52 protein-coding genes (2 of these 52 cut by a window edge) are annotated in these 56239 nt (G+C 66.3%); 28 read left to right on the top strand and 24 right to left on the bottom strand.

All coding sequences use genetic code 11. From position 1 onward, the window contains the following. Both ETR14_RS08875 and ETR14_RS08870 read right to left on the bottom strand, forming a co-directional pair. Positions 1-953 carry the start of a response regulator gene (locus ETR14_RS08875; RefSeq protein WP_129384278.1) on the bottom strand. The gene continues 1141 nt to the left of window position 1, outside the view, so the window shows 953 of its 2094 coding nt (coding positions 1-953); it begins with the start codon at positions 951-953; the stop codon falls past the left edge of the window. A gap of 13 nt (positions 954-966) precedes the next feature. Further along, entirely contained in the window at positions 967-6360 is a 5394-nt protein-coding gene (locus tag ETR14_RS08870; RefSeq protein WP_129384277.1) for a HAMP domain-containing protein, read from the bottom strand. 208 nt (positions 6361-6568) lie between these two features. Here ETR14_RS08870 and ETR14_RS08865 point away from each other — a divergent pair, with 208 nt between their 5' ends. The 3 genes from ETR14_RS08865 to ETR14_RS08855 are packed head-to-tail and all read left to right on the top strand — an operon-like array spanning position 6569 to position 7480. Then, positions 6569-6937: a hypothetical protein gene (locus tag ETR14_RS08865; protein ID WP_129384276.1), complete on the top strand. Its 369-nt coding sequence runs from the start codon at positions 6569-6571 to the stop codon at positions 6935-6937. A 2-nt stretch (positions 6938-6939) separates the two neighbouring features. Further along, positions 6940-7215 carry a DUF5985 family protein gene (locus ETR14_RS08860; RefSeq protein ID WP_129384275.1) on the top strand — a complete coding sequence of 92 codons (276 nt, stop codon included), beginning with the start codon at positions 6940-6942 and terminating at the stop codon, positions 7213-7215. A gap of 1 nt (position 7216) precedes the next feature. Next, positions 7217-7480, top strand: coding sequence for a DUF5985 family protein (locus ETR14_RS08855; protein ID WP_129384274.1), 264 nt, complete (start codon positions 7217-7219; stop codon positions 7478-7480). A 73-nt stretch (positions 7481-7553) separates the two neighbouring features. On the opposite strand, the gene ETR14_RS28305 is transcribed toward ETR14_RS08855, so the two are convergent. Continuing rightward, positions 7554-7706, bottom strand: coding sequence for a hypothetical protein (locus ETR14_RS28305; RefSeq protein ID WP_165356384.1), 153 nt, complete (start codon positions 7704-7706; stop codon positions 7554-7556). A gap of 137 nt (positions 7707-7843) precedes the next feature. Between ETR14_RS28305 and glnE the strand changes: the two genes are divergently transcribed. The 3 genes from glnE (at position 7844) to ETR14_RS08840 (ending at position 13404) form a co-directional block, all read left to right on the top strand. Next, positions 7844-10525 carry a bifunctional [glutamate--ammonia ligase]-adenylyl-L-tyrosine phosphorylase/[glutamate--ammonia-ligase] adenylyltransferase gene (gene glnE / locus ETR14_RS08850; RefSeq protein ID WP_129391589.1) on the top strand — a complete coding sequence of 894 codons (2682 nt, stop codon included), beginning with the start codon at positions 7844-7846 and terminating at the stop codon, positions 10523-10525. Between the two features lie 18 nt (positions 10526-10543). Then, positions 10544-11008, top strand: coding sequence for a peroxiredoxin (locus ETR14_RS08845; protein WP_129384273.1), 465 nt, complete (start codon positions 10544-10546; stop codon positions 11006-11008). 347 nt (positions 11009-11355) lie between these two features. Continuing rightward, positions 11356-13404, top strand: coding sequence for a hypothetical protein (locus ETR14_RS08840; RefSeq protein ID WP_129384272.1), 2049 nt, complete (start codon positions 11356-11358; stop codon positions 13402-13404). Positions 13405-13407: 3 nt separating this feature from the next. On the opposite strand, the gene phhA is transcribed toward ETR14_RS08840, so the two are convergent. After that, positions 13408-14229, bottom strand: coding sequence for a phenylalanine 4-monooxygenase (phhA, locus tag ETR14_RS08835; protein WP_129384271.1), 822 nt, complete (start codon positions 14227-14229; stop codon positions 13408-13410). Positions 14230-14764: 535 nt separating this feature from the next. Between phhA and aroF the strand changes: the two genes are divergently transcribed. The 5 genes from aroF (at position 14765) to ETR14_RS08810 (ending at position 19850) form a co-directional block, all read left to right on the top strand. Next, positions 14765-15781: a 3-deoxy-7-phosphoheptulonate synthase gene (aroF, locus tag ETR14_RS08830; RefSeq protein ID WP_129384270.1), complete on the top strand. Its 1017-nt coding sequence runs from the start codon at positions 14765-14767 to the stop codon at positions 15779-15781. Continuing rightward, entirely contained in the window at positions 15778-17331 is a 1554-nt protein-coding gene (locus ETR14_RS08825) for an anthranilate synthase component 1 (protein ID WP_165356383.1), read from the top strand. The genes aroF and ETR14_RS08825 overlap by 4 nt, the downstream gene beginning before the upstream one ends. Further along, the gene (locus tag ETR14_RS08820; RefSeq protein WP_206186004.1) at positions 17328-17924 is read left to right on the top strand and encodes an aminodeoxychorismate/anthranilate synthase component II; all 597 of its coding nucleotides are present in this window, start codon (positions 17328-17330) and stop codon (positions 17922-17924) included. Before ETR14_RS08825 ends, ETR14_RS08820 begins: the two co-directional genes overlap by 4 nt. Positions 17925-17970: 46 nt before the next feature. Beyond that, the gene (locus tag ETR14_RS08815) at positions 17971-18780 is read left to right on the top strand and encodes a ferritin-like domain-containing protein (RefSeq protein ID WP_129384268.1); all 810 of its coding nucleotides are present in this window, start codon (positions 17971-17973) and stop codon (positions 18778-18780) included. Between the two features lie 134 nt (positions 18781-18914). Next, positions 18915-19850 carry a M23 family metallopeptidase gene (locus ETR14_RS08810; RefSeq protein ID WP_243455831.1) on the top strand — a complete coding sequence of 312 codons (936 nt, stop codon included), beginning with the start codon at positions 18915-18917 and terminating at the stop codon, positions 19848-19850. Positions 19851-19983: 133 nt separating this feature from the next. Here ETR14_RS08810 and purC read toward each other — a convergent pair whose 3' ends face one another. From purC to ETR14_RS08785, 6 genes are all read right to left on the bottom strand, one after another. Continuing rightward, entirely contained in the window at positions 19984-20760 is a 777-nt protein-coding gene (purC, locus tag ETR14_RS08805) for a phosphoribosylaminoimidazolesuccinocarboxamide synthase (protein WP_106515565.1), read from the bottom strand. Between the two features lie 158 nt (positions 20761-20918). After that, a complete protein-coding gene (locus ETR14_RS08800) occupies positions 20919-22943 on the bottom strand; it encodes a S9 family peptidase (protein WP_129384267.1) in 2025 nt (674 codons plus the stop codon). 87 nt (positions 22944-23030) lie between these two features. Continuing rightward, positions 23031-24260: a kynureninase gene (gene kynU, locus ETR14_RS08795; protein ID WP_129384266.1), complete on the bottom strand. Its 1230-nt coding sequence runs from the start codon at positions 24258-24260 to the stop codon at positions 23031-23033. Beyond that, on the bottom strand, positions 24257-25060 hold the full coding sequence (locus ETR14_RS08790) for a S9 family peptidase (protein ID WP_129384265.1): 804 nt from the start codon (positions 25058-25060) through the stop codon (positions 24257-24259). Before ETR14_RS08790 ends, kynU begins: the two co-directional genes overlap by 4 nt. Before the next feature lie 258 nt (positions 25061-25318). Next, positions 25319-25453: a hypothetical protein gene (locus tag ETR14_RS29525; RefSeq protein WP_256370197.1), complete on the bottom strand. Its 135-nt coding sequence runs from the start codon at positions 25451-25453 to the stop codon at positions 25319-25321. Positions 25454-25491: 38 nt separating this feature from the next. After that, positions 25492-25689: a hypothetical protein gene (locus tag ETR14_RS08785; RefSeq protein WP_129384264.1), complete on the bottom strand. Its 198-nt coding sequence runs from the start codon at positions 25687-25689 to the stop codon at positions 25492-25494. Positions 25690-25811: 122 nt separating this feature from the next. On the opposite strand from ETR14_RS08785, the gene gcvA reads away from it, so the two are divergent. Continuing rightward, on the top strand, positions 25812-26756 hold the full coding sequence (gene gcvA / locus ETR14_RS08780) for a transcriptional regulator GcvA (RefSeq protein ID WP_129384263.1): 945 nt from the start codon (positions 25812-25814) through the stop codon (positions 26754-26756). Here the strand turns inward: gcvA and ETR14_RS08775 are convergent. Further along, positions 26716-27588, bottom strand: coding sequence for a DUF4349 domain-containing protein (locus ETR14_RS08775; RefSeq protein ID WP_129384262.1), 873 nt, complete (start codon positions 27586-27588; stop codon positions 26716-26718). The genes gcvA and ETR14_RS08775 overlap by 41 nt on opposite strands. A 100-nt stretch (positions 27589-27688) precedes the next feature. Here ETR14_RS08775 and parC point away from each other — a divergent pair, with 100 nt between their 5' ends. Next, positions 27689-29938 (top strand): DNA topoisomerase IV subunit A, encoded by a 2250-nt coding sequence (parC, locus tag ETR14_RS08770; protein WP_129384261.1) that lies wholly within the window; start codon positions 27689-27691, stop codon positions 29936-29938. Between the two features lie 117 nt (positions 29939-30055). After that, a complete protein-coding gene (locus tag ETR14_RS08765) occupies positions 30056-31810 on the top strand; it encodes a bifunctional diguanylate cyclase/phosphodiesterase (RefSeq protein WP_129384260.1) in 1755 nt (584 codons plus the stop codon). Here ETR14_RS08765 and ETR14_RS08760 read toward each other — a convergent pair. From ETR14_RS08760 to ETR14_RS08750, 3 genes are read right to left on the bottom strand one after another with little or no spacing between them, the layout of a single operon-like run. After that, a complete protein-coding gene (locus ETR14_RS08760) occupies positions 31786-32982 on the bottom strand; it encodes a CCA tRNA nucleotidyltransferase (protein ID WP_129384259.1) in 1197 nt (398 codons plus the stop codon). The genes ETR14_RS08765 and ETR14_RS08760 overlap by 25 nt on opposite strands. Continuing rightward, the gene (locus ETR14_RS08755) at positions 32979-33572 is read right to left on the bottom strand and encodes a CoA pyrophosphatase (protein ID WP_129384258.1); all 594 of its coding nucleotides are present in this window, start codon (positions 33570-33572) and stop codon (positions 32979-32981) included. The genes ETR14_RS08760 and ETR14_RS08755 overlap by 4 nt, the downstream gene beginning before the upstream one ends. Further along, on the bottom strand, positions 33569-34138 hold the full coding sequence (locus ETR14_RS08750; protein ID WP_129384257.1) for a DUF1285 domain-containing protein: 570 nt from the start codon (positions 34136-34138) through the stop codon (positions 33569-33571). Before ETR14_RS08750 ends, ETR14_RS08755 begins: the two co-directional genes overlap by 4 nt. A gap of 75 nt (positions 34139-34213) precedes the next feature. Between ETR14_RS08750 and ETR14_RS08745 the strand changes: the two genes are divergently transcribed. Together ETR14_RS08745 and ETR14_RS08740 are read left to right on the top strand one after the other, a co-directional pair. After that, positions 34214-34975, top strand: a complete 762-nt coding sequence (locus tag ETR14_RS08745; RefSeq protein ID WP_129384256.1) for an SDR family NAD(P)-dependent oxidoreductase — start codon at positions 34214-34216, stop codon at positions 34973-34975. Next, positions 34972-35373, top strand: a complete 402-nt coding sequence (locus ETR14_RS08740) for a dihydroneopterin aldolase (protein WP_129384255.1) — start codon at positions 34972-34974, stop codon at positions 35371-35373. The genes ETR14_RS08745 and ETR14_RS08740 overlap by 4 nt, the downstream gene beginning before the upstream one ends. Before the next feature lie 25 nt (positions 35374-35398). Here the strand turns inward: ETR14_RS08740 and ETR14_RS08735 are convergent, their stop codons facing one another. Then, positions 35399-36256 (bottom strand): hypothetical protein, encoded by an 858-nt coding sequence (locus tag ETR14_RS08735; protein ID WP_243455830.1) that lies wholly within the window; start codon positions 36254-36256, stop codon positions 35399-35401. A gap of 241 nt (positions 36257-36497) precedes the next feature. Here ETR14_RS08735 and ETR14_RS08730 point away from each other — a divergent pair, with 241 nt between their 5' ends. From ETR14_RS08730 to ETR14_RS08715, 4 genes are all read left to right on the top strand, one after another. Next, the gene (locus ETR14_RS08730; protein WP_129384254.1) at positions 36498-37178 is read left to right on the top strand and encodes an energy transducer TonB; all 681 of its coding nucleotides are present in this window, start codon (positions 36498-36500) and stop codon (positions 37176-37178) included. A gap of 49 nt (positions 37179-37227) precedes the next feature. Beyond that, positions 37228-38028, top strand: coding sequence for a MotA/TolQ/ExbB proton channel family protein (locus tag ETR14_RS08725; RefSeq protein WP_129384253.1), 801 nt, complete (start codon positions 37228-37230; stop codon positions 38026-38028). Between the two features lie 89 nt (positions 38029-38117). Continuing rightward, positions 38118-38606 (top strand): biopolymer transporter ExbD, encoded by a 489-nt coding sequence (locus ETR14_RS08720; RefSeq protein WP_129384252.1) that lies wholly within the window; start codon positions 38118-38120, stop codon positions 38604-38606. Between the two features lie 22 nt (positions 38607-38628). Then, positions 38629-39060 carry an ExbD/TolR family protein gene (locus ETR14_RS08715; RefSeq protein ID WP_371416769.1) on the top strand — a complete coding sequence of 144 codons (432 nt, stop codon included), beginning with the start codon at positions 38629-38631 and terminating at the stop codon, positions 39058-39060. A 357-nt stretch (positions 39061-39417) separates the two neighbouring features. Here ETR14_RS08715 and ETR14_RS08710 read toward each other — a convergent pair whose 3' ends face one another. Continuing rightward, positions 39418-41187 carry an ABC transporter transmembrane domain-containing protein gene (locus tag ETR14_RS08710; protein WP_129384251.1) on the bottom strand — a complete coding sequence of 590 codons (1770 nt, stop codon included), beginning with the start codon at positions 41185-41187 and terminating at the stop codon, positions 39418-39420. 131 nt (positions 41188-41318) lie between these two features. Between ETR14_RS08710 and ETR14_RS08705 the strand changes: the two genes are divergently transcribed. Further along, positions 41319-42539 (top strand): polyhydroxyalkanoate depolymerase, encoded by a 1221-nt coding sequence (locus ETR14_RS08705; protein ID WP_129384250.1) that lies wholly within the window; start codon positions 41319-41321, stop codon positions 42537-42539. A 73-nt stretch (positions 42540-42612) separates the two neighbouring features. Next, positions 42613-43014: a VOC family protein gene (locus ETR14_RS08700; protein ID WP_129384249.1), complete on the top strand. Its 402-nt coding sequence runs from the start codon at positions 42613-42615 to the stop codon at positions 43012-43014. A gap of 215 nt (positions 43015-43229) precedes the next feature. Here ETR14_RS08700 and ETR14_RS08695 read toward each other — a convergent pair whose 3' ends face one another. The 6 genes from ETR14_RS08695 to ETR14_RS08670 form a co-directional block, all read right to left on the bottom strand. Next, positions 43230-43481, bottom strand: coding sequence for a hypothetical protein (locus ETR14_RS08695; RefSeq protein ID WP_129384248.1), 252 nt, complete (start codon positions 43479-43481; stop codon positions 43230-43232). Between the two features lie 68 nt (positions 43482-43549). Then, positions 43550-43936 carry a YkvA family protein gene (locus ETR14_RS08690; protein ID WP_243455829.1) on the bottom strand — a complete coding sequence of 129 codons (387 nt, stop codon included), beginning with the start codon at positions 43934-43936 and terminating at the stop codon, positions 43550-43552. Then, positions 43933-45114: an acetyl-CoA C-acyltransferase gene (locus ETR14_RS08685; protein ID WP_129384246.1), complete on the bottom strand. Its 1182-nt coding sequence runs from the start codon at positions 45112-45114 to the stop codon at positions 43933-43935. Before ETR14_RS08685 ends, ETR14_RS08690 begins: the two co-directional genes overlap by 4 nt. After that, entirely contained in the window at positions 45101-45667 is a 567-nt protein-coding gene (locus ETR14_RS08680) for a carboxymuconolactone decarboxylase family protein (RefSeq protein ID WP_206186002.1), read from the bottom strand. Before ETR14_RS08680 ends, ETR14_RS08685 begins: the two co-directional genes overlap by 14 nt. After that, entirely contained in the window at positions 45664-46119 is a 456-nt protein-coding gene (locus ETR14_RS08675) for a MaoC family dehydratase (protein ID WP_129384245.1), read from the bottom strand. The genes ETR14_RS08680 and ETR14_RS08675 overlap by 4 nt, the downstream gene beginning before the upstream one ends. A 149-nt stretch (positions 46120-46268) precedes the next feature. Then, positions 46269-46766 (bottom strand): Lrp/AsnC ligand binding domain-containing protein, encoded by a 498-nt coding sequence (locus ETR14_RS08670; RefSeq protein WP_206186001.1) that lies wholly within the window; start codon positions 46764-46766, stop codon positions 46269-46271. Between the two features lie 59 nt (positions 46767-46825). Between ETR14_RS08670 and putA the strand changes: the two genes are divergently transcribed. Together putA and ETR14_RS08660 are read left to right on the top strand one after the other, a co-directional pair. Next, positions 46826-49903, top strand: coding sequence for a bifunctional proline dehydrogenase/L-glutamate gamma-semialdehyde dehydrogenase PutA (gene putA / locus ETR14_RS08665; protein ID WP_129384244.1), 3078 nt, complete (start codon positions 46826-46828; stop codon positions 49901-49903). A gap of 332 nt (positions 49904-50235) precedes the next feature. After that, complete coding sequence (locus tag ETR14_RS08660) at positions 50236-50949, top strand: Bax inhibitor-1/YccA family protein (protein ID WP_129384243.1); 714 nt, start codon at positions 50236-50238, stop codon at positions 50947-50949. 42 nt (positions 50950-50991) lie between these two features. On the opposite strand, the gene mscL is transcribed toward ETR14_RS08660, so the two are convergent. Beyond that, on the bottom strand, positions 50992-51420 hold the full coding sequence (gene mscL, locus ETR14_RS08655) for a large conductance mechanosensitive channel protein MscL (protein ID WP_129384242.1): 429 nt from the start codon (positions 51418-51420) through the stop codon (positions 50992-50994). 400 nt (positions 51421-51820) lie between these two features. Between mscL and ETR14_RS08650 the strand changes: the two genes are divergently transcribed. After that, positions 51821-52870, top strand: coding sequence for a methyltransferase domain-containing protein (locus ETR14_RS08650; protein ID WP_129384241.1), 1050 nt, complete (start codon positions 51821-51823; stop codon positions 52868-52870). Positions 52871-52877: 7 nt separating this feature from the next. On the opposite strand, the gene ETR14_RS08645 is transcribed toward ETR14_RS08650, so the two are convergent. Then, positions 52878-53573, bottom strand: coding sequence for a TetR/AcrR family transcriptional regulator (locus ETR14_RS08645; RefSeq protein WP_243455828.1), 696 nt, complete (start codon positions 53571-53573; stop codon positions 52878-52880). 40 nt (positions 53574-53613) lie between these two features. Between ETR14_RS08645 and ETR14_RS08640 the strand changes: the two genes are divergently transcribed. The 3 genes in view from ETR14_RS08640 to ETR14_RS08630 are tightly spaced (at most 53 nt apart) and all read left to right on the top strand, a layout consistent with a single transcriptional unit that may run on beyond the window. Then, complete coding sequence (locus ETR14_RS08640) at positions 53614-53976, top strand: hypothetical protein (protein WP_129384240.1); 363 nt, start codon at positions 53614-53616, stop codon at positions 53974-53976. A 13-nt stretch (positions 53977-53989) separates the two neighbouring features. Next, positions 53990-55255, top strand: coding sequence for an efflux RND transporter periplasmic adaptor subunit (locus ETR14_RS08635; RefSeq protein ID WP_129384239.1), 1266 nt, complete (start codon positions 53990-53992; stop codon positions 55253-55255). Positions 55256-55308: 53 nt separating this feature from the next. Next, positions 55309-56239 carry the start of an efflux RND transporter permease subunit gene (locus ETR14_RS08630; RefSeq protein WP_129384238.1) on the top strand. The gene runs 2243 nt beyond the window's last position, so only the first 931 of its 3174 coding nucleotides appear in the window; its start codon is at positions 55309-55311; its stop codon lies off the right edge, out of view.

Here is a 56239-nt window from a genome sequence, read left to right as displayed (position 1 = left end):
ATCGCGTCCATTTTCCGGGCCTGGACGAGCTGGCTTTCCAGCTCCTTGCGATCGGTGACGTCGAGCAGGGTGCCGGCATATTCGATCGGCGTTCCGTCCGGTCCGCGCAGCAGAACCGCCTGATCGAGGAAATGCCGGTACTGGCCGTCGGCGCATTGCCAGCGATATTCCACGGCGAGCGAACGCCCTGTCGGCCTGCTCGAGATCGCCGCCACCACCCGCTCCCGGTCGTCGGCATGCAGCCGTTCGATCCACAGGCCGGGATTGCTGTCCAGCGCTTCATATTCATAGCCGGTCAGCGCCGAGAAATTGCCGCCGACGAACTTCGGGCGGCGCGGCTGGGCATCCAGCGCTTCGAGATAGAGCACGATCGGCAGCGACTGGATGATCGCGGCCTGGCGCTGTTCGGCGAGGCGCAACTCCTGCTCCACCCGCAGCCGTTCGGCATTGGCGCGCAAATTGGCATCGAGCAGAGCCTGTTCCTGGCGCGCCTTGCGCTGAATCTCCTTCCGCATTGCGAACAGATCGACGAACACCGCGACCTTGGAGCGCAGCACGACCGGATCGACCGGCTTGAAGACATAGTCGACCGCGCCCATCGAATAGCCGCGGATGAGGTGCTCCGTCTCCTTGTTGACCGCCGACAGGAAGACGATCGGGATGCGCTTGGTCTGCTCGCGGCTGCGGATGATCTGGGCGGTCTCGTAGCCGTCGATGCCCGGCATGTAGACGTCGAGCAGGATGACCGCGAAGTCGCCCTTGAGCAGGTGGCGAAGCGCCTCTTCGCCGGAGCGCGCCTCGACGATGTCGCCGACATCCTCGAGCACGGTGCGGATGGCGAGCAGGTTGCGTTCGTCGTCGTCAACGACCAGCACCCGCGGCCGCTCCGCCGCCTCGTCGCTGGTCGCAACCGGGCTGCTGACGGGCAATGGCTCCGCGGAACCGATGGACATGCGTACGCTCATCTTACTCCGCCGGGTTCAGGCTGTCGGCGCCGGCCGGACGGGCGCTTTGCCGCGCGCGCGCAATCCACACGCGCAGCAGCGCCAGCAGCAGATCGATGTCGACCGGCTTGGCAATATAGTCGGACGCGCCGGCGTCGAGACATTTCTGACGATCGCCCTTCATCGCCTTGGCGGTAACCGCGATCAGCGGCACCTCGGCGAGCGCCGGACGCTTGCGGATCTGCTGCATCGTTTCGTAGCCGTCCATTTCGGGCATCATGATGTCGATGAGGGCGATGTCGATCCCCGGCGTCTGTTCGAGGATGACGATGCCGTCCTTGCCGCGCTCGGCGTGCAGAACCTCCACATCGTAGCTCTCCAGCACGCTCGTCAGCGAGTAGATGTTGCGGATGTCGTCGTCGACGATCAGCATCTTGGCCCCGGCAAGCTCGGGTACGGCGCGGGCGCCGCTCGCGGCATGCGACGGGGGCGCATCTTCGGGCACGATTTCGAGCAGCGGCGCCGACGTCCGGATGTGCGCGGCGAGATCGCGGAACACCTGCGCCAGCGCCTCCTGGTCGGCAGGCTTCTCGGTCACGCCGAACGCGCCCATGTCGATCACCGAGTTGAGCTTGTCGGCGCCCGAAATGACGTGGATGGGAACGTGGCTGGTCTGCGAGTCGTGCTTTAGGAGATCGAGCAGCACGAAGCCGTCGATATCGGACAGACCGAGATCGAGGGTGATCGCATCCGGCTGCAGCTTGCGCGCCATCGCAAGCGTGCCGGCACCGGCGGTCGAGACGACTCCCTTCAGGCCCGCCGCGCGGGCGAGATCCAGCAGGATCGACGCGAAGGTGGCGTCGTCCTCGACGATCAGGACGAAGGGATCGCCGCTCAGACTGTCGCGATCGTCACTGACTTCGAATCCCGCCGGGAGCGCTGTCGGCACCATGGCGCCGCTATTGTCGTAGCGCGCGCTGCTGCCGCCGTTGCTGCCGATCTTGGGCGCGATCGCCTGCATCGGGATGAACAGGGTGAAGGTCGATCCCTCGCCGGGCTTAGAGCGGACCTGCAATTCGCCGCCGAGCAGCCGCGCGATCTCGCGGCTGATCGAGAGACCAAGGCCGGTGCCGCCATATTTGCGGCTGGTGGTACCGTCGGCCTGCTGGAACGCCTCGAAGATCAGCTTCTGCTTGTCTTCCGGAATGCCGATGCCGGTGTCGGTGACCGCGATCGAGATCGCCTTGTCGGCACCGCGCAGCACCGGGTGGTTGGGGCTCCAGCCGCTCTTCGCCGCCTTGACGGCCAGCGTGACGCTGCCCTGGGCAGTGAACTTGAAGGCGTTGGACAGCAGGTTGAGGACGATCTGCTGCAGCCTCTTCTCGTCGGTGCGGATGGTCGACGGCAGGCTGGCGTCGAAGTCGACGTTGAAGTCCAGATTCTTGTCGGCGGCGAGCTGCCGGAAGGTCCGCTCCATATGCTGCTTCATCGTGCTCATCGGCATCTCGCCGACCTCGATCGACACCGTGCCCGATTCGATCTTCGACAGATCGAGAATGTCGTTGATCAGGCTCAGCAGATCCGATCCCGCCGAGTGGATGGTGCGCGCGAAATCGGTCTGCTTCTCGTTGAGATTGCCCTGCGGATTGTCGGCGAGCAGCTTGGACAGGATCAGCAGCGAGTTGAGCGGAGTCCGCAGCTCGTGGCTCATATTGGCCAGGAACTCGGATTTGTACTTGGAGGTGAGGGCGAGCTGTTCCGCTTTCTCCTCCACCGCACGACGGGCCATCTCGATCTCGATGTTCTTGGCCTCGACCTGCTTCTTCTCGTTCTCGAGCAGCTGGGCTTTCTCCTGCAGCTCCTCGTTGGTCGCGTGAAGCTCCTCCTGCTTGGTGGTGAGCTCGGTCTGGCGCGCCTGGAGTTCCTGGGTGAGCAGCTGCGACTGTTTGAGCAGACCCTCGGTTCGCATGGTGGCGGCGATCGTGTTGAGAACGATGCCGACCGATTCCATCAGCTGATCGAGGAAGCTCTGGTGGGTTTCGTTGAAGTCGCTGAACGAGGCGAGCTCGATCACCGCCTTGACCTCGTCCTCGAACAAAGCGGGAAGGATTGCGACGCTCGCCGGCTTGGCATGGCCGAGGCCCGAGCCGATCCGGATGAACTCGCCGGGAACGTCCTTGAGCACGATCGCGCGCTTGTCGGCCGCGGCCTGCCCGACCAGGCCTTCGCGAAGCTTGAACTCGCGCTTCAACGCGTCGCTATTCTCGGCGCCGTAGCTGGCGACGAGCTCCATCTTGGCTTCCTCTTCCTCGCGCTTGGTGACGTAGAACACGCCATATTGCGCGTTCACCAGCGGCGCGAGTTCGGACATGATCAGGTTCGACACGGTGGTGAGATCGCGCTCGCCCTGGAGCATGCGCGAGAAGCGGGCGAGATTGGTCTTGAGCCAATCCTGCTCGGCATTCTTCAGCGTCTGATCCTTGAGGTTGCGGATCATCTCGTTGATCGTGTCCTTGAGGGCGGCCATTTCGCCCGACGCCTCCACCGCGATCGAGCGGGTAAGGTCGCCCTTGGTCACGGCGGTCGCCACGTCGGCGATCGATCGGACCTGGTTGGTCAGATTGGCGGCGAGCTGGTTCACGTTGTCGGTGAGATCGCGCCACAGGCCGGCGGCGCCGGGGACGCGCGCCTGGCCGCCGAGCCGGCCCTCGATGCCGACCTCGCGCGCCATGTTGGTGACCTGGTCGCCGAAGGTCGACAGCGTCTCGATCATGAAGTTGATCGTCTCGGCGAGCGCGGCGATTTCGCCTTTGGCGTCCACGGTCAGCTTGCGGCGCAGATTGCCCTGCGCCACCGCGGTGACGACGTCGGCGATGCCGCGCACCTGGTTGGTGAGGTTGGTCGCCATCAGGTTGACGTTGTCGGTCAGATCCTTCCAGGTTCCGCCGACGCCCGGCACCTGCGCCTGGCCGCCCAACTTGCCCTCGGTGCCGACTTCGCGCGCCACGCGGGTCACTTCCGAGGCGAACGAGTTGAGCTGATCGACCATCACGTTGATCGTGTCCTTGAGCGCGAGAATCTCGCCCTTCACGTCCACAGTGATCTTCTTGGAAAGGTCGCCCCTCGCCACGGCGGTGGTCACGTCGGCGATGTTGCGGACCTGACCGGTAAGGTTCGCCGCCATCAGATTGACGTTGTCGGTAAGATCCTTCCAGGTGCCGGCGACGCCGCGCACCTGCGCCTGTCCGCCGAGTTTCCCTTCGGTGCCCACCTCGCGCGCCACGCGCGTCACTTCGGACGCGAAGCCGTTGAGCTGGTCGACCATGGTGTTGATGGTGTTCTTGAGCTCGAGGATCTCGCCCTTCACGTCCACCGTGATCTTTTTCGACAAGTCGCCGAGCGCCACCGCGGTGGTCACCTCGGCGATGTTGCGGACCTGGCCGGTGAGATTGGCGGCCATCGCGTTCACATTGTCGGTGAGATCCTTCCAGGTGCCGCCGACGCCTTCCACCTGCGCCTGGCCGCCGAGCTTGCCTTCGGAGCCCACTTCGCGCGCCACGCGGGTCACTTCCGACGCGAACGAGTTGAGCTGGTCGACCATGACGTTGATCGTGTTCTTGAGCTCGAGGATCTCGCCCTTCACGTCGACGGTGATCTTCTTCGACAAGTCGCCTCTCGCCACGGCGGTGGTCACCTCGGCGATGTTGCGGACCTGTCCCGTCAGATTGCCGGCCATCAAATTGACGTTGTCGGTGAGATCCTTCCAGGTGCCGGCAACGCCTTCCACCTGCGCCTGGCCGCCGAGCTTGCCTTCGGAGCCCACTTCGCGCGCCACGCGGGTCACTTCGGAGGCGAAACCGTTGAGCTGATCGACCATGGTGTTGATGGTGTTCTTGAGCTCGAGGATCTCGCCCTTCACCTCCACCGTGATCTTCTTCGACAAGTCGCCTCTCGCCACGGCCGTGGTCACTTCGGCGATGTTGCGGACCTGGCCGGTCAGGTTGGCGGCCATCAAATTGACGTTGTCGGTCAGATCGGCCCAGGTCCCGGCGACTCCCGGCACCTGCGCCTGGCCGCCGAGCTTGCCTTCGGTGCCCACCTCGCGCGCCACGCGCGTCACTTCCGAGGCGAAGCCGTTGAGCTGGTCGACCATGGTGTTGATGGTGTTCTTGAGCTCGAGAATCTCGCCCTTCACGTCGACGGTGATCTTCTTCGACAAGTCGCCCGATGCGACGGCGGTGGTCACTTCCGCGATGTTGCGGACCTGGCCCGTCAGATTGTCGGCCATCAGATTGACGTTGTCGGTCAGATCCTTCCAGGTTCCGCCGACGCCAGGCACCTGCGCCTGGCCGCCCAGCTTTCCTTCGGTGCCGACTTCGCGCGCCACGCGGGTCACTTCCGAGGCGAAGCCGTTGAGCTGATCGACCATGGTGTTGATGGTGTTCTTGAGCTCGAGGATCTCGCCCTTCACGTCCACCGTGATCTTCTTGGAAAGATCGCCGCGGGCCACCGCGGTGGTCACTTCGGCGATGTTGCGAACCTGGCCGGTGAGGTTCGCGGCCATCAGATTGACGTTGTCGGTCAAGTCGGCCCAGGTGCCGGCGACTCCCGGCACCTGCGCCTGCCCGCCGAGCTTGCCTTCGGTGCCGACTTCGCGGGCCACGCGAGTCACTTCCGAGGCGAAGGCGTTGAGCTGATCGACCATCGTGTTGATGGTGTTCTTGAGCTCGAGGATCTCGCCCTTCACCTCCACGGTGATCTTCTTGGAAAGATCACCGGACGCGACGGCGGTGGTCACCTCGGCGATGTTGCGGACTTGACCGGTCAGGTTGGTCGCCATCGCGTTGACGTTGTCGGTCAGATCCTTCCAGGTGCCCGCCACGCCCTTCACGTTGGCCTGTCCGCCGAGCTTGCCTTCGGTGCCGACCTCGCGCGCCACGCGCGTCACTTCCGAGGCGAACGAGGCGAGCTGCTCCACCATCGTGTTCACGATCTTGCCGATGCGCAGGAATTCGCCGCGCAGCGGCCGACCGTCGATCTCCACCGTCATCGACTGCGACAGGTCGCCCTTGGCGACCGCGCCGATCACGCGCGCGACTTCGGCGGTCGGCTGGACCATGTCTTCGATCAGCTCGTTGACCGACCGGATCGCGGTCTCCCAGCCGCCGGTGGCGCTGCGCACGGCACCACGCTGGGTGATCTTGCCTTCCTTGCCGACGACCTGGCTGAGACGCTCGAATTCGTGCGTCATCTCCTGGTTGATCGACACCACCTCGTTGAACAAGGTCGCGATTTCGCTGTCCACGCCGGAGAGATCCTCGGGCAGGCGCACCGAGAAGTCGCCGCGGCGGAGGCTGCGGAGCGCGGTGACGAGCTGGCGGCGATCGAGAGATTCGCGAGGGAGTTCGACGTTCACTCAGGGCTCCATATTAAGCGTCAGTCCCCCCAGACATCGTTGCACCGTCCCCCCGGGCGGTGATGGCGCGCTCTACATAGCAGAGGATATTCTGAGCGCCGCCAGAAATTTGTCATGCCCCGCCAAACCTTAAGCAGGCATTGCTATCGGCTTCGAAACGCGATTAAGCGACCGTTCCGTGGACGGCAGAAGGACGGATCCCGGCATAATGGCGTCACGGGACGAACTCTCGCGTTTCATCCGATCGAGTTTCCGCTCGGTCTGGTCGCTCGAATTGCTGCTGCTGCTCAAGCGCGACCGGCGGCGCTGGACCCATGACGAGATCGTCGCCGGTCTCCGGGGCAGCGAGCTGATCGTCAACCAGAGCGTCGGCTGGCTCTCGGCGGCTGGCCTCATCGTCGCCGACGAAGACGGCAGCGTCACTTATGCACCGGTGTCGGAAGAGGTCGGAGAATTCGTCGATGCGGCCGAGCAACTCTATGCGCGCCGTCCCGATGCGGTGCGGCGGATGATCGTGGACGCCTCGGCAGGCGGCCTCGCCGCTTTCGCCGACGCGTTCCGGTTCAGGAAGGATTGACCATGAACGAGGTCTTCCCGGCGATCGTCTACCTGTTGTGCTTCGCCACCAGCGCCGCCTGTGCCTGGCTGCTCATGCGATCCTATCGCATCAGCGGCGCCCGCCTGCTGCTATGGAGCGGCCTCTGCTTCATCTTCCTGGCCGCGAACAATCTGGTCGTCGTGCTCGATCTGCTGGTGCTGCGCGATCTGGACATGCGGATGCCGCGCTTGCTGCTTGCGCTCGCCGCGGTGTCGATCCTGCTGTTCGGCTTCGTCTGGGATCTGGAGGAAGAATGAGATGACGATCTTCAACTTCCTCGCCGGTGCCGTCACGTTCGGCTTCTTGCTCGCCGGATTGTTCTTCCTGCGCTTCTGGAAGCGGACCGCCGACAGTCTGTTCCTCGCGTTCGCGGCCGCCTTCCTGCTGCTCGGGATCGGGCAGGCCCTGCTGACGCTCACCGACATCCCGGTCGAGGAACGGAGCTGGCTATATCTGTTCCGGCTGGCCGCCTTCGCGTTGATCCTGGTGGCGATCGTCGGCAAGAACAAGCGGCGCAGCTGATCGCCTGATCCAGACGCAAAAACAAACCCCTCCGGAGTGCCGGAGGGGCGTGTTCAGGCACCGCTGGTCCGCCTCAGTCGTCGAGCCGAGAGAGCAGGTCCTCGAACATCTTCAGCGATCGGACCTCGCCGTCCATCGCGAACGCCTGGCGGAGCGCGCTGCCGACGCCGGCATGAACGGTCGGCGGCGCGACCTTCACGAAGCGCCTTTCGGAAGCATGTACCATGGCTTCATGTCTCGGATTCATTGTATTCACGCCCGGAGAACGCCCGGAAACGACCAGAGTTGCAAACATTGCGCACCCCCAACGGAACTGATTTGAATTGTGGCTCGCCGGCCACGCCAGCGGCTGCGGACGAGCATCTGCAAGACGCGCTTGCGAGAGCCCGGCGTCATTCGCCATTTCTGCGCCTGCAGCTCGATCGATTTCCGGCCGTAGCGACGGCCCTTGAAACCGGGACGATCGTCCAGGCGGTGCAGACCGCGCGGGGTGCAGGCGTCGACGCGCCGAGCCTCGCCGCGGCACTGCGCCGCGAGCGCAGCGCGCTCGCAACCGCGTTGGCGATCGGCGATCTTGCCGGCCTGATCCCGTTCGAGGCGCTGGTCGCGGAACTCTCCGACCTTGCCGACAAGAGTCTCCATCGCGCTATCGAAGCGGCGATCCTCGAGCGCACGCCCGATGCCGAGCCCCGCGGCTTCACGATCATTGCGCTCGGCAAGCATGGCAGCCGCGAGCTCAATTATTCGTCCGACATCGATCCGCTGTTCCTGTTCGATCCAGCCACGCTCCCGCTCAAGCCGCGCGAGGAGCCGGGGCAGGCGGCGGTGCGGATCGGACAGCGCGTGATCGAGCTGATCCAGAAGCGGGACGGCGAAGGCTACGTGTTCCGGATCGATCTGCGGCTGCGCCCGTCGTCGGAAGTGACGCCGATCGCGCTGCCCGTCGACGCCGCAATCTCTTACTACGAATCGAGCGCCCTGCCGTGGGAACGTGCCGCGTTCATTCGTGCCCGGCATGCCGCAGGTGACGTCGCGCTCGGCCGCTATTTCCTTGACGCGATCCACCCGTTCGTATGGCGGCGCTCGCTGGATTTCGGAGCGATCGAGGAACTGCAATCGATCACGCGCAGGATCCGTGATCATTATTCGCAGGGGCAGAAATTCGGTCCCGGCTATGATCTCAAGCGCGGGCGCGGCGGCATCCGGGAGGTGGAGTTCTTCGCCCAGATCCATCAGCTCATCCATGGCGGACGGGAGCCGGGGCTGCGGGCGCGGGCGACCCTGGACGCGCTTGCCGCCCTTGCCGCAGACGCCCGGATCTCGTCCACGGACGCAGCCGACATGGCCGACGCCTATCGCCTGTTCCGAACGATCGAGCACCGCCTGCAGATGGTCGACGATCGTCAGACTCACAGCCTGCCGGCGGATCCCGCCGCCCTCGACAATGTGGCGCGTCTTCATGGCCTGGAGGACGGCGCATCTTTGCTTGCGCTGCTGCGCCCGCAGGTGGATCGGGTTGCCGCCGTCTATACGGCGATGGCCGGCGACCAGGAGGAGCATCTGCCGCTCGTCCCGGAGGCGCTCGAAGTTCGACTTGCGGAGATCGGGTTCGCATCGCCTGCCGAAGCGCGGGGGCGGGTGGATCGCTGGCGGTCCGGCAAGGCGCGCTCGCTGCGCACCGCGCCCGCGCGGGAGGCGTTCGAAGCGATGCTGCCGTTGCTGCTCGAAGCCTTCGCCAGGGCGCCCGATCCGATGCGCGCGATGAACCGCTTCGAGGACGTGCTCGAACGTTTGCCGAGCGGAGTCAATTTCTATCGCCTGCTGCAGGCGCGGCCGGGGCTCACCGAGCATCTCGCCGAAATCCTCAGTCACGCGCCGACCCTTGCCGATCAGCTCGCCCGGCGTCCCGAACTGCTCGACGGCCTGATCGACGCCTCGGCGTTCGATCTTCCGCCGCCTTTGTCCGATCTCATCGCCGAGTTCGTCCAGGCGGAGCGCAAGGGGGAGGATTACCAGATGATCCTCGATCGGGTCCGCCGACTGGTCAACGAACGCCGCTTTGCGCTTGGCGTTCAACTCGTCACCGGGCGCAGCCAGCCGCTCGACGTCACCACCGGCTATGCCCGTGTTGCCGAGGCTGCGCTCAACGTGCTTGCCGACGTGACCATCGCCGAATTCGAGAAGCGGCACGGCAAGGTACCCGGTTCCGAACTGCTGATCCTTGCGCTCGGCCGCTTCGGCGGCGAAGCGCTGACCCACGCCTCCGATCTCGATCTGGTCTACCTGTTCAGCGGCACCCACGAGGCCGAATCGGACGGCGAGAAGCCGCTGCGGGCTACCGACTATTTTAATCGGCTGGCGCCGCGGGTGACTGCGGCGCTCAGCGTGCCGACGGCGGCCGGGCCACTCTACGAGGTCGACACCCGCCTCCGTCCCTCCGGCAAGGACGGCCTGCTCGCGGTCAGCGTCGAGAGCTTCGAGCGCTACCAGCGCGAACAGGCGTGGACCTGGGAGCATCTCGCCTTGCTGCGCGCGCGCCCGATCTACGGTTCACCCGCGGCGCGGGCTGAGCTCGCGGCGGTGATCGATCGCACCTTGCGGCTTTCGCGCGACCCCGGTCAGGTCACCGCCGAGGCGGTGCGGATGCGCCGGGATATCGCGCTCCACAAGCAGGCCGGCGGGCCGTTCGACATCAAGCTTGGCGAGGGTGGGCTCGTCGACCTGGAATTCGCAGTTCACACGCTCCAGCTTCGCACCGGGATCGGCCTCGATCCGCATCTGGAAGTCGCCATCGAGGCGCTGTGCCGTGCCGGCCTCGTGCGGCAGGACAGCGATGAGGCTCTGCGTCTGCTCATATCGATGCTGGTCATGTTCCGGCTGGTGTCGCCGAGTTCGGCGGAACCCGCCGAAGCATCCCGGCCGCTGGTTGCGCGGGCCTGCGGGTTGCCGGACTGGCAGGCGCTGCTTGCAGCGCATGCGCAGGCGCGGCAGAGCGTTTCGGAACTCTGGCGGAACGTTGCCGCCGCCGCGGCGCCGGCGGCCTAATGATGAAAGGGCAAGTGGATGGTGAACGAAGGTGATCTGGTTCCGGACGTGAAGCTGATCAGCGTCGACGGCAAGGAGATCAGCCCGGCCGATTTCCGCAGCCAGAAGCTCGTCCTCTATTTCTATCCGAAGGACGACACGTCCGGCTGCACCGCCGAGGCGCAGGCGTTCAGCGCCCTTGCCGATGCCTTCCAGGATGCCAATGCGTGGGTCCTCGGCATCTCCAAGGACGATTCCAAGAAGCACGCCAAGTTCATCGACAAATATGATCTGAAGGTTCAGCTCGCGACCGACGCGGACGGGTCGGTTTGCGAAGCGTTCGGCACCTGGATCGAGAAGTCGATGTACGGCCGCAAATATATGGGGATCGACCGGGCGACCTTCCTGATCGATCGCGACGGCAAGGTTCAGAGGGTCTGGCGCAAGGTCAAGGTGCCCGGCCACGCCGAAGAGGTGCTTGAAGCGGCCCGCGCATTGCCCTGAGGGGCAAGCGCGGGCGGCCCACGCGTTCGACGGCGATGGCCCTGCTTCCCCCCGGCGGCTGATCGATCCTCGCTTCGGCGACCTGGCCCGTGCGCGCAGGACGGTCCACCCCCGGAACGCCTTGCGGCTCGGGCTCGGCGGCCTCGCGCCGCTGTCGGAACCTCTATTCGGCAGACTCTGAGGGGCGCGTCCGGTTTCGGACACATCGCGTTCGGAAACGAACGTAGACGAAGCACGCTGGAGAGAATTGCGCCGGAGCGACCGCTGGCATGCTTCTTGCGCAATAGCGGGGAAAGCATCAAGGCGCGCGACCCCGTAGAAGAAGCGGGGCCCAAGGGGAGTGAAGAGTGGGTAATCGGGTCAGGGTTGCGGCGGCGGCATTGCTGTTGGGGTGCAGCGTTCCGGCCGCGGCGCAGCAGGCCGGCCCGGGCGGACGCACGCTCTATGAAGCAGCCTATTTCGAGCGCTACTCGCCGTCGAGCGCATTGGAGATCGTCCGGCGCGTGCCCGGATTCGTGCTGGAATTGGGCGCGGAGGACGTGCGCGGCTTTGGCCAGGCGGCAGGCAACGTCGTCATCAACGGCAATCGCCCAAGCTCGAAGAGCGATACGCTGGAGGCGATCCTCGCGCGCATCCCTGCCAACCGAGTCGCGCGGGTCGAGGTCGGAACCGGCGATCTGTTCGGATCGGAATTTTCGGGCAGGGCGCAGGTGCTCAACCTGGTGCTGACCTCCGGGGGCGGGCTCGCCGGCACGGTTACGGCGACCGCCCGCCGCGACTATACCGGGCAGATCACGCCGGAGGGGAGTGTCTCGGCGCTCTATCGCCGCGGTGCCTCGAGCTTCAACCTGTCGGCCGGGTACAATAACAGTCATACGCCTGAGGAAGGTATCGACGACGTGACGGCGCTTCCGAGCGGAGCTCTGTTGGAGCATCGGCGCAAGATCAATGACATCAGCGAGCGTGAGGCCTTCCTTTCCGGTTCGTGGGAGCATCAGGGCGGTGCCAATCGCGGCGCGCACCTGAACTTCCGGGTGGAGCGCGAGCGGTTCGAGCTCGATCAGACCAACGACGTGTTCCCGGTGCGCGGGCCGATTCGCGACGATCGGCTCGGGCAGGATTATCGGACTCGGGAATTCGAGCTTGGCGGCGACGTCACGCGCCCGCTTTGGGGCGGCGCGATAAAGCTCATCGGCCTGGCGACGCGGCGCCACCGCAAGGAAGCGGAATTCTCCTTCAATCGCATCCAGGGGGATGTGATCGGCGGCTACGAGCAGAATGTCGAAAGCCAGCGCGACGAGACGCTCGGGCGGCTGGTCTGGTCGACCCCCAACGCGGGCGGCTGGAGCGTCGAGGCCGGGGTCGAGGCGGTTCTCAACAGCCTCGACAGCGACGTCAATCTATTCGAACTGGATGAACAGGGTGATCGGGTGCGGGTCGATCTCCCGATCGATCAGGCGGTGGTGAAGGAATGGCGCGGCGAAGCCTTCTACAATGTCGGCCGAAGCCTGTCGCCGACGGTGCGGATCGACCTCGGCTTTACGTTCGAAGCATCTCGGCTGACTGTCCGCGGGGACACCGAGGCGGAACGGACGCTGCGCTTCCTCAAGCCCAAGGCGGTGCTCGACTGGCGACCGAAGGGGCCATGGCATGCGCAAGTTTCGCTGATCCGGACGGTTGCCCAGCTCGACTTCGAGGATTTCATCAGCTCGGCCGAGCTCACCAACGACCGGGTCAATGCGGGCAATGCCGATCTGGTGCCGCAACGGGCCTGGGAAGGCTTGCTGACGGTCGAGCGCACCGTCCTCGGCGACGGCCTCGCCAAGGTCGAACTCGGCTATAATCTGATCGAGAAGGTGCAGGATCGCGTGCCGACGCCCGAAGGCTTCGACGCCCCCGGAAATCTCGGCACCGGACGGCAGGCGTTCGTCAAGACCACCGTCGACCTTCCGCTCGGCAGCGTCGGCATCAAGGGCGGCCGCTTCACCTGGAACACGATGTTCCAGGATACGTCCGTCGAAGATCCCTACACCCACCGGAACCGCCGCTTCTCGGGGCTGACCAGCTGGTCGTACGAGCTCGGCCTGCGCCAGGATCTCGGCAAGTTCGCGTGGAGCGTCAACTATACTGCCAGTCCGCGGGAGCCCTATTACTGGCGCGACGAGATCGACGCTCCCAACGGACGCGAGCCGTTCATCAATGCCTTCGTCGAATATCGGCCCGACCGGGCGACGACGATCACGCTCGGCGCCGACAATATCCTCGACGTCCCGGGCACCCGCACCCGCATCTTCTTCGCGCCCGACCGGTCGAACCCCGATCCTTATCAGCGCGAGTTCCGGGAGCGGAACGGCCACGTCACGGCCTATCTGCGTTTCAAGCGCAGCTTCGGCTGATAGTCATGCCCGTCCGGGATCGAGATCCGGGAGTAACGCCGCTTCGGCGTACAACGCTTCGAGATCGGCCGTAAGGATGGCGTCCAGCAGGGCTTCGAAGCTTTCGACCACGAAGTAGCCGGTCTGGAAGGCGTCGCTACGATAGGTGGTGCGCAGCACTTCGGGCAGCGCGAACGGACGACGCCTGGGCTCGGCGCTGTCGAGGCTGAAGCGGGATTCGCCGAAGCTGGAGAGGATGCCGGCGCCGAAGATGCGCAATGCGCCGCCTTCGCGCGCCAACCCGAATTCGACCGTGTACCAGTACAAGCGCGCCAGGCGGTCGAGCATGCCGAGGTCGAGGGCCTCGAGGCCTTTCTGACCAAGTGCCTGCATGAAATCGGCGATCGCAGGCAGCGCCAGCAGCGGCACGTGGCCGAAGACGTCGTGAAACACGTCTGGCTCTTCCAGATAGTCGAGCTGGCTGCGGCTGCGGATGAAATTGCCGGCGGGAAAGCGGCGATTGGCGAGATGCTCGAAGAAGATGTCGTCGGGCACCAGCCCAGGCACGGAGACCACCGTCCATCCGGTGCGGCGGTGAAGTCGCTCGTTGAGTTCGCCGAATTCCGGGATGCCGGGCCGCGACAGTCGCAACACGTCCAGCCCTTCCTCGAACGCGGCGACGGCGCGACCGCGCAGCATTTCCTGCTGGCGTGCGAACAGGATATCCCAGGTCGCATGCTCCTCGCCGGTGAAGCGATGCCAGTTCTGCGGCACCGTCCAGTCGGCCGCGGCACCGGCGGGCGGTGCCGGCGCGGCGGGATCCGTTTCGGTGAAATCCTTGAACATCTGCGGTCTTCCTCGTGCATAAAGAAAGACCCCGCCCGGAATGTCCGGACGGGGTCGATTGAAGCGTTCGCTGTGCGATCAGCGCGTCAAATCGGTCCCGTCCCCGGGGGATAATAATAGGTGTAGCCGGCCGCGCGCGCCGACGCTGCGGCGGAAGCCGCTGCCGTCGTGGCGAGGATATGCGCAGTGCCGATCATCGTTTCTATCTGACCTTCGCGACCATGTTTGTCAAACCGGGTGATGCAAGTCCCTGCACGCGAAGCGATGAACCCGGCGTGACCATCGGGCATTGATGCCGCAACAGGCCGGTTGACCGGATCCTCCGGCCGGTTTAGCTGTTGCGATGTTATGACCGGCAATTCCGCTCTGTCTTTTGGTTCGACCTTCGGTCTGTGGTGGCGCTGGCCTTCGCAGAGCGATTTGGCGCGCCCATCGACGGAGTAAGAGGAAGGCAGTCGCGCTTCCTGTGAGACCCGATCCGAGGCCCGCCCACAAGGCGGGCTTTTTTTTTACCTTCAGACACGGAAACATCATCATGATCATCGTTCTCAAGCCGGAAGCGCCGCCCGAAACCGCGCAGGAGCTGCTCGATCGAATCGCCGCCAAAGGGCTCAAGCCGCTCCACATGCCTGGCAGCGAGCGGGTCGTGCTCGGCGCCCTCGGCGACGAGCGCGTGCTCGCCGAACTCGCCCTCGAAGGCCATCCGATGGTCGAGTCGCTGAAGCCGATCCTTGCGCCGTACAAGCTCGTCAGCCGCGAGATGCAGGCGCACGATACGATCGTTCGCCTCGGCAAGGTCGCCGTCGGTGGCCGCGGCTTCACCGTCATCGCCGGGCCCTGCGCGGTGGAAACGGAGAGCCAGATGCGCAACACCGTCCGCGCCGCCAAGGCGGCCGGCGCCCATGGTATCCGCGCCGGCGCCTACAAGCCGCGCACCAGTCCCTATGCCTTTCAAGGGCATGGGGTCGAAGGGCTGAAGCTGCTGCGTGCGACCGGCGACGAATTCGACATGCCGGTGGTGACCGAGGTCATGGAGACCGCCGACGTCGAGATCGTCGCCGAATATGCCGATGCCTTCCAGATCGGCGCGCGCAACATGCAGAATTTCTCCCTGCTGAAAGCCGTCGGCCGTGCTCGCAAGCCAGTGGTTCTGAAGCGCGGCATGGCGGCCAAGGTGGAGGATCTCCTGCTCGCCGCGGAATATCTGCTGGCGGAGGGCAACGATCAGGTGATCCTGTGCGAACGGGGCATCCGCACCTTCGAGACCGCGACGCGCAACACGCTCGATCTGAACGCAATCCCGTTCATCAAGCAGAAGACCCACCTGCCGGTGCTGGTCGATCCGTCGCATGGCACCGGGGTTCGCGATTTCGTCATTCCGATGGCGCTCGCCGCTGCCGCCTGCGGTGCCGACGGCATTCTCGTCGAGATGCATGAGAACCCGGCCGTCGCCTGGTCCGACGGCGCCCAGTCGCTCTATCCGGAGGGGTTCGAACGGTTGATGGCGAGCTTGGCGCCGATCGCCGCCGCCGTGGGACGGCAGATTCAGTGAGCGTCGCACCTCTTTCCGGCGGCACCGCCAAGGCGCTGACCCGGCGTCTCTACCGCTCGCCGGATCCGCTCTCCCTTTATGCGGCGCTGAGCGACCGCGGCACCCGCACCGATACGATGCTGCTCGAGACGCTCGCCGGACCGACCTTGATCATGGATCAGGCGGCGGTGCGGGTGGAGTGCCGGGGTCAGAAGGTCGCTCTCGAAGCGCTGACCGCGGGCGGCATTCTCGTTCTTCGCACGCTCGAGAAGAGCTTCGGCCATTGTGTCGCTGAGAAGGCGGAGCGCAACCTGGTACTCCACTTCGCGCCGCCCGCGGGGGACGATGCCGAAGCGCGCCTGCTCGCGGCGTCGCCGTTCGACGTGCTTCGTGCGCTGTCGACCGGTACCCGCAGCGACACTCCGGAGGAGCCGTTCACGCTTGCCCTGCTCGGCACGGTCGCGTTCGATCACGTCGATCTGTTCGAGCATCTGCCGGCACCGGCAGCGGATGCGCTCGGCTTTCCCGATTATATCTTCTGGCTCGCCGAAAGCCTGATCGTCTACGAACAGGGGCTCGCGCCGCGGCTGGTCTGCACCGCTTTCGGGTCGGAGGATCCGGCGGAGACCACCCGCGCCCATTTCGGCGCGGCAGATCGCCTTGCCGCGCTCGCGGCGCGCTGCGAACAGCCGCTGGACGATGTCGCTCCTGCGGAACGGAGCGATCCCGCAGCTGCCGACACGGACCTCGACGACGCCGCTTACGGTGCGGTGGTGACTCGGATGAAGGAGCATATCCTCGCCGGAGACGTCTACCAGATCGTTCCGTCGCGCACCTTCCGCGCACCCTGCGCGGATCCGATCGCAGCATTTGCGGCGGTGCGCCGACTCGATCGTTCACCCTACATGTTCTTCATGGCGGCGCCCGAGCACCTGCTGTTCGGCGCTTCGCCCGAAACGTCGGTGCGAATCGTCCGCGAGGAGAAATGGCCGATGGTCGAGGTCAAGCCGATCGCCGGCACCCGTCCGCGCGGCGGCGATCCGGACGAGGACGATCGCATGGAGGCCGATCTCCGCCTCGATCAGAAGGAGATTGCCGAGCACATGATGCTGGTCGATCTCGCCCGCAACGATGTCGCCCGGGTCAGCATCCCGGGGACCCGGCGCGTCGCCAGGCTAATGACGGTGGAGCGCTACGCGCGGGTGATGCACCTCGTCTCGTCGGTGAAGGGCGCGCTTGCGATCGGCTATGACGCGCTCCACGCGCTGCAGGCCTGTCTCAACGTCGGCACCCTGTCGGGCGCGCCCAAGATCAAGGCCACCGAATTGCTGCGCCGGACCGAGCGGACCAAGCGCGGACCCTATGGCGGCGCGATCGGCTGGCTGAACGGCGAGGGACTGATGGACACCGGCGTCGTCATTCGATCGGCGGTGGTCAAGGACGGTGTCGCTTATGTCCGTGCCGGTGCCGGCGTCGTCCACGACAGCGATCCGCAGAAGGAAGCGGACGAGACCCGGCGGAAAGCGTCCGCCATCCTTTCGGCGCTCGGCGCCCCGGAGAAGAGCCAGTGACCGCATCCGTGCTGATGATCGACAATCTCGACAGCTTCACCTTCAACCTGGTCGAGGCGATCGAGCGGCTCGGCGCCAAGGTCCGCGTGCTTCGAAACAGCGTCGCCGCCGCCGAGGCGCTCGCTGCCGCCGAGCAGGTCGGAGCGCATATCATCCTGTCGCCGGGGCCCGGCCGCCCGGAAGATGCCGGCTGCTGCCTGGAACTAATCGCACGTGCCAGGGGACGGGTGCCGGTGCTCGGAGTCTGCCTCGGCCACCAGGCGATGGTGCTGGAAGCGGGCGGGGAGGTCTGCCGGGCGCCGGCGCCCGTGCACGGCAAGACATCCTTGCTGGTCCATGACGGGCAGGGTCCTTTCGCCGGGCTGAACGGTCCGGTGCAGATCGGCCGCTACCATTCGCTCTGCACCCGCAACATCCCCGCGCGCTTCACCGTCCATGCCGAGACCGAAGGCATGGCGATGGCGATCAGCGATCCTTCGGCACTGCAGACCGGCCTTCAATTTCATCCGGAGTCGATTCTGACGCCGGCGGGGAATCGGATCCTCGCCAATATCCTGCTCAAGCCGGCGGCGGCGCAGGCGCAGGCCGCCTGAGCCCGCAAGGGTGACGGACCTTGGCCGACGCGCTACGCCGTCGGCGATGAACCAGACCACCATCGCGCAGGCGTGCCGTGCCGTCCTCCTCGCCGCCGAGCCGCGCGACAAGGTGCGCGCGGCGCGGGAGACGGCACGGGCATGGCGGCGCGGCCGGCTGGCGCATGTGTTCGACGTAGCGATGCCCGACAGGCCGGCCCGGCCCGACCAGCCCGAGCTGATGCCTGCGTCGCGCATGCCGAAGCGCGGCAAGGGCGGGTCCGAGCGGGGCCGCATCGCGATGCTGCACGCGCTGGCCCATATCGAATTCGCCGCCATCGACCTCGCCTTCGACATGGCCGGCCGGTTCGGCGGTGCGTTCCCGCGCGCGTTCGTCGATGACTGGATCGGCGTCGGCGCCGACGAGGCGATGCACTTCGCCTTGCTCGATCGGCGGCTGAACGGCCTCGGTGCCGGCTACGGATCGATGCCGGCCCATGACGGCCTGTGGGAAGCGGCCGAGGCGACTGCGCACGATCCCCTGGCGCGGCTCGCCGTCGTTCCGATGGTTCTGGAAGCACGCGGGCTCGACGTCACGCCGGCAACCGTCGCCCGCTTCGAAGCAGTCGGCGACGTCCGCTCCGCAGCGATCCTCATGCGTATATTTACGGATGAAATCAGGCATGTCGGGGTCGGTACGAAGTGGTTCGAACGGGGCTGTGAATCGCAGGGTTTGGCCATCGTTTCGCACTGGCAACAACTGGTTCGAACCCACTTCCGGGGGTCGCTGAAGCCTCCGTTCAACGACTCAGCGCGCGGTCAAGCCGGTCTATCCCGCGATTTCTACTCCGCACTTGCGGTGAAAGGATATGTTTAACAATCTCCGGCCACGTCGCGGGGTGGGCAGCTTCCTTGACGTCACGGGCGGGGCAGCAATGTCCAGCGTATTGGCTTGAACATATCAAAGGGCGGTGCCGCCTTCGTGAGGCGAACCGTACCGGGGACCGATCTGTGCTGACTAAGACAATCAACGCCGGCTGGGGGAACAAGTTCCGCAAGCTCTTCCGCCCGCGGGACATTTTCTTCCATGACGGCGCTGCGCTGCGTCGTGTTCGGGTCGGCGCCGGAGTTCAGATCTCCGCGGCCCTCGTTGCCACGATGACCCTGTCCTGGTCGGCGTTCGCCGCCGCGCAGCTCGCCACCGCCGACGCGGCGCCGCAGAGCGCCGACGTCGCGCGCATGGAGCAGGAAGTTCGGGCGATGCAGGCCGATGTCGCCGCGATCAAGGAAGCCGCACAGAAGCGCTTCCAGATCACCGCGAGCGAAGTGCGCGGCCTCGGTCTCGATCCGGCGCGCCTCCAGACCCAGGACGGCGTCGGCGGCCCTTACGAGGCGATCGACGGCGGCCAGACCGCCGATCCCAATTTCAAGGCGCTGTTCATGAGCTGGAAGCAGCTCGACAGCCTGGAGCAAGGCACGATCGCGATCCCCTCGCTCGAGCCGGTCAAGGGCACCCGCTTCACCTCCGGCTACGGAGTCCGCTCCGATCCGTTCAAGGGCCGCGCTGCGATGCACGCCGGCATCGATCTTGCCGGCCCGATGGGCACCCCGATCTACGCAACCGCCGACGGCACCGTCGGCCGCGCCGAGTGGAACAATGGCGGCTACGGCAATCTGGTCGAGATCGATCATGGCCGCGGCATCCAGACCCGCTACGGCCACCTGTCCAAGTCGATGGTGTCGGCGGGCCAGCGCGTGAAGCGCGGCGATCTGATCGCGCTGATGGGCTCGACCGGCCGTTCGACCGGCAGCCACCTCCATTACGAAGTGCGCATCGACGGCAAAGCCGTCAACCCGATCCCGTTCATGCAGTCCTCCGACTATCTCCAGTCGGTCCAGCGGCGCGTGTCCGACGTGGCGATCGGCGGCCCGGTCAAGGCCGAGTAAGGATCAGGAGAGAGCCAAAAGGCCAAGGCCCCGCCGGCAACGGCGGGGCCTTATTTTTTGCCGCGCGCTCGGGTGAGCGGCAGTCGTGTCAGATCGAAGCGGGCTTCGAGGAAGCGGCCCGATCTTCCCGCGCTTACTTGCCGCGCTTCTGGCGGTGCTGATCGAGATCGAGCACGCTGTTTTCGCCCTCGGGGAGCAGGCCGAGCCGGCGGGCAACCTCCTGATAGGCTTCCGCTTCGCCGCCGAGGTCGCGGCGGAAGCGATCCTTGTCGAGCTTCTCGTTGGTCTGCATGTCCCACAGACGGCAGCCGTCGGGGCTGATCTCGTCCGCCAGGATTACCCGGGCGTAGTCATTCTCCCAGATCCGGCCGAACTCGAGCTTGAAGTCGACGAGGCGTATGCCGATCGCGGCGAACAGGCCGCACAGGAAGTCGTTCACGCGCACCGCCATGTCGGCGATGTCGTTCATCTCTTCCTGGCTCGCCCAGCCGAAGCAGGCGATATGTTCGTCCGCGATCAGCGGATCCCCCAGCGCGTCGTCCTTGTAATAATATTCGATGATCGTGCGCGGCAGCTGGGTGCCTTCCTCGATGCCGAGACGCTTCGACAGCGATCCCGCGGCGACGTTGCGCACGACGACCTCGATCGGGATGATCTCGACCTGGCGGATCAGCTGTTCGCGCATGTTGAGGCGGCGGATGAAATGGGTCGGCACGCCGATCGTGCCGAGCAGGGTGAAAACGTGCTCCGAGATGCGGTTGTTGAGCACGCCCTTGCCCGAGATCGTGCCCTTCTTCTGGGCGTTGAACGCGGTCGCATCGTCCTTGAAATACTGGATCAGCGTGCCGGGCTCGGGGCCTTCATAGAGGATCTTGGCCTTGCCTTCGTAGATCTGGCGGCGGCGGGACATGTGGTGCGCTCCGGCTGAAAAAGGTGCGCCCCGGACGCTGCGTCTCCTCGTCGGAACGCGCGGGCGGGGCGGAGGCGAGCCCTATAGCGGATGGGCGGGAGCGGTGCAATTCGCCGGCAGCGGCCCGTCCGGCACCCTGCCGGACGGGACCGATCCGGTCATCGGCTGCCGATCGCCTCGGCGAGACCGGGGGCGAATTCGGCGCCGTGCTGGACCTGCGCGGTCGAGGCCTTGAGCGTGTCGCCGATCGGCTCCGCCCGGCCGCCGAGGCAGTTGGCCAGGAAGTTTTCGGCAACGGCGTTGAACGCGATGTTGTTGACCGGACGCGCGAAGCCGTGACCCTCGTCGGGAAAGACGACATAGGTGACCGGGATGTTCTTGGCCTTCATCGCCTCGACGATCTGTTCGGATTCCTTGACGTTGACCCGCGGATCGTTGGCCCCCTGGCCGATCAGCAGCGGCTTCCTGATCTGGTCGGCCTTGTAGAGCGGCGAGCGTTCCTTGAGCAGGGCAAGCCCCTCGGCCGTGGTCGGATCTCCCATCCGTTTGTAGAATTGGGTGCGAAGCGCCGTCCAGTAAGGCGGGATGGTCTGCAGCAATGTCTGGAGGTTGGACGGGCCGACGATGTCGACACCGCAGGCGAACTTGTCCGGTGTGAAGGCGAGCCCTGCAAGGGTCGCATAGCCGCCGTAGGAACCGCCCATGATCGCGACCTTGTCGGCGCTGGTGACGCCGCCGGCGATCGCCCAGTCGACCGCGTCGATCAGGTCGTCGTGCATCTTGGTGCCCCATTGCAGGTCGCCGGCGGAGATGAACTTCTTGCCGAACCCGGTCGAGGCCCGGAAGTTCGGGGAGAGCACCGCATAGCCGCGATTGGCGAGCCATTGATGGGTGCCGTTATAGCCATAGGCGTCGCGGCCCCAGGGTCCGCCATGCACCAGCAGAACCAGCGGCACCGGCTTTTCGGGCCGCCCGTCTCCGTCCGCGTCAGAGCCCGGAGGCAGCGTCAGGTAGGAGACCATGGTCATACCGTCGCGGGTCTTGATCTCCCGCGGATACATTGCGGCGAGCGGCGCCCCTTCGAGCTCGGGCCGTGTGGTGTAGAGCTTGGTCAGCGACTGCGCCTTGCGGTCGTAGAGATAGGCGGTGGACGGGGCGACCACCGGATCGTCGGCGACGATCCAGCGATCGTCCGCGTCGGTGCGCGAAGTGACCGCGAACTCGCCCTTGAGGCGGCTCTTCAGGAAATCGAGATCGCGCTTGATCTTCGGGTCGAGCGGAGTCCATTCGGTCTTGAGGTAGTTGACCGCATAGGCTTCCACTCTGCCGGTCGCGGGATTGCTGAGCGCGCTGCTGATGTCGGCCTTGGCGTTCTCGGCAATGACGCTCTTCCTGCCGCTCGCGACATTCTGGGCGATCAGGGCGGCGGTGTCGCGGCCGCGGCTGTCCAGCCAGTAGAGCGTCTTGCCGTCCTTGGTGAAGCCGGCCGGAGCCGTCGTCTGGCTGTCTTCCAGGGTGACCTGCTCGAACGGCGTCGCTTCGACGACGTTGTTCGTCACGCGGTAGAATTCGCTTCCGCCGTCCTGCCGGGCCTTGGTCGCCGCCCGGATGCGAAGCTGCTCGTCGGCGAGGAAGCTCGAATACCCCCCCTTGTTGATCAGCACCGGCGTCAGCTTGGCGGTGGCGAGATCGAGGCTGTAGACGTCGTGCCAGCGCGGATCGCGATTGTTGATGCCGACGAGGATCCGGTCCTTGACCGCGTTCGACGTGCCGAGAACCTGCACCCTGGTCTTCTCGAACGGAGTCAGCGTCCGCTGGGCACCGCTGGCGACGTCGAGACCGTAGAGCAGGAAATTCTCGTCGCCGCCCTTGTCGTTGATGAACAGGATCTGCCGGCTGTCGGGTGACCAGAAATATTGGCGGATCGGCCGTTGCCGTTCGTTGGTGAGCGGCTTCGCGGCGCCCGCGTCCGCCGCCGGCGCGACGTGGATGTTGAGCACGCCGTCGCGCGGCGCGATCCAGCTCAGCCACTTGCCGTCCGGCGACAGGCGCCCGTTCACGCGGCTTGGATTCCCGAAGATCTTCTCGCGCGCGATCAGCGGCACGTCGGTCTGGGCAGTCGCGGCCGTCGCCGCAACGGCGGTCGTGGTCAAATCGGCCGCAAGCAGGATCACCTTGTGCATCGCATTCCTCCCGTTGGCGGGCGCGCGAACCGCGACTCACCCGGCCTTCAGGGCATGATGTGTCTTATTCGAGTAACACACAAGGGGTCAGGTGACCTTGCCCCGGACGGCGAAGCGCGCCTCGCGCCAGCGGCCGCTCTCCAGGATCGCGCGCAGCCGCTCGATCGCCTGCCAGACGTCCTCGAAGCCGAGATAGAGCGGGGTCAGGCCGAAGCGGATCACATCGGGTGCACGGAAATCGCCGACCACGCCCTCGGCGATCAGCGCCTGGCAGATCTCGAAAGCGTTGGGATGGCGGAAGGAGATGTGGCTGCCCCGGCGCTCCGGCTCCGCGGGCGAGATGCAGGACAGCTCCGGACAGCGTTCCGCCATGCGCGCGGCGAACAGATCGAACAAAGCGATCGATTTCGCCCACAGAGCGTCAATCTCGATTCCGTCAAAGGCATCGACGCCGCTCTCCAGCGCCGACAGCGCCAGGATCGAAGGTGTACCGGCCAGGAACCGCGCAACTCCCGGGGCCGGGACGTAATCGTCAGTGAAGGCGAACGGCGCCGCATGGCCCATCCAGCCCCGTAAGGGGGAGACGAGCCTCTCCTGAAGATGCTCGGCGACGTAGAGGAAGGCCGGGGCGCCCGGGCCGCCGTTCAGATATTTGTAGCCGCAGCCGACGGCGAGCTCCGCTCCGTCGTGGTTGAGGTGGAGGGGGACCGCACCGACGCTGTGCGAGAGATCCCACAAGGTCCGCGCACCGGCATCGCGGGCGCGGGCGGTGACCTCCGCCATGTCGAAGCGGTAACCGGCCTTGAAGTGGACATGGGTAAGCAGCAGCAGATTGAGGTCGTCGCCGATCCGGGAGTCGAGCTGGTCCCGTGCGACCACCTCCAGCCGCAGGCCCGGCACGCATTCGGCGGCTCCCGACGCGATATGGAGATCGGTGTGGAAATTGCCGGATTCGGACAGCAGCAGCGTTCGCTCCGGCGCAAGCGCGGCGGCGGCGACGATCAGCTTGAACAGGTTCACCGAGACGCTGTCGGCGACGATTACCTCGTGCGGCCCGGCGCCGATCAGTCGGGCGATCTTGGCGCCGATACGCTGCGGGGCGTCGATCCAGCCATGGTCGTTCCAGCTGCGGATCAGGCTGTTTCCCCATTGCCGTGCCACCACCTCCTGCTGGCGGGCGATGGTGGCGAGCGGCAGCACGCCGAGCGAATTGCCGTCGAGGTAGAGGATGCCGTCGGGCAGCGCGAACCGCTCCCGATAGCTCCGCAGCGGGTCGGCCGCGTCGCGCGCCCGCGCCGTGGCGAGGTCCAAGGTCATCGGCCGAGCGCCTGCCCGATCTCGCTTGCCGCGACCTTCCAGGCGTCGCTTTCCGGAACGATCAGCTCGACGTGGCCGGTCCGCTCGACCATGTGCACCCGCACGTTGTCCCCGGCCTTGCGCATCGGCGCGGCATAGCCCTCGGCATAAGCGGCCGGAATGATCCGGTCCTGCGCGCCGTTGATCAGCACCTGCGGCACGCCGAGCGGCGCCAGGCGCGGAACCGACGTGTCTTCGAAACGCCCGCCCGTCAGTTGTGCGATCACCTCGGTGCCGCAGCCGCTGCCCGGCGCGCGCGCCGCTTCCTCGAGATCGGGGAGGCCGCCGAGGCTGACCACGCCTGCGATCGGCAGCGGGTCGGCGGCGCGTAGCGGGCTCGACGCCGGCAGCCTGCCGCGGCCGGCCAGCCACAAGGCGAGATGGCCGCCGGCGGAATGTCCGACCGCGACGACTCTGGCGAGATCCAGATTGTAGCGCGCGGCGTGCACGCGGAGCGAATCGGCGGCGGCGGCGGCGTCCAGGAAGGTGCCGGGATAGCCGCCGCCGGCGCGGTCGACGCCGCGATAATCGATGTTCCAGACGGCAATGCCGCGGCGGCGCAGATCGTCGGCGATCCAGTTCATGATGCGGCGGTCGGCAATCTCGCTCTGCCAGCAACCGCCATGGACCATCAGCGCCACCGGATGCGGACCCGGGCCGGTCGGGAGCCACAGGTCGACGACCTGCAATTGATCGTCGCCATAGCGGATCGATGCGGAGGGCGTCGGCCGCGTGCGGGCGAACAGATCCGGCCACCTCATCAATGCGCCGGGCGCCGAGTCGCGATGTGCTGGAGGTGTCGTGTCGTTCACCGCACAAGCGGCTAGCGTGAGCGAGAGAGCAGCGGCAAGCGCTTTCGAAGGGAATGCCATGCCGTCTTCATGGCCGAGCCGTCGAAGCGGCGCCAGTCTCGTCGGTATCCGGGCCCGCCGCCGCCGAGAGGCAGGTGCGGCGGCGGGCGACCGGTGCCGAAGGCGGCCGGCGGGGACCAATGCCCGCCGCCTTCTGCATTCGAAAGTTCAGCAGCCGCCGCACTGACGGCGCCAGGGCGCCTGCCATTGGATCCGGTTCAGCTTGCAGAAGCCGAGGTCGAGCGCTTCGATGGTGCGGCGAAACGCGGCAAAGAGGCCGTTCGGCGTTGCGGGGTTGGTCATCGACTTTCTCCTTCGTCTTCGGGGCGGGCGATGGCCGGTCAGGCCCCCGCGGCGGTGAAGGTCAGCATCGTCAGGCTGGCCGCGACTCCGGCTGCGAGCAGCTGCGGAGCCGTTCCCCCAAGCACCGGCAGCCGGTTGCGCAGCCCTCGCCCGGTAGCGATCAGAACACCTTCAAACCATTCGGAAAATTGATCATGATGGGCAATCCACATCTCGGCTTCATAGCGATCACGCATCGTCATTCTCCTCATCATCCGAGGTCCGGTCTCGCCGGCTGCAGCAGTAGAATGACGATTCGGCGGTCGTTCCGCCAACGAAAGACTGGACCTTTATGATAAGTACGGCTTATCATCTTGGCATGCGCCACCTGCCTCCGCTCGCCGCCGTTCGAGTCTTCGAAGCCGCCGCGCGGCACGAGAATTTCACCCAGGCCGCTGCCGAGCTCGGCATGACCCAGGCCGCGGTCAGCTATCAGATCCGCCTGCTCGAGGAGCGGCTCGGCCTCCCGCTCTTCATTCGGTCGAAACGGCGGGTGACGCTCAGCGAGCCTGGCCGAAAGGTGGCGCCGCTCGTCTCAGCCGCCTTCGACGGTATCTCGGAAGCGTTCGAAGGGATCACCCAGGAAGACGATGGCGTGCTGACGATCAGCACCGCACAGACCTTTGCCGCCAACTGGCTCGCGCCGCGGCTCGGCACCTTCCAGATTGAACGGCCCGAACTCGCGGTGCGCCTGCACACCTCCCACACGATGGTGGATTTCGCGCGCGACGAAGCGGACGTGGCGATCCGGATCGGTACCGGACCCTGGCCGGGCCTGTGCCAGCACTTCCTCATGCGGCTCGCCGGAACGCCGCTCTGTACGCCTGAGTTCAAGGGGCGGAACGACATCGAGCAGCCTTCCGACCTGCTCCGGGTGCCGCGTCTCAGCCCGCAGGATGCTCTCTGGCGGCAATGGTTCGAGGTGGCCGGTGTCGACACGCGCGATGGCGATCATTCGGGCGGCATTCGGCTCGATACCCAGGTTGCGGAAGGCAACGCCGCAATGGCCGGGCACGGCGTCGCGCTGCTGACCCCACTGCTGTGGCGCCCGGAGCTCGCGTCCGGCCGCCTCGTGAGGCTGTTCGATACGCTTGCCTTCGAGCAGGGGTCGCTCTGGCTCGTCTATCCCGAGCACAAGAGGGCGCGGCCGAAGATACGTGCCTTTCGCGCCTGGCTGGAGCGCGCCGTTGCCGAGGAAGCCGCCCAGAGCGCGCCGGAAGAGTTCACGCCTCCGGAGGGGTGGCCGCCGCCGGAGCCGCAATGATCGACCCGCCGCCAAGGAAGCGGCGATTCGCCCACCGCCAGACCAGCCACAGCAACAGGAGGAAAATCGCCCAGGGAAGCAAGGTGACGATGATCACCAGCAGGGTTGCGATGCTGTGCGAGAGCATCTTCAGCGAATCGCGCGCGGCGCTGGCGATCGGCCCGCCAGTGTCGCCGGCCTGATAAACGAACACCATCGGCGTCGAGGCGAGCTGGGCGCGCCGGTCGCTTTGCTGGACCTGGTTGGTTCGCGCAGAGGCGCGCAGTTCCTGCGCCTGGCGCTGAAGCTCGGCACGCTCCGACGCACTGAGGCCGGGACGCGCCAGTTGCTGCTCGATCCGGCTGAGCTCGTCGCCGATCTGCGCACCGGACTGGTTGCCGGCGGCGATTTCGGCACCGACATCGGTGCCGGTGATGTCGGCGCTGCGCAATTCGCCGCCGGCCCGGGTCACCGCGCCGATGCCCTCCCGCCCAAACGCGCGTGCCAGCGCCGGATCGAGCTTGAAGGCGAGCTGCGCCTCGATGTCGTCCTCGCCATTCTGTTCGTAATGCATGCCGGTAATGCGGCAGCGGCTCACCCCCAGCTTCTCGCATGCGGCGGCATGCTGTTCCTGCACCGCGCTGATCCGCAGGCCCGGAAGGCGAAAGGCATAGCGATAGTTGAACGCCACACCGGGCGCGGCCGTCGGGCTCACACCGGGCGGCGTCGGTGTTCCGGCTGCGTCCTCGAGCGCGCCCGACGCGGTTTCATGGTTGCTGCCCGATCCGGCGGTCTCACCGCCGCCGCACCCGGCCAACAGAACAGCCACGAACACAGGGAAAGCCTTGCGCATGCGTCGTCCCCTCAATCAGCATCTACGTTACTCTACTTGCCAAGTAGACAATCGGCAATAGCGGCTCGCATCGACCCGGCGCCCTTGCTATCTCCCGCTCATGTCCGACACGCTCAACGATATCGATCCGATCGAAGACACCCCGTTCGACAAGGCTCTCTCGCAGCGATATCTGGTCTACGCGCTGTCGACGATCACCGCGCGCTCGCTGCCGGACGTTCGCGACGGGCTGAAGCCGGTGCACCGGCGGCTGCTCTGGGCGATGCGCCTGCTGCGGCTCGATCCGGCGGCCGGCTACAAGAAATGCGCCCGCGTCGTCGGCGACGTGATCGGCAAATATCACCCGCATGGCGATCAGTCGGTCTACGACGCGATGGTCCGCCTCGCCCAGACCTTCTCGCTTCGTTATCCCCTGGTCGACGGGCAGGGCAATTTCGGCAACGTCGACGGCGATAATGCGGCGGCGATGCGCTACACCGAGGCGCGGCTCACCCAAGCCGCCAACGACCTCATGGCGGGTCTGGACGAGGGCACGGTCGATTTCCGCCCGACCTACAATGGCGAGGAAGAGGAGCCGGAGGTCTTTCCCGGCCTGTTTCCGAACCTGCTCGCCAACGGCGCCAGTGGCATCGCGGTCGGCATGGCGACCTCGATCCCGCCACACAATCTGGCCGAGATCGTCGATGCCGCGGTCCACCTGATCGACAATCCGCAGGCCGAGCCCTCTGCGCTGATGGACTTCGTGTCCGGTCCCGATTTCCCGACCGGCGGCGTGATCGTCGACAGTGCGGAGGCGATCGCCCTTGCCTATCGCACCGGCCGCGGCAGCTTCCGCGTCCGCGCCCGCTGGGCGACCGAGGATCAGGGCCGCGGCACCTGGACGGCGGTGATCAGCGAGATCCCGTTCCAGGTCCCGAAATCGAAGCTGATCGAACAGATTGCGACGCTCATTTCCGACAAGAAGCTGCCGATCCTCGCCGACGTCCGCGACGAATCCGACGAGCAGATCCGGATCGTCATCGAGCCGCGCAGCCGCACCGTCGATCCGCAGATGCTGATGGAGAGCCTGTTCCGCCTCACCGATCTCGAGGTGAAGATCCCGCTCAACATGAACGTCCTCGATGCCCATCACACGCCGCGGGTGATGGGGCTCAAGGAAGTGATCTCCTCGTGGCTCGCCCACCAGTTCGAAGTGCTGGTCCGCCGTTCGCAGCACCGCATCGCCAAGATCGAGGATCGGGTCGAACTGCTGGTCGGCTATCTCGCCGCCTATCTCAACCTCGATCGAGTCATCCAGATCATCCGCGAGGAGGACGATCCCAAGGCGGTGATGATGGCCGAGTTCGCGCTCACCGACCGCCAGGCCGAAGCGATCCTCAACATGCGCCTGCGCTCGCTTCGCAAGCTCGAGGAGATGCAGATCCGCGGCGAGCGCGAAACGCTGGAGAAGGAGCGCGATCAGCTGCTCAAGCTGGTCGGCTCGCCGGCCTTGCAGCGCAAGCGCCTCCAGAAGGATCTGGCGGCGCTCCGTGCCCGCTACGGCCCGGAGACGGAGCTCGGCCGCCGCCGCACGCTCATCGAGGAAGCCGCGCCGGCACGCGAGATCCCGCTGGAGGCGATGATCGAGCGCGAGCCGATCACCGTGATCATGTCCCAGCGTGGCTGGATCCGGGCGATGAAGGGGCACGTAGACCTTTCGAACCCGGAAGCGATGAAGTTCAAGGAAGGCGACGGACCGCGCTTCTTCTTCCACGCCCAGACCACGGACAAGATCCTGCTCGCCTCCACCACCGGCCGTTTCTACACGCTGGGGGCCGACAAGCTGCCGGGCGGCCGCGGCTTCGGTGAACCGGTGCGGCTGATGATCGACATCGAAGGGGAGGGCGACATCGCCGCCCTGCGGCCGGCCGCGTCCGGCGAGAAACTGATGCTGGCGACCTCCGATGGCCGCGGCTTCCTGACCTCGGCTGCCGGTGCGATCGCCGAGACCCGCAAGGGCAAGCAGATCGTCAACGTCCGCACCGGCGCGAAACTGGTCATCGTCCAGCCGGTCGGCACCGAAGACGATTATGTCGCGGTGGTCGGCGAGAACCGGAAGATGATCGTCTTCCCGATCGGCGAACTGCCCGAAATGGGCCGTGGCCAGGGCGTGCAGCTGCAGCGCTATCGTGACGGCGGCTTGTCCGACGCCAAGACCTTCCGCTTCGCCGACGGGCTCAGCTGGGGCATGGGCGGGAGCACCGGCCGCATCCGCACGGAGACCGATCTGTCGCCGTGGCGAACGGCCCGCGGCGCCGGCGGCCGCATGCCACCGGTGGGCTTCCCCCGGGACAACAAGTTCCAGTCGTGACGGGGAGGGAGCGTAGTTCGGCGATCGGTCCGAACCGGATGATCAACATGGACCAATCGTAGGCTGTCCCAAGGTTAGTCAACCGGCTGTTAATTCTCCCCGGCTATCGCCGCGGACATGAGAGCCGCTGCTGCAACTGCGCAGAGTCAGAAAGCCAGCGTCGTCGCGGCGCTTCCGGCGGATGGCGACGCGACTCTTCGTGCCGCCGCACGCCAGGAATATCTCAATGCGTTGCCGATCGCGGCGGCGATCTTCCGGCTCGACGATCTGGACCGCCTTTGGGTGGATTTCGCGAACGAGCCGTTCACCGATCTGGTCGGCTGGAACCCGGTGGCGCTCAGCCGGCCCGCCGCGGAGGCCGAGATCGTCGAAGGCAGCGGCCTTGCCGATACGATCGCTCTGTTCCTCAAGGGGACGGAGGAATCCCGCCAGTTCGAACGCAGCGACGGCCGCGTCGTCGGCGCCCGTCATTTCCTCGTCCGGCTCGCGCGGCTGACCTTGTTCCCGCAACTCGGCACACGCTGCCTTGTGTCGATGATCGATCGCACCGCCCAGGTGGAGACCGAACGCAGCCTGCGCGCCGAGATGCTCCGCGACAGCCTCACCGGCCTGCCCAACCGTCTCGCCTTCAACGAGCGGGTTGAAAAGGTCCTCGACGATCCGGGCTTCCTGCCCGGCAATCATGCGGTGCTGGTGGTCGACATGACCCGGTTCAGCCGGGTCAACGAGTGCGTCGGGTCGATCGCCGGCGACGAATTGTTGATCGCCTTTGCGCGGCGCCTGTTCTCGTCGCTTCGCGGCGGTGATTTCCTCGCCCGCACCGGCGGCGACGAGTTCGGCCTGCTGCTGAAACTGGACAAGGGGCTCGAAGACGCCACCCAGGCGGCCGAGCGCATCCGCACCGCATTGTCTGCACCCTTCAAGCTGTCGGAGCTCGAGATTCGCGTCGATTGCGCGATCGGCTGCGCCTTGCTCGGCGGCTCGGAGGAGCTTGCCGAGGAAGTGCTGCGCAATGCGCAGTTTGCGCTGAAGCGGGCGAAGGCGACCGGCGCCGTCCGCTTCTACGAGCCCAATCAGGCGCGTGCCGCCCGGCGCCGCTTCAGCATAGAGACGGAATTGCGCCGCGCGATCGAGGGCCGCGAGCTCGAGCTCGCCTTCCAGCCGTTGATCGATCTCGAGAGCGGGGCCGTCTCCGGCTTCGAGGCGCTCGCACGCTGGAACAGCGGTCGCCGCGGCGCGATTTCGCCGGTCGAGTTCATCCCGGTGGCCGAGGAATCCGGCCTGATCGTACCGCTCGGCCGCTGGGCGCTGGAAGCGGCGGTCGAAACGCTCGCGGCCTGGGACCGGAAAATGGGCCGCACCCTGCCGCTGTCGGTCAGCGTCAACCTGTCGCCCATCCAGGTCGCCCGCGACGATGTTGCTTCCTGCGTGTCGGCGGCGCTCGCTGCCTACGGCATCGGCGGAGAGCGCCTGACCCTCGAATTGACCGAGAGCGCGATCATTCAGGATCCGTGGCGTGCAACGAAGGTGCTCGAGGATCTGAAGGGCCTCAAGGCGCGAGTCGCGATGGACGATTTCGGCACCGGCTATACGTCGCTCGCTTACCTGCAGCGCCTGCCGATCGACGTGCTCAAGATCGATCGCAGCTTCGTTTCCGCGATGCTCGGCGACGGCGATTCGATCGCGATCGTGCGCGCCATCCTGTCGCTTGCCGATGCGCTCGGCATGGACACCACTGCCGAGGGGATCGACTCGCCGGAGCTGGCCAAGGCGCTCACCAGGCTTGGCTGCACCTATGGCCAGGGTTTCTATTTTGCGCGGCCGTTGGCGCCCGACGCAGCACTCGATTACTGGGTTTCGCGCAGCGCCTGAGCGACCGCCGCTTCGGCGAGACGGGTCTGCTCGTGTGGATCGCCCGGAAAGCCGGCCGCCGACCAGCGCCGCTTCAGATCTTCCATGGTTGCGGCGACGATCGGTCCGGCCTGCAATCCCATCCGGATCAATGTCCCGCCGCTGATCCGCAATTGCGGCCGGTCCCAGTCGAGGAGTCCGGCGGCCGCCGCAGGCTCGGCGTCGCTCAGCAGCAGGCGGTCGATCGCCTCCTCGCGCCCGATCCGATAGGCGAGCACCGCCGGCACCGATTCGGGATCGGCAGTGCGCGATGCGGCACAGACGAGGCGTTTTACCGCCTTGTTCGAGAGCCGCAGGCGCGTGCCGACCGCGCCGGCGACGTCGGCATCCGCGGGTAGTAGCGCTGCGAACCTCCGCAGCGGGTCGCCGGGGATGCCGGCCTCCGCTTCACGCGCGATCAGGCGCTCGAGCGGCGCCACGTCGGTGATTTCGGGGAGCACCGGCCGAAGGATGCCGCGCTCGATCATCAGACGTATCGCGCCCGATGGGGCGGCGAGCGCCAGCAGCTTGGTGATCTCGTCCGCGATCCGCTCGCGCGAAAGCGCCATCAGGTCGTTGGCGCGCATCGTGCAAGCGTCCAATGCGGCGGCGTCGGCCGGGCCCCGGCCGAAGCGCGCATGGAAACGGAAGAAGCGCAGAATGCGCAGATGATCCTCCGCGATCCGGGTCAACGGATCGCCGATGAACCGGACCACGCCGGCTTCGAGATCCGCCTTGCCGCCGAAATAATCGTGGACCTCGCCGCTCTCAGGATCGGCCGACAGCGCGTTGATCGTGAAATCGCGCCGGGCGGCATCCTCCGCCCAATCGTCCGTATAGGCGATCGTCGCGCGCCGGCCGTCGGTGGCAACGTCACGCCGAAGCGTGGTGACCTCGACCGGGCGGCTCTCGACGACGGCGGTGATCGTCCCGTGGGCGAGACCCGTCGGCACGGCCTTGATGCCGGCGGTGCGGAGCAGGGCGATCACCTCTTCGGGGCGATGGCGGGTGGCGAGATCGATATCGCTGACCGGAAGGCCGAGTAACGTATCGCGGACCCAGCCGCCGACATAGCGGGTCTGGCCCTGCTTCGATCCAAGCGCGTCGAGCAGTCGGCGCATCCCGGCGCTGGGCGCTTCCGCGGGAAGCTTCATGCCGCAAGCTCCAGCCGGCGGCCGAGGTTGACGATCATCGCCGCGGTCGCGCCCCAGATCCGCCGGCCTTCCCAGATGATCTCGTAATAGGATCGCTCGCGCCCCTGAAACTCGACCGTGCGGACGATCTGGCGCTCGGGATCGAGCAGGAAGTGGAGAGGAGCTTCGAACATGCCTGCCACTTCGCCGGGGTGCGGCGTCAGGGCAAGCCCCGGCGGCACCACGCCGATCACCGGCGTCACTTCGAAGCCGGTGATCGTCCGGTACAGATCCGCCGTGCCGATCACGTCGACATCGGCCGGCGCCAAGCCGATCTCCTCCTCGGCTTCGCGCAACGCGGCCGCGATCAGGCTCTCGTCCGATGCTTCCACCCGGCCGCCCGGAAAGCTGATCTGGCCAGGATGCTTGCGCATCGTCTTTGGCCGCTCGGTGAGGATCACGCCGGGCTCCGCCCGGTCGACGATCGCGACCAGCACCGCGGCGGGCACGATCGGCAGATCGCTGTCTTCCAGAACGTCGCTCTCGAGCAGGATCGGAGTCCGCGCGCGGCCTTTTTCGAACGCATCGCGCAGGCGGTCGGCCAAGGTCATGCGGCCGGCTCCAGCGGAAAGAATGCGCCTTCGCTCCACAGGCCGAGGGGATCGGCCGAATCGCCGAGCGCCAGCTCGACCAGCTCGTAATAAACCGCCCGGCCGATCAACGCATCGAGGCCGTGCCGCACCTCCAGATAGGGGCGCGGCCCGTCTGTGCCGGCCTCGAAGCGGAGGCGATGCTCGGGGCCCGCGACGACGAGGTCGCCGGTGTTGAGCCGAAAGCCGAGCCTGCGGCCGTCGCCTTCGCCCTCGCTCTTCAGCTCGACGGCGACGAACGGCGCCTCCTCCACGGCGATGGCGAGCTTCTCGGCGGGCGTGACGAGCACGAAGCTGCCGTCCGGCTCCCGCCGCAGGATGGTCGAGAACAGCCGGACAAGGGCTTGCCGGCCGATCGGACTTCCCTGGTGATACCAGCGGCCGTCACGTGCGATGCGCATCTCGCTGTCGCCGCAATGCGCAGGGTTCCACCGCTCGACCGGCGGCAGCTTCTTTTCCTCGGCCAGTCGAGCAATGTCGGCCAGCGACAGTCCCGTGAGGTCGGGCAGGGAGGGCGGCATCGGCATGGCGCCGCGTTAGGCGAAGCGGCGCCGGACCGGCAAGCCTTGCCGCTCGATGGCACCGCGCCTAACGCTGCCGCCATGACGCGCGAGTTTCAGGGACCACGGACCGCGATCGTGACCGGCGGCGCCAGGCGGATCGGCGCCGCTCTCGTTCGCGCGCTTGCCGAAGACGGATGGCATGTGCTCATCCACTGCAACCGCTCCCGCGCCGAAGCGGAGACGCTGGCCGGCGAGATCGGCAACGCCGCGCTCGTCCAGGCCGAGCTCTCGGACCCCGGCGCCGCGGAGGCGATCTTCGCGGCGGCGGCGGCGCTGCCGCCGGTGCGGTTGCTGGTCAACAACGCGTCGCTGTTCGCGTTCGATGGCGCCGACGATTTCACCGTCGAACAATGGGATCGGCATTTCGACGTCAATCTGCGCGCACCCGCCTTGCTCTCCCAGGCCTTCGCCGCACGCACGGACGGCGGCGGGGTCATCGTCAACCTGCTCGACGCGAAGCTGGAAGCGCCCAACCCGGATTTCTTCAGCTACACGGTCTCGAAGGGGGGGCTGGCGTCCCTCACCGAACTCAGCGCGCGCGCCTGGGCCGCGCGGGGCATCCGGGTGTGCGGGATCGCGCCGTCGGTGACGTTGGTGTCGGGGCCGCAGAGCCGTGAGAATTTCGAGACCGTCCACGCGCTCAACGCGCTTCGGCGTGGCGTCCATGTCGAGGAAATCGTCGCGGCCCTGCGCTTCATCATCGACACGCCGACGCTCACCGGTCAGACGATCACCCTTGACGGCGGCCAGCGCTTTCTCGGCCTCGCCCGCGACGTGCAATTCCTGGAGACGAAAGAATGAACGACCGGCCGAGGCTCGAAGGCCTCGTTCCCGAGCGGCTGGCGCCGAAGACGCGCAAGATCGTGCTCGAAGACTATATCGTTCCGGCCGACATCGGCTTCCACGATTTCGAGATCGGGACGCCGCAGCGGCTCTCCATCACCGTCGAGGTGTGGGTCGACGAGGCGGCCTTCCCGCTCAGCGACGCCGTCGAGGATGCGTGGGATTATGATTGCCTGCGCAGCGAGATCGGCGTGCTGGTGGGCGCCCGGCGTTTCAACCTGCAGGAGACGCTGGCCCGCGCGGTCTACGATTTGGTTGCCGCCCGGCGCGGCGTCACCGCCCTCAGGGTTTCGACCCGCAAGCCCGACATCTATCCGGATTGCGCCGGCGTCGGCGTCGAGCTCGCCTCCTTCTGAGCGGTGCGGCTGGGCCGAGCGCGGCTCAGCGCCGCGGCTTGGACCGCGTGCACTGGCCCAGCTGCGCCAGCACGTAGCGATAATCGTCCTGGATCGCGGCGACGCCCGCCGCATCGGCTTCCGCCATGCTCTGCGCGGGAAGGGTCCGCGGCAGGGTGCAGGCCAGGCGATACCACAGCAAGGTGTCGCGCGTCGGCGGTCCCGCGGCATCGTCGACGATCTCGCTCAGCGCCACCGCATATTGCGGCAACTCGCCGGGACGGCGAAGGACGGTGATCGAAACCGGCTCGTTCTGTGCGGTGAGCAGGAAGAACTGGGTTTCGCTCTCGCCGGGAATCGCACCGGGAACGTGGAAGGCACGGCCGATTCCCGTGATCCGGGGCGCCGCGCCGGACTGGTTCGCTTCCTTGAGGATCGCACGCACCTGATCCGCACGCGCCTGCGTGTAGGGAATTTGCGCGTCCGGGCCGGCCAACCGGATCTCGCCCGGACGACCGGCCACCGGGAGCGCGAACAGGATGAATTCCGTGCCCTTGCGGAGCTTTGGTGCCTTGCCTTTGGGATCCCGTGGCAGGTCCACGACGTACCGGATCCGCGCTGGCAGCCCTTCCGGGCTGCGGATCAGCGAAATAATCTCGGCTTCGACATAATATCGTGCCAAATTGGGTTGCAGGCCGACCGCCTCCTTCGCCTTCAGCAGGGTCGAATCACGCAGTCGGACATGTGCCGCGACGGGTGCGGTAAGCGCCAGATCCGCGAGGTCGGCATAGGTGGGAGCGGCGGAAATCTGCGGCTGCGGCACCTGCGAATCGGCTGTCGTCGTAAGGCCGAGAAGCAATGCGCCGGCGGCGCCGACAATGTATTTGTGGTGAAGATTCTTCATTGCCGCTCCGCAAGCTGATGCCCTATTCCCCTTAGCTTTAGCCACATGAACGCCGGATTTCAGCCATTTTTCCGGATTTTGGCGCTGCAGCACAGGAGGATTGCGTAGGCGTTTGGGACACGATAGAGACAGCCCGATATCGGATGATATGTTGAAACATCAATGGACCCGATGAGGGGCGTTACGCGTTGTTAACGAATAACCCCCCGAACCGTTTTGAGAGAGGGAGTGTGGCTGGTTAATGGCATATGCTGACAACAAGATGAGCTCGGGGCGCATCGGGGCGATCGTGATCGTTGCCCTGCTCCATGCTCTGCTCGGCTACGCCTTCGTCACGGGACTGGCCTTCAAGGTCGCCAAGAAAGTGGCGCAGGACCTTAAGACTTTCAACGTCGAGGAGCCGCCGCCCCCCGAAGAGGAGCCGCCGCCCCCGCCGCCCGACGTGCCGGTCGAAACGCCGCCGCCGCCGGTCGTCAGCCCGCCGCCGCTGGTGCGCCTGCCTAGCCCGCCGCCGCCGGTGGTGTCGCAGAACGTTCCTCCGCCCGTGCAGGTGATCACCCCGGTCGCGACTCCGGCCCCGCCGGCGCCTCCGGCGCCGCCGCCGCCGCCGCCCGCGGCACCGCGCGTGGTCGAGACTGCGAAGTCGAAGGGCAGCCTCGCCGGCCTCATCACCGACACCGATTATCCGGCTGCGGCGATCCGTGCAGAAGAAGAAGGCACCGTCAGGGTACGCATGGGCATCGGCGCGAACGGCCGGGTCACCTCGTGCGAGGTCACCCAGTCCAGCGGTTCCTCGTCTCTCGATGCGGCCACCTGCCGTATCATCAGGAGCCGCGGCCGCTTCACGCCGGCCAAGGACCAGAACGGCCAGCCGACGACCGACACGGTTACCAGTCCGCCGATTACCTGGCGCTTGCAGTAACCCGACCTACACACGCCAATCAGTTCCAATCGAGAGGAAAGCTTCAATCATGGCCCAACCAGCAGCAGCCCATGGCGGCGACAACCCGTATGGCCTCCTGGCCGCGCTTCAGCAGGGTGGCGCGATCGCCTACGCCACCTTCTTCATTCTCGTGATCATGTCGGCCTCTTCCTGGTACGTGCTCTTCGTTAAGCTGTTCGAGCAGCAGAAGATCATCAACCAGGGCAAGCGCGCGCGCACGTCCTTCTGGCAGTCGGCCAACCTTCGCGAAGGCGCCAGCAAGCTCGAGAAGAACAGCGCCTATCGCCAGATCGTCGACGACGGCATCCTGGCGCTGGAACAGCATGACAAGCTGACCGATCCGATCGATCAGCACGATTGGATGCTCAACTCGCTCAGCCGCAGCCAGGGTGCGATCGCTTCGCGCCTCAGCACCGGCCTGGCGCTGCTCGCCACCGTCGGTTCGACCGCGCCGTTCGTCGGTCTGTTCGGCACCGTGGTCGGCATCTACCGCGCGCTGGTGAAGATCGGCGCCGCCGGTCAGGCCTCGATCGACGCCGTTGCCGGTCCGGTCGGTGAAGCGCTCATCATGACCGCCATCGGTCTCGTCGTCGCCGTTCCGGCCGTGCTCGCCTACAACTGGCTGCAGCGCCGCAACAAGGCGATCATCGAGGAACTCGCCCGCTTCGCCAACGATCTCCATGGCTACATGATGTCGGGCGGCGCGGTTCGTCCGAGCGTCACCACCCGTCCGGCCGCCGCGACGGCTGCTGCCGGCGCGACCAAGGCGGGCTCGACCGCCACGGGCAGCGCGACGGGCACCACCACCCCGGGCCTCAAGAAAGTCTAAGGATCGCTTCGGCGGAGCGGGCCTGGTTGTTCGCTCCGCCGACACCTTCGATTTCGCTGCAGGCGTTGAGAGAGAGTAGGAATTTAGCAATGGCCATGAGTGTCGGCGGCGAAGGCGGTGAAGACACCCCGATGTCCGACATCAACACGACGCCGCTCGTCGACGTCATGCTGGTGCTTCTGATCATCTTCCTGATTACGGTTCCGGTCGTCATCCAGACCGTGCCGGTGGCGCTGCCCAAGGTGCGCTACGAGGCGACCACCACCAAGCCCGAGAACGTCTCGTTGTCGGTGCGCGGTGGTCCGGGCGACACCTGCGAGGTCTATTGGGGCCTGCAGAAGGTCGGCGCCGAGGAACTGCTCGAAAAGGCTGCCAAGAAGCTCGAGGACGAGGTCAAGAAGGCCGGCGGTCCGGAAGCCATCACCGAAGAGAACATGCCCGAGGCACACATTCGCGGCGACATCAACACGCCGTACAAGTGCATCGGCGGCGCCGTGTTCACGATGCAGCGCGCCGGCTTCGCCCGCGTCGGCTTCATCTCCGAGCCGCCCCCGGGCGGCGTGGTGACGCGGCTGTAAGTAGAGATCAGGAGTAACGACAATGGCAATGGCAGTTGGCGGCGGTGAATCCGACGAACCAATGATGGATATCAACACCACGCCGCTTATCGACGTGATGCTGGTGCTCCTGATCATGTTCATCATCACCATTCCGATCCAGACGCACGCGGTGAAGCTGGACCTTCCGGTCGATCAGCCGAACAACACTCCGCCGCCGGTTGATCCGGTGAAGAACAAGATCGTGATCACGCCGCAGGGCGCGATCCTGTGGAACGGCGAAACGGTCGATCAGGTGCGTCTGCGCCAGTATCTCGACATCTCGCAGACCATGAACCCGATCCCCGAGCTGCACCTGCAGCCGGATCCGCAGGCCCGCTACGAGCTGGTCGACGAGGTTCTGGCCGTCACCAAGCAGGCGAGCGTCGAGAAGATGGGCTTTGTCGGCAACGAGGCTTATTACCAGGCCTTCTGAGCGACAGCCGATCGGCGAAACGGAAAGGGCGGTCCCGCAAGGGCCGCCCTTTTTCGTTGCGTGCGGACCAGATGTGCGGCGGAGGCGGACTTGGACGCAAGTGGCTCCCCTCGTGCGTTCTCGTCACGCGCCGCCCGCTTTATCCCCCAGGACCGGTTTCGAACCGGCCGCCACGCTGCCGGATGCAGCGCGACGTTGATGGACGTGCGCGAGCCCGCTGCCGGCACGCGCCCGAACCTACGGCCCATGGTGAGCAGGACGTGCTGCTGGAGCGATCAAGATTATCCGACTGTGCGTGGCTGGAAGGAGCCGCTCAGCTTTGAACGAGGCGCTACGCCGCCGCGACCATCCAAAGCCTCAGGCGGCGAGGCCTTCGAACTGCAGCCGGGCAAGACGCGCGTACAGTCCGCCGGCGGCGAGCAGGCTGTCGTGATTGCCTTCTTCGACGATGCGGCCACCGTCCATCACGATGATCCGATCAGCGGCGCGTACCGTTGCGAGGCGGTGGGCGATCACCATCGTGGTGCGGTCGGTCATCAGCCGCTCCAGCGAGGACTGCACGAGGCGCTCGCTTTCCGCGTCGAGGGCGGAGGTCGCCTCGTCGAGCAGCAGCAGCGGCGCGTCGCGCAGGATCGCGCGGGCGATCGCAATCCGCTGGCGCTGACCCCCGGAAAGCCGTGCTCCGCCTTCCCCCATGTACGTGTCGAGGCCGTCCGGCAACGCGCGCAGGAAGCTCGCGGCATTGGCCGCCTCGGCGGCTGCCCAGAGGGCGTCGTCGCTCGCCTGCCAATGCCCGTAGCGGAGATTGTCGCGTGCCGACGCGGCGAAGATCACCGTCTCCTGCGGCACCAGCGCCATGCGGGCGCGGATCTCGGCAGGGTCGAGCTCGGGGAGCGGCACGCCGTCGAGCAGCACTGCACCGCTTTCCGGATCGTAGAAACGCTGGGCAAGCTGAAACAGGGTCGATTTGCCGGCGCCGGATGGGCCCACGATCGCAACCGTTTCCCCCTGTCTGACGCTCAGCGAAAAGTCGCTGAGCGCACTGACGTCCGTCCGTGTCGGATAGCGGAAATGCACGTTGCGAAAGGCAAGCTCGCCGCGCGCCGGTTCGGGGAGGCTGCGCGGCTGTGCCGGCGGCGCGATCGCCGGCTGCTCGCTGAGCAGCTCCGCCAGCCGCCCGGCGGCGCCTGCGCCGCGAAGCAGGTCGCCATAGACTTCGGTCAGCGCGCCGAAGGCGCCCGCGACGAGGCCGCCCGTCAGCACGAAGGCGGCGATCGTGCCGCCGGAGATCCGCCCCGCCTGCACGTCGAGTGCGCCCTGCCACATCACCAGGGTGATCGCGCTGAAGATCAGGCCGATCACCATCGCCGTCATCATCGCCCGCAAACGGATCCGCCGCCGCGCGGTGTCGAAGACGCTGTCGACGATGGTCTGGAACCGCGAGGCTTCGCGCGATTCCTGGCCGAAGGCCTGGACGATCTTCATCGCGCCGAGCACTTCCACCGCCATCGCACTGACCTCGGCCACACGATCCTGGCTTTCGCGCGAGACCTTGCGGACCCGGCGGCCGAGGAAGACGATCGGCAGGATCACTACCGGGATGCCGAAGATCAGCATCGCCGCGAGCTTGGGGGCGAGGGCGAACAGATAGGCGATTCCGCCGATCCCCATCACGACGTTGCGCAGCGCCACGGAAATGGTGGTGCCCACAACTTGTTCTATAATGGTGGTATCGGCCGTGAGCCGCGATGCGATCTCGGAGGGGCGGTTCTCTTCGAAGAAGCTCGGGGCGAGGCGCAGCAGGTTGCGCTGCACGGCCGCGCGGACATCGGCGACCACGCGTTCGCCGAGCCACGAGACGAAGTAGAAGCGGAAGGCGGTGGCGATGGCCATCACCACCACGACGCCGAGGAGATATTGAAACCAGCGGCTGATGTCGCCGCCGATGCTGTTGAAGCCGCGGTCGATGATCAGGCGAAAGGCATTGGGGATGGCAAGCGTCGCCGCCGCTGCGACGAGCAAGGCGGCAAGCGCGCCGGCAACCTGCCCCTTGTAGCGGCTGGTGAAGCGCCAGACCACCACCAGGTTGGAGAGCTTGCGGGGAGCCGGAGCGCTATCGTCTGCCATGCAGCGGCGCGTAGCAGTGCGCAGGCCGCCGCTCAACCGGGGCGCTGGAGCCTTCCGCCATACCGTTGGTTTACCTAGGATAATTGTTAGCGATTGACGCCCCCTTCGGGGCGGCCCATCTTGGAGACGAAATGCTCTACGACGCCTATGAAATGCAGCGGTCGCTGCTCGCCGGAGCCAGCACGCTCGCCAATATCGGCGCCGGCTGGATGCAGAACCCTGCCAATCCTTTCGCCTACAGCCACATGGGTCCGATCGTAGCCTCCGCGCTCGACGTCTTCGCCCATGCTTCGGCGCCGCGCGGCAAGCCCGCCTTCGGCTTCGAAAGCACGGTCGTTGACGGCAAGACGGTTGCCGTTCACGAGGAGGTCGTCTTCCGCAAGCCGTTCGGCCAGTTGAAGCGGTTCGTCCGCGAAGGCGTCGAGGGCGGGCCGAGGCTCCTGATCGTGGCGCCGATGTCCGGCCATTACGCGACCTTGCTTCGCGGCACCGTCGAACGGATGCTGCCCCGCCACGACGTCTACATCACCGACTGGCGCGATGCGAAGCTCGTGCCGGCGGAGGAGGGCCGCTTCGATCTCGACGACTACGTCGATTACATCATCGAATTCCTCGAGCATATCGGCCCCGGCGCGCACATGCTCGCGGTCTGCCAGCCGTCGGTGCCCTGCTATGCCGCGGCCGCGGTGATGAGCGAGGACAAGCATCCGTGCCGCCCTCGCACCCTCACCCTGATGGGCGGCCCGATCGATACCCGCGAGGCGCCGACGGCGGTCAACACGCTCGCCACCCAGCGCCCTTATGCCTGGTTTCAGCGCAACGTCATCGCAACGGTGCCCTATCTTTATCCGGGCAACGGACGGCAGGTCTATCCGGGCTTCCTTCAGCTCGCCGGCTTCATGACGATGAATCTCGGCAACCATCTCACCAGCCACTGGGAGCTGTTCAAGCATCTGGTCGAAGGCGACGGCGAGAGCGCCGACGCGACCAAGGGGTTTTACGAGGAATATCGCTCGGTCTGCGACATGACAGCGGAATTTTATCTGCAGACGATCGACGTCGTCTTCCAGCGTCATCTTCTGCCGAAGGGCGAGATGTTGCACCGCGGCCGACGGGTCGATCCCGGCGCGATCACCGACATCGGCCTGCTCGCCATCGAAGGCGAGCGCGACGACATTTCGGGCATCGGACAGACCAAGGCCGCGCTGGAAATTGCCGTGAAGCTGCCCGCACGCGAAAAGAAATACCATCTCGCCAAGGGCGTCGGCCATTACGGGATCTTCAACGGCAGCAAGTGGCGCGGCAAGATCGCCCCGGTGGTCGAGGATTGGATCGCAAGCCACGACGGCTGACGCGCCGCAGACCCGCAACGGGCAGGGCGAGGCCGGCAGCGAAGACCGGACCGATCGTCCGCTTGCGGCTCCGGTGCTGCGAGTCTCGCGCCCGACCGACCGGCTCGATGCCATTGTCGCTTTCTATCAGGCGGCGGGGCTTCGGATCCTCGGCGGGTTCGAGGATCATGAAGGCTTCGACGGGGTCATGCTCGGCCATCCGGGCGCGGCATGGCACCTCGAATTCTCCCGCTGCCAGGGCTATCCCGCAGGCAGGGCGCCGACTCAGGACAACCTCCTGATCCTGTATCTGCCGGAACGGAGGGCTTGGGAGGCCGCCGTGGCCGCGATGAGGATGGCCGGTCACGCGCCGATCGCCTCGTTCAATCCCTATTGGGATCGCGACGGAGTCACGTTCGAGGATCCGGATGGTTATCGGCTCGTCTTCCAGAACGCCGCATGGCCCGCCACCCCGGCGCAGGCGGATGCCAAGTAACTGGTACCACTTGAAAACCTATTCCCTGCTCCCATCTTCAACTCAGTGTTCAACAACTGAAAGGAGGTGGTCTGATGTCTCATTGTCACATGCCGAACGCGGCTGATCTGGTGAGCGCGGCCTCCACGGGGGCTCGCGCCTAAGGATTACAGCCGCTTCGGCTGACAATGGAGAGGCCGCCCGGTATGCCGGGCGGCCTCTTTTGCTTGCGAGGCTCAGGCAGTCTCGGCCTCGAGCGCGGCGAGCACCATTCGCTCCCATGTCTCGACGTTGCCGGCATCGGCCATGATCTGGTCGGGCTCGCGCAGCGTCCGCAGCACCGACAGTGCGTCCTCGACATAATCGCGCCAGATCTCGTCGACCCGCGGACCTGCCGAAGGATCGGCGCCTTCCGCGTTGATGCTCACCACACGGCCCGCAATCACGCGCGCGATCCGCTCGACGATGGACGTGTTCGATACGGGCATTCCTGTCCTCCTTCGTTTCGCTCCGATAACGGAGGAGGCGGCACCGGGTTTCCCATCGCCGAGAAGAACTAGCCGGCGAGCCACAGCCACCCGAGCCAGGCCGCACCCGCCCAAAGCGCAAACACCATCACGATGCCCCAGGCCGACCGCGGCTTCTCCGCGTCGGCTGCAAGCGCTGCGCGATGCTCCTCCATCAACCCCGGAGGAAGCAGTCTCGCGAACAGCCACAGGCCCGCAGGCACGAGCAGGACATCGTCGAGGAGCCCGAGCACCGGAATGAAATCGGGGATCAGATCGATCGGGGAGAGTGCGTAGGCGGTCACGATCAACCCGACGATCCGGGCATGCCAGGGGCAACGCGGATCGCGGACGGTCCGCCATGCCGCAATGATCTCGATGCGGAGCCGTCGGGCGAGCGATCGGCCGTGGCCGCGCCCGCCCGCCCGCTCGCTCACAGGACCTCGAACAGTCCCGCCGCGCCCATCCCGCCGCCGACGCACATCGTCACCACCACCCATTGCACGCCGCGGCGCTTGCCCTCGATCAGCGCATGGCCGGTCATGCGCGCGCCGGACATTCCGTACGGGTGTCCGATCGAGATCGAGCCGCCGTTGACGTTCAGGCGGTCGTCGGGGATGCCGAGCCGGTCCTGGCAATAGAGGACCTGTACCGCGAACGCTTCGTTCAGCTCCCAGAGGCCGATATCGTCGACGCTCAGGCCAAAGCGCTCGAGCAGCTTGGGGACGGCGAAGACCGGTCCGATGCCCATCTCGTCGGGTTCGGTGCCGGCGACCGCCATACCGACGTAGCGGCCCAGCGGAGTAAGCCCCCTGGCCGCGGCGACCGAGGCTTCCATCAGCACCGAGGCCGAAGCGCCGTCCGACAGTTGGGAAGCGTTGCCGGCCGTGATCGCGCCTTCCGGTCCTGCGACCGGATGCAGCTTCTTCAGATCCTCGAGCGTCGTCTGCGGGCGGTTGCCCTCGTCCTTGGCGAGGGTGACTTCCCGCATCGCGGTTTCGCCCGTTTCCTTGTTGGTCACCTTCATCGTCGCTGTGACCGGGATGATCTCGTCGTCGAACTTGCCCGCTGCCTGTGCCGCAGCGGTGCGCTGCTGCGACCGCAGGGCATATTCGTCCTGGCGATCGCGATCGACCGTGTAGCGCTTGCCGACCACCTCGGCCGTCTGGATCATCGGCATGTAGATGCCGTTGTGCATCGACAGCAATTCGGGGTCGGAGCCGACCCGCATTTCCGGCGTCTGCACCAGCGAGATCGATTCCACGCCGCCAGCGACGGCGATGTCCATCCGGTCGACGATGATCTGCTTGGCCGCGGTCGCGATCGACATCAGCCCCGACGAGCATTGGCGATCGATCGACATGCCCGAGACGGTCACCGGCAGGCCGGCACGGAGCGCCGCGGTACGGCCGATCGTCGTCTGTACGCCCTGCTGCATGGCCGCGCCGATGATGCAGTCGTCGACCTCGGCCGGATCGATCTTCGCACGCTCGACCGCGGCGCGGATCGCGTGGGCGGCAAGCGTGGGCGAAGGGGTGGCATTGAACGCACCGCGATAGGCCTTGCCGATCGGGGTCCGGGCGGTGGAAACGATGACGGCTTCACGAGTGGCCATGGTCAAACTCCTTTGACGGCAAGGTGGGTGTGCCCGGTTCGGGCGCAAGCGCGAGCGCACCGCAGAGCAGCGAGACGCCGTGATAGAAAGCGACGAGCTGTACGATCTCCAGGATCTGGGGCTCGTCGAAGTGCCGGCGCAGGCGGCCGAACTCGCCATCGTCCAGCCTCTTGCGATCGAGCAGCGCGTCCACAGTGTCGAGCAGCACGATCTCTTCTTCGCTCCACAAGAGCGGATCGATCTTCGCAGCGGCGCTGCCGGCGAGTTGCGCGTCGTCGAGCGCGGCGCGTTGCGCGAACAACGCCGCATGGATGCCCCATTCATAGTCGCAGCCGCAGCGCGCCGTTGTTCGATCGATGACGATTTCGCGCTGCCGCAGCGGAAGCGGCCCCTTGTCGAGCAGCGATCCGGCGGTGAACTTGGTCCAGGCGCGCTCTGAGGATGCGATGCTGGTGAACAGCGCCAGCGGCGGGACGCCGGGCGGCATCACCTTGGCCATCGCATCCGCGAACCAGCCCGGCCACGGCGCCTCGAGGGGCTGGATCCTGCTCACAGGAAAACCTGTCCGATCCACTCCGCCGTGAGCGCCGGCTTCGCTTCGTTTTCGATCTCGACCGTGACCGCGTGAACGAACTGCCACTGTCCCGGCCGCTTTTCCTCGGCGCTGTTCAGCACGAAGCGCCCGCGCACCCGTCGTCCCGAACGCACCGGCGCGATGAAACGCACCCGCTCGAATCCGTAATTCACGGCCATCTTGAGGCCGTCGGGCACGAGCATGACGCTCGCCGCCATCTGGCTGAGCAACGACAGCGTCAGGAAACCGTGGGCGACCGTGCCGCCGAACGGCGTGCCGGCGGCCGCCGCCGGGTCTGTGTGGATGAATTGGTGATCGCCGGTGACCGAGGCGAATGCGTCGATCGCGGCCTGGTCGATCAGGATCCAGGGCGATGCACCGATATCCTGCCCAACCTTCGTCCGAACCTCGTCGAGCGTCGCCAGCGGCATCTCCGCACCCTCCTTGCCCGCGTCTTTCCGCGTTACGCTTGCGTGGTAGAACCGCTGACCGGGCGGACTCAAGGGGGCCGGGGCCGGAGCTCGCAGCCCTGGTGGCGGCGACGTTACGGCAAGCTGCACTCGGTCCGGGGACAATTTTTCTAGAGGGGCAGGGCGACTCCGCTCTTCACCTCCTCGATCACCGGATAGGAGCGAGTCTCGCGCACACCCGGCATCTCGGCGAGGTGGGTGAGGAAGGTACGATAGCTGGTCATGTCCGGCATGCGCAGCTTCAGCAGATAATCGAATCCTCCCGCGACCATGTGGCACTCGACGATCTCCGGGCGGTCGCGCACCGCTTCGGCAAACTCCCGGAAGACGTCGCCGGTGGTTCGATCGAGCGTCACCTCGATGAAGATCAGCAGGGGCTGGCCAAGCTTTTCCGGATTGAGCAGCGCCGCGTAACCGAGGATGTAGCCGCGTTCGCGGAGCCGCCGAAGCCGCTCGAGGCAGGCCGAAGGCGACATCCCGCAGCGTGCTGCGAGCTCCTGATTGGTGATCCGCCCTTCCTGCTGGAGGATGCGCAGGATCTTCTTGTCGCTTTCGGAGAGCATGAAATTCGTCTTTCGAGCGCTCAGCCGAAGGATCTTCGAGTTCATTCGCGCAATCTAGGCAAATTACGTCAGATTTACGGGCGGAAACAAGCTATTCCTGCGGCATGCTGACGACTCCGAGCCATCGCGACGCGATCCGCCGCCTCCACCGGGCTGCAGAGCCCGAAATCCTCATCCCGCTGCTGCGTGACGCGGCGCTGACGCCCGACGCCCGACGGCGGGTGGAATCGCGCGCGCTCGGCATTCTCGCCGAGCTGCGCGCCGCGCAATCCTCAGGCTGGGTCAACCAGTTCCTCCAGGAATACCGGCTCAACACCTCGGAAGGCGTTGCCCTGCTGTCGCTCGCAGAAGCCTTCCTGCGGGTGCCCGATCCCGAAACCGCTGACGCCCTGATCGCCGACAAGCTCGGTAATGCCGATTGGCGTGCTCATGCCGGCAAGTCGCACTCGAAACTGGTCAATTCGGCCACCTGGGGACTGGTCATCGGCCGCGCTTTGGTCGGTGAAAGCGAGCAGGCGAGCGCCCTCAAGCGGCTCTTCTCCCGCGCCGGCGAGCCGTTCGTGCGTCAGGCCGTGGGCGCTGCGATGCGGCTGATGGGCGAGATCTTCGTGATGGGCCGGACCATCGACGAGGCGATCGGCCGCGTGGACAAGAAGGAGAATCGCGGCTTCACCGCCAGCTTCGACATGCTCGGCGAATCCGCGCGCACGTTCGACGACGCCCGGCGCTATTTCGTCTCCTACGAGCAGGCGATCCGCGCGGTCGGCAAGGTCGCGAACCGCGGCCATTCCATTTCGGTCAAGCTCTCGGCCCTCCACCCGCGCTACGAGGTTGCGCATTACGAAAGCTCCGTCTCCTCGCTGATCGAGCAGGTCGAAGCGCTCGCGACCCTCGCGAAGGAACTCGGCATCGCCTTCACCATCGATGCCGAGGAGAGCGAGCGGCTCGAGATGAGCCTCGACATCATCGAGGCGGTGGCCGGATTGCCGGCGCTCAAGGGCTGGGACGGGCTTGGCATGGCCGTCCAGGCCTATGGCAAACGCTGCCGTCCCGTGCTCGCCTGGGCCGACGCGGTCGGCGCCGCCACCGGTCGGCGCATTGCGGTACGGCTGGTCAAGGGCGCCTATTGGGACAGCGAGATCAAGCGTACCCAGGAGCAGGGGCTCGCCGATTACCCGCTGTTCACCCGCAAGGCGTCGACCGACGTTTCCTATCTCGCCTGCGCCCGCGACATGCTCGCGGCGAAGAACATCTATCCCGCCTTCGCCACCCACAATGCGCTGACCGTCGCCACCATCCTCGAATGGGCCGGCGACAGTCGCGACTTCGAGTTCCAGCGGCTGCACGGCATGGGTGAAGGCCTCTACGAACAACTGGTTCGCGAGCAGGGCTACCACACCCGCATCTACGCGCCGGTCGGCGGCCACCGCGATCTGCTCGCCTATCTCGTGCGACGGCTGCTCGAGAACGGCGCCAACTCAAGCTTCGTCCATCAGCTCGCCGACGAGCGGCTCAGCGATGCCGACATCCTTGCCGATCCGGTCGCGAAGATCGCTGCCGTCGCAGGCAGCCGGCACCCGGGCATCCCGCTGCCCAAGGATCTGTTCGAACCGATCCGCGGCAACAGCGAGGGCCTCGATCTCGCCGATCGGGTCGAGCTCAAGCGGGTCGCGGACGTGGTCGCTCCCCTCCCCTTCAGGGGAGGGGCCGGGGGCGGGGGAGTCGAAGCCGCTGCAGTGACGGGAGGACCATCCCTCTCCGCTGCAGGGGAGAAGGGGCCGGTCACCTCGGCCGGCGAGAATTGGACCGACTGCGCCGGTGACGCGAAGGCTGCCGTCTCCCGCGCCCTCGCCGCCTTCCCGGCCTGGGATGGCGCCGGGATCGAGCATCGCGCCGCCTGCCTCGATCGTCTTGCCGATTTGCTCGAGCAGGAACGCGACACGCTGATGCGAATCTGCGTCCAGGAGGCGAAGAAGACCATCCCCGACGCGCTCGCCGAAGTCCGCGAAGCGGTCGACTTCTGCCGTTACTATGCCCAGCAGGCGCGCACCGGCCTGCAGCCGATCGAGCTTCCCGGGCCCACGGGCGAGAAGAACCTACTGCGGATGAAAGGCCGCGGTGTCTGGGTGTGCATCGCACCGTGGAACTTCCCGCTCGCCATCTTCCTCGGCCAGGTCAGCGCCGCGCTGGTCACGGGGAATGCCGTGGTCGCCAAGCCTGCGCCGCAGACGCCCGAAATCGCGGCGTTCGCGGTGGGTCTCGCGCATGGCGCCGGCGTTCCGGAGGACGTGCTGATCCTCGCCGCCGGCGGGCCCGATATGGGCGCCGCTCTGGTCGAGGACAGCCGCATCGCCGGCATCGCCTTCACCGGCTCCACCGCGACGGCCAAGCGGATCGCGCGATCCCTGCTCGACGATGAGGAACGCCCGATCGTGCCGTTCATCGCCGAGACGGGCGGCATCAATGCCATGATCGTTGATTCGACCGCTCTGCCCGAACAGGTGGTGGTGGACGTCGTCACCTCGGCCTTCCGCTCGGCCGGGCAGCGCTGCTCGGCGCTGCGCGTCCTCCTGCTGCAGGAGGAGATTGCCGAACGCACGCTCGAAATGCTCGCCGGGGCGATGGACACGCTCATCGTCGGCGATCCGGCCGATCCGCGGACCGATGTCGGGCCGGTGATCGATCGGGGCGCGTATGAACGGCTGATGGGGCACCGTGAAGCAACCCGTTCCAAGTGGGTGAAGACGGTCGACGTGCCCGAACAGGGGCTGTTCGTGCCGCCGACCTTGATCCGGGTCGACCGGATCGAAGACGTCCGCAAGGAGTGGTTCGGTCCGTTGCTCCACGTCACCACCTGGAAGGCGGGCCAACTCGCCGAGACGGTCGAGCGGGTCAATCGGTCGGGCTTCGGCCTCACCATGGGCCTGCACAGTCGCATCGCCCGCGCCGCCGAGACGGTCGAGGAGCTCGCCACCGCCGGCAACCTCTACGTCAACCGCTCGATGATCGGCGCGATCGTCGGCTCCCAGCCATTCGGCGGCGAGGGGCTCTCGGGCACCGGTCCCAAAGCCGGCGGCCCGCACTATCTGCCGCGCTTCTGCGCCGAGCGGGTGACCAGCACCGACACGACCAGCGCCGGCGGCAACGCGACTTTGCTCAGCCTGGAGGACGTCGGCTTGTAAGAGCTGCGGCGGGGGCGGCGATGCGCCTCTCCGCACCGTGCGCTTGGTGGCTGCGCGAGCGCATGGAACCTTCTCATCCTCTCTGTCCGCGCAGCGGATGGGGAGGATGAGAAGATCAAATGCAATCGCTTGGCCAACGCGCCGGCAACACTTGAAACCGCTCCGATTTCAGCTAAATTGGATGCGCGGACCGGGCCCCTCTGGCGGTCGTCCTCGTGGACGCCGTGATGTCGGACCGCATCGAGCAAGCTCGATGCTGGTTCAGGTGGCATGTCAACGCTCCTCCCATCGCAGCCTGCTCGATCGAACTGCAATTCGATTGGAGTGTGGCGATGAATACACCTTTCGCACAATATCGGCCGGCGCCGGTTTCGGGCGCCGCCTTCGATGCCGGCCTGCGCCGGCACATGCTTTCCATCTACAACAACATGGGTATCGGCCTCGTCATCACCGGTCTCGTCGCCTTCGGGGTGGCGAGCAGCCCGGCGTTGACGGCGGCGATCTTCGGCACGCCGCTCAAGTGGGTGGCGATGTTCGCGCCGTTGGCGTTCGTCTTCTTCCTCTCGTTCCGGATGGAGAGGATGTCGGTCGGTTCGGCGCGCATGGCCTTCTTCGCCTTTGCCGCAGTGATGGGCGTTTCGCTCGCCAGCATCTTCCTGGTCTTTACCGGCGCCAGCATCGCCCGGACCTTCTTCATCGCGGCGGCGATGTTCCTCAGCGTCAGCCTGTGGGGCTATACGACCAGGCGCGATCTGACCAAATGGTCCACCTTCCTGTTCATGGGCCTGATCGGCGTCGTCATCGCCAGCCTGGTCAACGTCTTCATCGGCTCGACCGCGCTGCAGATGGCGGTCTCGATCGCGGGCGTGCTCGTCTTCACCGGTCTTACCGCATGGGACACGCAGCAGGCGAAATCGATGTATGTCGCCTATGCGGGAACGTCGCACGCCGAGAAGTTGGGCGTGATGGGCGCGCTCTCGCTCTATCTGAACTTCGTAAACCTGTTCCAGCTGCTGCTGACCTTCTTCGGTCAGCGCGAGGAGTGAGGCAGGTGGCGCGGAGCGGCGGATCCGCTTCGCGCCTAAACCTCAGGGGCGCTTGCGAAGCTCGTCGCGGATTTCGCGCAGCACGAGCAATTCGTCGGAGGGCAGGGGCGCCGCCGGCTCGGCTTTGGGGCGCTCCATCCGCTTGGCGACCCGAACGATCTGGTAGATGATGAAGGCAAGGATCAGGAAATTGACCACGGCCGTCACGAAGCTGCCATAGCCGATCACCGCGACCCCAGCGGCCTTCAGCGCCGCGTAGCTGGTCGGATCGCCGGTGAAGCCGGCTGGGATCGGTCCGAGCCGCAGGAAATAGTTGGAGAAATCGAGGCCGCCGACGACCGCGCCGACGATCGGCATCAGCAGATCGTTGGTCAGCGAGGTGACGATCGTCCCGAACGCCGCACCGATGATCACCGCCACCGCCAGATCGAGCACGTTGCCGCGCGCGATGAATTCCCGAAATCCCGCCATCTTCGTCTCTCCTGCCTGTCGGCGCGAAGGATACCGCCTGACGGGCGACGCAGGCAACTGCGCCCCGACTTGACGCCTCGGCGGGCTTGCTTGACGTTGAACCATATGGCTGAACGACGCGCTGCGGCCTTCCACGCCCTCGCGAATCGATCCGCCGCGAGGGGGATGGCGACGCGAAAGGCGCGGTCGCCTTCGAACCGTCTCTGCCTGGGGACCCTGGCTCGTGCTCGTCCACAGCGGCAGGTCGAGGCCGGCCGGGATCGCCGATATCAGGGGCGACGGCCTATCGGATTGCCGGGCGCTGCATCGGCGCCAGCGGGCCAGGGTCGCGGCCGCCCCGCGTAACGATGGATCGCCGAAAGGGGATGGGGTAGCAGGGCGCTCTTGCCAGGAGTCCGCGATGAACCTCGAGAACAGCCGTTCCTATTATGGCCAGACGCTCACCGGATCGGCCGATCTGAGAACCGATGCGTGCTGCACCATGGAGGCGCCGCCGCCCGCCGTCCGCGCCGCGCTCGCCAACGTCCATGACGAGGTTCGGGCGCGCTATTATGGATGCGGCCTCGTCGTGCCGGACGCGGTGCGCGGGCTTTCGGTTCTGGATCTGGGATCGGGATCGGGGCAGGATGCCTATCTGCTCGCCCAGTTGGTCGGTGAGAGCGGCAGGGTCGTCGGCGTAGACGCAACGCCCCAGCAACTCGATGTGGCGCGCCGCCATCTCGATTGGCATCGTGCGCGCTTCGGCTATCGCGCGTCGAACGTCCACTTTCTCGAAGGGGACATCGAGCGGCTCGACGATCTGCCGCTCGAAGCGGAAAGCTTCGACCTCATCGTCTCGAACTGCGTGATCAACCTCGTCGCCGACAAGGGCGCGGTCTTCCGGGCCGCGCACCGGCTGCTGAAGCCAGGCGGTGAGCTCTATTTCTCCGACGTCTATGCGGATCGGCGGGTTCCGTCCGCCTTGCTCTCCGACCCGGTCCTGCACGGCGAATGCCTGTCGGGGGCGCTCTATTGGGGCGATTTCCAGGCCATCGCCAAGGCCAGCGGCTTCGGCGATCCGCGTCTCGTCACCGATCGGCCGCTGGCGATCGACGATCCGCAGATTGCCGCCACGCTGGCCGGCATCCGCTTCTTTTCCGCCACCTACCGGCTGTTCAAGCTGGCGGGGCTTGAGCCGCAATGCGAGGATTACGGGCAGGCGGTACGCTACCGCGGCACGATCGATGGCTCGGAGCACAGCTTTACCCTCGATGGCCACCATGTTCTGGAGGCCGGGCGCATGTTTCCGGTGTGCGGCAACAGCTGGCGGATGCTGGCCGAGACCCGCTTCGCGCCCCATTTCGATTTCTTCGGGGATTTCAGCCGGCATTTCGGCGTGTTTCCCGGCTGCGGAACGTCCTTGCCGTTCACGCCTGTCGAAACGGCGGCGGGCAGCAGTCCTTGCTGCTGACCCCGCCTCAGGATTTGCGGTAGGACTCGATCAGCCGATAGGCCGCTTTTCGGAGACAGATAGACGGGCCCTGTGACCCGAAGATGTGATGGGTGCTGAAGGCCCCCTCGATCAGCAGGACGAGCCCGTCGGTAAGCGATTCGGGCTCTTTGGTGTCGATCTGACGGGCGAGCCCCAGGATGCGCTCGCGCACCTCCGACTTGCAGGTCTCGGCAATGCCGCGACCGGGATTGTCTGCCTCCGGAAACTCGACCGCAGTGTTGGTCATCGGACAGCCGCGGAAATCGGGATCGCTGGTCTGCGCGGCATAATGGTCGATGAGGGCGTGCAATCTGGCAAGCGGCTCCGGCCCGGCGGCCTCCAGCCTCGCGTCGATGCTCGCCCTGGATTCGTCCGCGTACGACACCAGGCAGGCGGCGACTAAATCGTCCTTGGAGGCGTAGCTGCGATACAGGCTCGGCTTGGTTACGCCGGCACTGCAGACGATCTCGTCGACGCCCACGGCGCGAATGCCGCGGCGGTAGAAGAGATCGCGCGCGGTCTCGAAGATCCGGGCCGCCGCATTCTTCTTCGGTTCGCCGCAGCCCGAGCCGCACTCCACCGTCTGATTCCTTGCCACCATCGCAGAAATATTCCCGAACAGGCCTTGACGAAATGTTACTGAACGGTACGTAACACGTAAGGACGTACCGGTCAGTAACATTCTTCGCATCGGTATGTGGCTGATTTGAGGGAGGAAATCAATGGCTAATCGCAACTTTGCCGAATCGACCGGCTCTGCGACTCGCTCTGACGCTACGGAATGGGTGGCCGAATCGCCGATCTTCGGCCCGATCGAGCGCGAAGTGATCGCCTTGGGACGGCGCGAAGCCGAACGCTGGCTGCGTCTGCCGCGTGCGCTCGTCGCGCTGCTCGGCCGGCTGCTCGACCTCGCTGACGCGAAGCCGCTGGCCAACCCGCAGCTCGAAGCGCTCCGCCGCTTTTCGGTGCGCACCCGCCTGACCGGCGGGGTGCCGCCGCCCGACGATGTCGAGCGCTTCCTGTCGGCCGGCTTCTCGCCGGTTCAGGCGCGCGCGCTCACCGCATCCTCCTTCTCCGCACGCTGACGGAAGCTCTCTCATGTATCTCTCTCCTTCCACCGGACCGGGCGTGGCGACGCCGACGCCCCCGGACGTGCGCGAGAGCGCACCACGCAAGATTTCGCGGCTCGGCCTCGGCATCATCCTGCTGCTGATCGTGCTTCTCGCTTATGGCGGCTGGACTTTGTTCGGCGCCAGGGAAGCCCATGCCGATGCCCCGCCGATGCCGACCGTGAACGCGGCCAGGCCGATCCAGCGCAGCCTCGTCGAATGGGACGATTATTCCGGCCGGTTCGAGCCCAGCCGCTGGGTCGACATCAAGCCGCGGGTCTCCGGCCAGCTGCGCGCCGTCCACTTCCGCGACGGCGAGATCGTCCGGCAGGGACAATTGCTGTTCACGCTCGACGATCGGCCCTTCGTCGCCGCCCTCAACGAGGCGCGCGCCCGCGCCAGTGCCGCCCGCACGGCGCTTGCCCTCGCCCGCGCCGAGCTCGCCCGGGCCACCGCCCTCGTCGATGACGAGGCCATCTCGCGCGAGGAGGTCGACACCCGCCGGGCGGCCGTCGCCTCGGCGCAATCGCAGGTTGCGGCGCTTGACGCCGTCGTCCAGCAGCGCGCGCTCGACGTCGATTTCACCCGCATTCGCGCGCCGATCGGCGGCCGTATCTCCGATCGCCGCGTCCATGGCGGCAATCTGGTTGCAGCCAACGACACTCTGCTGACCACGATCGTCGCGCTCGATCCGATCCATTTCGTCTTCGACGGCTCCGAAGGCCTCTATCTGCGCGCGCAGCGCAGCCGCGAAGCGGGGGCCGCGCCGCAGGTCGAAATCCGCCTGCAGGACGAAGCCGATTACCGGTGGAAGGGACGGGTCGATTTCAACGACAATCGCATCGCGGCGGATTCGGGAACGATGCGCAGCCGCGCGGTCGTCGCCAACCCGACCCACTTCCTGACGCCAGGCATGTTCGGCAACATGCGCCTCGCCTCCGGCGTGCGCCGAGATGCGCTGCTGGTGCCCGATGCCGCCGTGATGACCGATCAGGCGCGCAAGATCGTGCTGGTGGTCGGCAAGGGCAATGTCGTCGAAGCGCGGCCGGTCACCGTCGGTGCCCGGGTCGGCACGCTTCGCGCGATCCGCTCGGGCCTGAGGCCGGACGACGTGGTCGTGATCGACGGTGTGCAGATGGCCCAGCCGGGCGCGAAGGTGAACGTTCGTGCCGTCAGGATCGCCGACGCCGCGCCGGCGCCGGCACCGCAACCCGATCTCGCGCCGCCGCCTTCCCAGGCGACGCTCGCAAACTGATCCCGCCGGCCGCGTCCAGGCGCGGCCGGCCCTGAAAATCGAAAGACCAGACGATGAGACTGAGCCACGTCTTCATCCGGCGCCCGATCTTTGCCGCAGTCATTGCGGTGGTGATCACCATCGTCGGCGCGTTCGCCTATTTCGGGCTTCCGCTCTCCCAATATCCCGACGTCGTACCGCCGACGGTGACGGTCAGCGCCAATTATCCCGGCGCGTCGGCCGAGACGGTCGCCGACACCGTCGCCGCGCCGATCGAGCAGGAGATCAACGGCGTCGACGACATGCTCTACATGTCGAGCCAGTCGACCGGCGACGGCCGAGTCACCATCACCGTCACCTTCAAGCTCGGCACCGATCTCGATTCCGCCCAGGTGCTGGTGCAGAATCGTGTCGCGCTCGCCCAGCCGCGTCTGCCCGAAGAGGTGCGGCGTCAGGGGGTGGTCGTCCGCAAGTCGTCGCCCTCCTGGCTGATGGCGGTGAACATCCTCTCGCCCGACGGCTCGCTCGACCGTTCCTATGTCTCCAATTACGCGCTCACCCAGATTCGCGACCGGCTGACCCGGGTCGACGGCATCGGCGACGTCCAGGTGTTCGGCGCCCGCGACTATGCGATGCGGATCTGGATCGATCCGGCGCGTGCCTCCGCCATCGGCCTGACCGCCGGCGAGATCGTCAGCGCGCTGCGTGCCCAGAACGTTCAAGTCGCCGCGGGTGCGGTCGGCCAGCCGCCGTTCGACACCGGCGCCGCCTATCAGCTCAACGTCGAGACCCAGGGTCGCTTCACCGCGCCCGAGGAATTCGCGAAGATCATCGTCAAGCGCAGCCCCGACGGCGCCGTCACGCGACTGTCGGACGTCGGCCGCGTCGAGCTCGGCGCCGAGGATTACGGCGTCAACGCCTACCTCTCCAACACCGATTCGATCATCATGGGCATCACCCAGCGGCCCGGCACCAACGCGCTCGCCGCGGCCGAAGGGGTCAAGG

Origin of the sequence: Sphingosinicella sp. BN140058 (assembly GCF_004135585.1) — a bacterium.
Classification (GTDB): Bacteria; Pseudomonadota; Alphaproteobacteria; order Sphingomonadales; family Sphingomonadaceae; genus Allosphingosinicella.
This window is presented reverse-complemented; position numbering and strand designations above follow the sequence as displayed.

What these genes read in the sequence shown, in the direction of transcription:
- ETR14_RS08865 (WP_129384276.1), top strand. Translation starts at nt 6,569, where the DNA reads ATGGCGTCACGGGACGAACTCTCGCGTTTCATCCGATCGAGTTTCCGC.
- ETR14_RS08860 (WP_129384275.1), top strand. Translation starts at nt 6,940, where the DNA reads ATGAACGAGGTCTTCCCGGCGATCGTCTACCTGTTGTGCTTCGCCACC.
- ETR14_RS08855 (WP_129384274.1), top strand. Translation starts at nt 7,217, where the DNA reads ATGACGATCTTCAACTTCCTCGCCGGTGCCGTCACGTTCGGCTTCTTG.
- ETR14_RS28305 (WP_165356384.1), bottom strand. Translation starts at nt 7,706, where the DNA reads ATGGTACATGCTTCCGAAAGGCGCTTCGTGAAGGTCGCGCCGCCGACC.
- ETR14_RS08845 (WP_129384273.1), top strand. Translation starts at nt 10,544, where the DNA reads ATGGTGAACGAAGGTGATCTGGTTCCGGACGTGAAGCTGATCAGCGTC.
- phhA (WP_129384271.1), bottom strand. Translation starts at nt 14,229, where the DNA reads ATGTTCAAGGATTTCACCGAAACGGATCCCGCCGCGCCGGCACCGCCC.
- aroF (WP_129384270.1), top strand. Translation starts at nt 14,765, where the DNA reads ATGATCATCGTTCTCAAGCCGGAAGCGCCGCCCGAAACCGCGCAGGAG.
- ETR14_RS08815 (WP_129384268.1), top strand. Translation starts at nt 17,971, where the DNA reads ATGAACCAGACCACCATCGCGCAGGCGTGCCGTGCCGTCCTCCTCGCC.
- purC (WP_106515565.1), bottom strand. Translation starts at nt 20,760, where the DNA reads ATGTCCCGCCGCCGCCAGATCTACGAAGGCAAGGCCAAGATCCTCTAT.
- ETR14_RS08800 (WP_129384267.1), bottom strand. Translation starts at nt 22,943, where the DNA reads ATGCACAAGGTGATCCTGCTTGCGGCCGATTTGACCACGACCGCCGTT.
- kynU (WP_129384266.1), bottom strand. Translation starts at nt 24,260, where the DNA reads ATGACCTTGGACCTCGCCACGGCGCGGGCGCGCGACGCGGCCGACCCG.
- ETR14_RS08790 (WP_129384265.1), bottom strand. Translation starts at nt 25,060, where the DNA reads ATGAGGTGGCCGGATCTGTTCGCCCGCACGCGGCCGACGCCCTCCGCA.
- ETR14_RS29525 (WP_256370197.1), bottom strand. Translation starts at nt 25,453, where the DNA reads ATGACCAACCCCGCAACGCCGAACGGCCTCTTTGCCGCGTTTCGCCGC.
- ETR14_RS08785 (WP_129384264.1), bottom strand. Translation starts at nt 25,689, where the DNA reads ATGCGTGATCGCTATGAAGCCGAGATGTGGATTGCCCATCATGATCAA.
- gcvA (WP_129384263.1), top strand. Translation starts at nt 25,812, where the DNA reads ATGCGCCACCTGCCTCCGCTCGCCGCCGTTCGAGTCTTCGAAGCCGCC.
- ETR14_RS08775 (WP_129384262.1), bottom strand. Translation starts at nt 27,588, where the DNA reads ATGCGCAAGGCTTTCCCTGTGTTCGTGGCTGTTCTGTTGGCCGGGTGC.
- parC (WP_129384261.1), top strand. Translation starts at nt 27,689, where the DNA reads ATGTCCGACACGCTCAACGATATCGATCCGATCGAAGACACCCCGTTC.
- ETR14_RS08765 (WP_129384260.1), top strand. Translation starts at nt 30,056, where the DNA reads ATGAGAGCCGCTGCTGCAACTGCGCAGAGTCAGAAAGCCAGCGTCGTC.
- ETR14_RS08760 (WP_129384259.1), bottom strand. Translation starts at nt 32,982, where the DNA reads ATGAAGCTTCCCGCGGAAGCGCCCAGCGCCGGGATGCGCCGACTGCTC.
- ETR14_RS08755 (WP_129384258.1), bottom strand. Translation starts at nt 33,572, where the DNA reads ATGACCTTGGCCGACCGCCTGCGCGATGCGTTCGAAAAAGGCCGCGCG.
- ETR14_RS08750 (WP_129384257.1), bottom strand. Translation starts at nt 34,138, where the DNA reads ATGCCGATGCCGCCCTCCCTGCCCGACCTCACGGGACTGTCGCTGGCC.
- ETR14_RS08745 (WP_129384256.1), top strand. Translation starts at nt 34,214, where the DNA reads ATGACGCGCGAGTTTCAGGGACCACGGACCGCGATCGTGACCGGCGGC.
- ETR14_RS08740 (WP_129384255.1), top strand. Translation starts at nt 34,972, where the DNA reads ATGAACGACCGGCCGAGGCTCGAAGGCCTCGTTCCCGAGCGGCTGGCG.
- ETR14_RS08735 (WP_243455830.1), bottom strand. Translation starts at nt 36,256, where the DNA reads ATGAAGAATCTTCACCACAAATACATTGTCGGCGCCGCCGGCGCATTG.
- ETR14_RS08730 (WP_129384254.1), top strand. Translation starts at nt 36,498, where the DNA reads ATGGCATATGCTGACAACAAGATGAGCTCGGGGCGCATCGGGGCGATC.
- ETR14_RS08725 (WP_129384253.1), top strand. Translation starts at nt 37,228, where the DNA reads ATGGCCCAACCAGCAGCAGCCCATGGCGGCGACAACCCGTATGGCCTC.
- ETR14_RS08720 (WP_129384252.1), top strand. Translation starts at nt 38,118, where the DNA reads ATGGCCATGAGTGTCGGCGGCGAAGGCGGTGAAGACACCCCGATGTCC.
- ETR14_RS08715 (WP_371416769.1), top strand. Translation starts at nt 38,629, where the DNA reads ATGGCAATGGCAGTTGGCGGCGGTGAATCCGACGAACCAATGATGGAT.
- ETR14_RS08710 (WP_129384251.1), bottom strand. Translation starts at nt 41,187, where the DNA reads ATGGCAGACGATAGCGCTCCGGCTCCCCGCAAGCTCTCCAACCTGGTG.
- ETR14_RS08705 (WP_129384250.1), top strand. Translation starts at nt 41,319, where the DNA reads ATGCTCTACGACGCCTATGAAATGCAGCGGTCGCTGCTCGCCGGAGCC.
- ETR14_RS08695 (WP_129384248.1), bottom strand. Translation starts at nt 43,481, where the DNA reads ATGCCCGTATCGAACACGTCCATCGTCGAGCGGATCGCGCGCGTGATT.
- ETR14_RS08685 (WP_129384246.1), bottom strand. Translation starts at nt 45,114, where the DNA reads ATGGCCACTCGTGAAGCCGTCATCGTTTCCACCGCCCGGACCCCGATC.
- ETR14_RS08675 (WP_129384245.1), bottom strand. Translation starts at nt 46,119, where the DNA reads ATGCCGCTGGCGACGCTCGACGAGGTTCGGACGAAGGTTGGGCAGGAT.
- ETR14_RS08670 (WP_206186001.1), bottom strand. Translation starts at nt 46,766, where the DNA reads ATGAACTCGAAGATCCTTCGGCTGAGCGCTCGAAAGACGAATTTCATG.
- putA (WP_129384244.1), top strand. Translation starts at nt 46,826, where the DNA reads ATGCTGACGACTCCGAGCCATCGCGACGCGATCCGCCGCCTCCACCGG.
- ETR14_RS08660 (WP_129384243.1), top strand. Translation starts at nt 50,236, where the DNA reads ATGAATACACCTTTCGCACAATATCGGCCGGCGCCGGTTTCGGGCGCC.
- mscL (WP_129384242.1), bottom strand. Translation starts at nt 51,420, where the DNA reads ATGGCGGGATTTCGGGAATTCATCGCGCGCGGCAACGTGCTCGATCTG.
- ETR14_RS08650 (WP_129384241.1), top strand. Translation starts at nt 51,821, where the DNA reads ATGAACCTCGAGAACAGCCGTTCCTATTATGGCCAGACGCTCACCGGA.
- ETR14_RS08645 (WP_243455828.1), bottom strand. Translation starts at nt 53,573, where the DNA reads ATGTTACTGACCGGTACGTCCTTACGTGTTACGTACCGTTCAGTAACA.
- ETR14_RS08640 (WP_129384240.1), top strand. Translation starts at nt 53,614, where the DNA reads ATGGCTAATCGCAACTTTGCCGAATCGACCGGCTCTGCGACTCGCTCT.
- ETR14_RS08635 (WP_129384239.1), top strand. Translation starts at nt 53,990, where the DNA reads ATGTATCTCTCTCCTTCCACCGGACCGGGCGTGGCGACGCCGACGCCC.